At 62.4% G+C, this 57,671-nt stretch carries 36 protein-coding genes and 1 pseudogene (2 of these 37 cut by a window edge); 21 read left to right on the forward strand and 16 right to left on the reverse strand.

Annotated features, from left to right (window positions below; translation table 11 throughout):
* The 4 genes from AC1DB0_RS02200 to AC1DB0_RS02215 form a co-directional block, all read right to left on the reverse strand.
* On the reverse strand, positions 1–21,747 hold the 5' portion of the coding sequence (locus tag AC1DB0_RS02200) for a DUF4347 domain-containing protein (protein WP_476756687.1). It extends 10,644 nt beyond the left edge of the window; the window shows 21,747 of its 32,391 coding nt (coding positions 1–21,747); it begins with the start codon at positions 21,745–21,747; the stop codon falls past the left edge of the window.
* Positions 21,748–21,853: 106 nt separating this feature from the next.
* A complete protein-coding gene (locus tag AC1DB0_RS02205; RefSeq protein WP_441370885.1) occupies positions 21,854–23,560 on the reverse strand; it encodes a TolC family outer membrane protein in 1,707 nt (568 codons plus the stop codon).
* Positions 23,553–24,422: a hypothetical protein gene (locus AC1DB0_RS02210; RefSeq protein ID WP_391432291.1), complete on the reverse strand. Its 870-nt coding sequence runs from the start codon at positions 24,420–24,422 to the stop codon at positions 23,553–23,555. The genes AC1DB0_RS02205 and AC1DB0_RS02210 overlap by 8 nt, the downstream gene beginning before the upstream one ends.
* 16 nt (positions 24,423–24,438) lie before the next feature.
* A complete protein-coding gene (locus tag AC1DB0_RS02215) occupies positions 24,439–25,245 on the reverse strand; it encodes a SapC family protein (RefSeq protein ID WP_054425450.1) in 807 nt (268 codons plus the stop codon).
* 617 nt (positions 25,246–25,862) lie between these two features.
* On the opposite strand from AC1DB0_RS02215, the gene AC1DB0_RS02220 reads away from it, so the two are divergent.
* Positions 25,863–26,618 (forward strand): response regulator, encoded by a 756-nt coding sequence (locus tag AC1DB0_RS02220; protein ID WP_476756686.1) that lies wholly within the window; start codon positions 25,863–25,865, stop codon positions 26,616–26,618.
* Between the two features lie 42 nt (positions 26,619–26,660).
* On the forward strand, positions 26,661–27,197 hold the full coding sequence (locus AC1DB0_RS02225) for a hypothetical protein (protein ID WP_476756685.1): 537 nt from the start codon (positions 26,661–26,663) through the stop codon (positions 27,195–27,197).
* Positions 27,198–27,338: 141 nt separating this feature from the next.
* Here AC1DB0_RS02225 and AC1DB0_RS02230 read toward each other — a convergent pair whose 3' ends face one another.
* A complete protein-coding gene (locus AC1DB0_RS02230) occupies positions 27,339–27,566 on the reverse strand; it encodes a hypothetical protein (protein WP_346550294.1) in 228 nt (75 codons plus the stop codon).
* A 650-nt stretch (positions 27,567–28,216) separates the two neighbouring features.
* Positions 28,217–28,555, reverse strand: a complete 339-nt coding sequence (gene fdx / locus AC1DB0_RS02235) for an ISC system 2Fe-2S type ferredoxin (RefSeq protein ID WP_427949194.1) — start codon at positions 28,553–28,555, stop codon at positions 28,217–28,219.
* A gap of 198 nt (positions 28,556–28,753) precedes the next feature.
* Here fdx and AC1DB0_RS02240 point away from each other — a divergent pair, with 198 nt between their 5' ends.
* A complete protein-coding gene (locus AC1DB0_RS02240; RefSeq protein WP_476756684.1) occupies positions 28,754–29,482 on the forward strand; it encodes a carbonic anhydrase in 729 nt (242 codons plus the stop codon).
* A 30-nt stretch (positions 29,483–29,512) separates the two neighbouring features.
* Here AC1DB0_RS02240 and AC1DB0_RS02245 read toward each other — a convergent pair whose 3' ends face one another.
* Both AC1DB0_RS02245 and AC1DB0_RS02250 read right to left on the reverse strand, forming a co-directional pair.
* On the reverse strand, positions 29,513–30,721 hold the full coding sequence (locus AC1DB0_RS02245; protein WP_476758584.1) for an extracellular catalytic domain type 1 short-chain-length polyhydroxyalkanoate depolymerase: 1,209 nt from the start codon (positions 30,719–30,721) through the stop codon (positions 29,513–29,515).
* A 28-nt stretch (positions 30,722–30,749) separates the two neighbouring features.
* On the reverse strand, positions 30,750–31,184 hold the full coding sequence (locus tag AC1DB0_RS02250) for a CopG family transcriptional regulator (RefSeq protein WP_428980458.1): 435 nt from the start codon (positions 31,182–31,184) through the stop codon (positions 30,750–30,752).
* A 205-nt stretch (positions 31,185–31,389) separates the two neighbouring features.
* Between AC1DB0_RS02250 and AC1DB0_RS02255 the strand changes: the two genes are divergently transcribed.
* Positions 31,390–31,560: a hypothetical protein gene (locus tag AC1DB0_RS02255; protein WP_156336765.1), complete on the forward strand. Its 171-nt coding sequence runs from the start codon at positions 31,390–31,392 to the stop codon at positions 31,558–31,560.
* 440 nt (positions 31,561–32,000) lie between these two features.
* Here the strand turns inward: AC1DB0_RS02255 and AC1DB0_RS02260 are convergent, their stop codons facing one another.
* Positions 32,001–32,612 (reverse strand): ferritin-like domain-containing protein, encoded by a 612-nt coding sequence (locus tag AC1DB0_RS02260; RefSeq protein ID WP_054425438.1) that lies wholly within the window; start codon positions 32,610–32,612, stop codon positions 32,001–32,003.
* A gap of 527 nt (positions 32,613–33,139) precedes the next feature.
* Between AC1DB0_RS02260 and AC1DB0_RS02265 the strand changes: the two genes are divergently transcribed.
* The 13 genes from AC1DB0_RS02265 (at position 33,140) to AC1DB0_RS02325 (ending at position 47,491) form a co-directional block, all read left to right on the forward strand.
* A complete protein-coding gene (locus AC1DB0_RS02265; RefSeq protein WP_054425435.1) occupies positions 33,140–34,117 on the forward strand; it encodes a LysR family transcriptional regulator in 978 nt (325 codons plus the stop codon).
* Positions 34,114–35,601, forward strand: coding sequence for a SidA/IucD/PvdA family monooxygenase (locus AC1DB0_RS02270; protein WP_476756682.1), 1,488 nt, complete (start codon positions 34,114–34,116; stop codon positions 35,599–35,601). Before AC1DB0_RS02265 ends, AC1DB0_RS02270 begins: the two co-directional genes overlap by 4 nt.
* Positions 35,598–36,572 (forward strand): ABC transporter permease, encoded by a 975-nt coding sequence (locus AC1DB0_RS02275; RefSeq protein WP_476758585.1) that lies wholly within the window; start codon positions 35,598–35,600, stop codon positions 36,570–36,572. Before AC1DB0_RS02270 ends, AC1DB0_RS02275 begins: the two co-directional genes overlap by 4 nt.
* Positions 36,569–37,486 (forward strand): ABC transporter permease, encoded by a 918-nt coding sequence (locus AC1DB0_RS02280; RefSeq protein WP_054425430.1) that lies wholly within the window; start codon positions 36,569–36,571, stop codon positions 37,484–37,486. Before AC1DB0_RS02275 ends, AC1DB0_RS02280 begins: the two co-directional genes overlap by 4 nt.
* Positions 37,483–38,493, forward strand: a complete 1,011-nt coding sequence (locus AC1DB0_RS02285; RefSeq protein ID WP_183013570.1) for an ABC transporter ATP-binding protein — start codon at positions 37,483–37,485, stop codon at positions 38,491–38,493. The genes AC1DB0_RS02280 and AC1DB0_RS02285 overlap by 4 nt, the downstream gene beginning before the upstream one ends.
* Positions 38,490–39,506, forward strand: a complete 1,017-nt coding sequence (locus AC1DB0_RS02290; protein WP_476756681.1) for an ABC transporter ATP-binding protein — start codon at positions 38,490–38,492, stop codon at positions 39,504–39,506. The genes AC1DB0_RS02285 and AC1DB0_RS02290 overlap by 4 nt, the downstream gene beginning before the upstream one ends.
* Positions 39,507–39,606: 100 nt before the next feature.
* Positions 39,607–41,181 (forward strand): ABC transporter substrate-binding protein, encoded by a 1,575-nt coding sequence (locus tag AC1DB0_RS02295; RefSeq protein WP_175169193.1) that lies wholly within the window; start codon positions 39,607–39,609, stop codon positions 41,179–41,181.
* A gap of 3 nt (positions 41,182–41,184) precedes the next feature.
* Positions 41,185–42,579, forward strand: a complete 1,395-nt coding sequence (locus tag AC1DB0_RS02300; RefSeq protein WP_476756680.1) for an acyl-CoA thioester hydrolase/BAAT C-terminal domain-containing protein — start codon at positions 41,185–41,187, stop codon at positions 42,577–42,579.
* Positions 42,580–42,603: 24 nt separating this feature from the next.
* Complete coding sequence (locus tag AC1DB0_RS02305; protein WP_476756679.1) at positions 42,604–43,779, forward strand: CMD domain protein; 1,176 nt, start codon at positions 42,604–42,606, stop codon at positions 43,777–43,779.
* 105 nt (positions 43,780–43,884) lie between these two features.
* Positions 43,885–44,733 carry a class I SAM-dependent methyltransferase gene (locus AC1DB0_RS02310; protein WP_476758586.1) on the forward strand — a complete coding sequence of 283 codons (849 nt, stop codon included), beginning with the start codon at positions 43,885–43,887 and terminating at the stop codon, positions 44,731–44,733.
* A gap of 351 nt (positions 44,734–45,084) precedes the next feature.
* Positions 45,085–45,396, forward strand: a complete 312-nt coding sequence (locus AC1DB0_RS02315) for a hypothetical protein (RefSeq protein WP_476756677.1) — start codon at positions 45,085–45,087, stop codon at positions 45,394–45,396.
* A 183-nt stretch (positions 45,397–45,579) separates the two neighbouring features.
* Positions 45,580–46,143: a hypothetical protein gene (locus AC1DB0_RS02320; RefSeq protein ID WP_476756676.1), complete on the forward strand. Its 564-nt coding sequence runs from the start codon at positions 45,580–45,582 to the stop codon at positions 46,141–46,143.
* 892 nt (positions 46,144–47,035) lie between these two features.
* Complete coding sequence (locus tag AC1DB0_RS02325; RefSeq protein WP_476758608.1) at positions 47,036–47,491, forward strand: HNH endonuclease; 456 nt, start codon at positions 47,036–47,038, stop codon at positions 47,489–47,491.
* On the opposite strand, the pseudogene AC1DB0_RS02330 reads toward AC1DB0_RS02325, so the two are convergent.
* The 7 genes and pseudogenes from AC1DB0_RS02330 to AC1DB0_RS02360 all read right to left on the reverse strand — a co-directional run.
* A pseudogene (locus tag AC1DB0_RS02330) lies at positions 47,484–48,438 on the reverse strand (IS3 family transposase); the annotation flags it as partial. The gene AC1DB0_RS02325 and the pseudogene AC1DB0_RS02330 sit on opposite strands and share 8 nt — an antisense overlap.
* Before the next feature lie 251 nt (positions 48,439–48,689).
* Positions 48,690–49,268: a hypothetical protein gene (locus AC1DB0_RS02335; protein ID WP_476756674.1), complete on the reverse strand. Its 579-nt coding sequence runs from the start codon at positions 49,266–49,268 to the stop codon at positions 48,690–48,692.
* 448 nt (positions 49,269–49,716) lie between these two features.
* Positions 49,717–50,397, reverse strand: coding sequence for a hypothetical protein (locus tag AC1DB0_RS02340; RefSeq protein WP_476756673.1), 681 nt, complete (start codon positions 50,395–50,397; stop codon positions 49,717–49,719).
* Positions 50,394–51,482, reverse strand: coding sequence for a hypothetical protein (locus tag AC1DB0_RS02345; protein WP_476756672.1), 1,089 nt, complete (start codon positions 51,480–51,482; stop codon positions 50,394–50,396). Before AC1DB0_RS02345 ends, AC1DB0_RS02340 begins: the two co-directional genes overlap by 4 nt.
* Positions 51,479–52,480 (reverse strand): PD-(D/E)XK nuclease domain-containing protein, encoded by a 1,002-nt coding sequence (locus tag AC1DB0_RS02350; RefSeq protein WP_476756671.1) that lies wholly within the window; start codon positions 52,478–52,480, stop codon positions 51,479–51,481. Before AC1DB0_RS02350 ends, AC1DB0_RS02345 begins: the two co-directional genes overlap by 4 nt.
* 247 nt (positions 52,481–52,727) lie before the next feature.
* Positions 52,728–53,567, reverse strand: a complete 840-nt coding sequence (locus tag AC1DB0_RS02355; protein WP_476756670.1) for an IclR family transcriptional regulator — start codon at positions 53,565–53,567, stop codon at positions 52,728–52,730.
* Entirely contained in the window at positions 53,564–54,196 is a 633-nt protein-coding gene (locus AC1DB0_RS02360) for a flavin reductase family protein (RefSeq protein ID WP_046807937.1), read from the reverse strand. The genes AC1DB0_RS02355 and AC1DB0_RS02360 overlap by 4 nt, the downstream gene beginning before the upstream one ends.
* 248 nt (positions 54,197–54,444) lie before the next feature.
* Between AC1DB0_RS02360 and AC1DB0_RS02365 the strand changes: the two genes are divergently transcribed.
* From AC1DB0_RS02365 to AC1DB0_RS02380, 4 genes are all read left to right on the forward strand, one after another.
* Positions 54,445–55,413, forward strand: coding sequence for a Bug family tripartite tricarboxylate transporter substrate binding protein (locus AC1DB0_RS02365; RefSeq protein ID WP_476756669.1), 969 nt, complete (start codon positions 54,445–54,447; stop codon positions 55,411–55,413).
* A gap of 136 nt (positions 55,414–55,549) precedes the next feature.
* A complete protein-coding gene (locus tag AC1DB0_RS02370; RefSeq protein WP_310029272.1) occupies positions 55,550–55,930 on the forward strand; it encodes a RidA family protein in 381 nt (126 codons plus the stop codon).
* A gap of 12 nt (positions 55,931–55,942) precedes the next feature.
* The gene (locus tag AC1DB0_RS02375; RefSeq protein WP_476756668.1) at positions 55,943–56,905 is read left to right on the forward strand and encodes an amidohydrolase family protein; all 963 of its coding nucleotides are present in this window, start codon (positions 55,943–55,945) and stop codon (positions 56,903–56,905) included.
* Positions 56,902–57,671: the 5' portion of a fumarylacetoacetate hydrolase family protein gene (locus AC1DB0_RS02380; protein ID WP_476758587.1), read on the forward strand. The gene runs 112 nt beyond the window's last position; the window shows 770 of its 882 coding nt (coding positions 1–770); the start codon lies at positions 56,902–56,904; its stop codon lies beyond the right edge, outside the window. The genes AC1DB0_RS02375 and AC1DB0_RS02380 overlap by 4 nt, the downstream gene beginning before the upstream one ends.

Below are 57,671 nucleotides of genomic sequence, written 5' to 3' on the forward strand. Positions count from 1 at the left end.
GCCGGCCGTATTGCCGAACACGATGTTCAGGTTGTGATGACCGGTGCTGTCCAGGTTGGTCAGGTCGCCCACATACGGCGACTTCAGCGTGACCAGGATCGAGTCGAAACTGTTCGACCCCCACCACTGGCCGCCCGTCGGCACAATCTGGTCAATCGTCAGCTGTTGGCCGTCCACCAGGATGTAGGTGTAGGTGCGCAAGCCGGCAAGCGCGCGCTGATACAGGTCGCCCTGCGTCTGGCCCGACAGGCTGGCAAAGGTATTCAACTGGTCATTGCTCAGTTGCAGGCGCAAGGTGCTGGACCCCTGCTGCACCGTCAACGCGCCAGACGGCAAGGTGAACGAAATCGGCAGGTTGGCGTTGGACTGATCCGTGGCGCCAGCCAGCGCGTACGACGGGCCGTACAGCACGCCTTGGCTGCCCGCCGTGTAACCCAGTGACGCCAGCGACACCGGGCCCGGGTTCGACGTCGGGTTTAGCGGGTCGTACACCGTGAACGTGAACTGGTAGATGTTGTTCGCACCGCTGCCTGCCACCAGACCCAGATAGCCCAGGATTTCCTTGCGGACGTTCCCGTTCAGGCTGTCGTTGTAGGCCAGGCGCACCAGATGATGGCCATCCACCGCCGCCTTCAACGCGGCGTTGTACTGGTCCGCCGTCAGGTTCAGCGCCAGGTACTGGCCGCCTTCGGCCTGCGTGCTCAGGTACGTGCCGACACCGCCCAGCGTAATCGTGGCGGTCTGCAACGACCGCACGCCCGACCAGTAGCTGTCGTACTGCGCCAATTGCGCGTTCAGGTCGGCCAGAATCTTGGCCGTGACGGTCGGGTACGCCTTCTCGGTGGCGGTGCGGGTATCGGCAAGCTCGCCATCCAGCAGCGAACCGCCGTTCAGCGTGATGTTGACGCTGCCCAGCTCCGCGTAAACGGAAGCCTGCGGGTTCGTCCAGTTCACCGGCTTGACCAGCGTCAGGTCGGCATTCAGCACGTTCTGCGACAAGTAAATGCTCTTGTCGGCCCCGGCCGGGCCGCCCGCCAGGCCCGCCTGGGCGGCGAAGCCCTGGCGCGCATTGATCGTCAGCGCCTTGGACGCCGTGCCGATGGCGCCGTAGCCCGCGTTCAGTTCGATGCGGTTGCCCGACACGACGGTATCGGTGCTGCTCGTGGACGCATGGGCGAAGATGCCGTTACGCGCCTCGATATACACCGTGCCCGCCGACGAGTTCACATACTTCAGCGTCGCCCACGAGCTATTACCGCCATCCGAGAAGTAGTTCAGACGGATGTCGTTGCGTGCTTCCGCGCGGGTGTAGCCGTTGGACCCCATCACGTTGAGCGTGATCGCGCCGCCCAGCGCGATGGCGTCCACGTTGACCTGCGCGCTGGCGCCCGTGGGCATCTGCCCGTTCACATCGCGCGCCATGATGCCGACTTCGCCCTGCATCGTGATCGATGTCGGCTTCGAGGCCGACACCGCTTCGATATGCACCGTCTTGCCGTTGCCAACGATCAGGTTGCCCGCCAGCGTGATGTCGCCATTGCTGCGAATGTAGATGGCGTTGTCGGCGTTGCTGGAGCCCATGAAGCTCAGCGTGATTTCCTGGGAAGCCGGCATGTAGAAGGTGAACAGCTCTTGCTGCTTCTTCTCGACCACCTGCGTCAAGGTCGTCGTCTTGGTGCGCAGCCAGCCGCCGCCGCTGGTGTGCGGGCCGTCGTTGCGCACGATGACGCCGGTGTTGAACTTGCGGTAGGCCACGCTGAAGACAGAGGTATCCAGCGCCGTGCCACCCGAGGTTTCCAGACGGTAATGCTTGCCGTCCGGGCCTTCGATACTGCCAGCCGCGTCTTCCACCAGCGTTTGCGTGCCGCTGCCTTCGATGGTGGTGGGCAGCAGCGCGTCGTTCAGTTTGCCGCTGGCGATCAGTTGCTGTTTCAGCGCATCCGGCACGGAATTGACGCCGTCATAGGCGACGACGGTGGACACCAGCACGGGGCGCGGCGTCTCAAACACCGTGACCGGGCCGGACTTGCTGGTGTTCTTGTCCGTCAGCCAGCCCAAGGGGTCGAAGTCGCCGAACAGGTTGAATTGCTTGGTGGTGTAGATGGTGGTGGTGGTTTCGCCCGAGCTCCAGCCCATAACCCACACCATCATCTGGCCGGCCTGGGGCTTGTAGCTCAAGGTCAGCGTCTGGCCGTCCTGCAACGAGCCGGCGGTGTTGCTCAAGCCCGCCGAGCTTTGCTGGCCGTTGCCGTTGTCGTACACCCAGATCCAGGTCAAGGGGTTCACTTCACCCGGCGTCGGCTGCACCGACACAAACTTGTTCCACACCGTGTGCACGACGTTGTTCGTGCCTTGCAGCTCGTACAGGTCTTTCTGGCCGCGCGCGGTGTCGATGATTTCGATCCGGCCGCGGCGGTAGGTGCTGACGTCGATGTCGCCCGTCACCAAGGCGTAGGTCGTCTGGTTGTCGATATGCACCGACGCGTAGCCGTTGGCCACAACCAGGTTGCCATTGCCCACCGACACGATCTGGCCGGTCAGCGAAATGCTGCCGCCCGCCAGGCGGATCGGGTCCAGGATGATGGTCTGCGTGGCGTAGTCGAAACGGCCGGTGATGGCGCCGTAACGGTTCAACGACCCGTCGGCGCTGAACGACACGCCGCTGATGGCGTAGCCGTTGCCGTCTTGCAGCGCCTTGTCCTGGTCGCCGCGGAACGAGCTGTCGATCTTGATGTAGGCGTCGGTCAGGCCGCTCTGGATCTTGCCGTCGATGTTCAGCGTCAGCGCCGAAATGCTGACCGCGCCCAGCGCGAAGATACGCGAATCACGCGCCGCCGAGTTGTTGTTCATGTACTGGGCGAAAGTGTCCAGCTTCATGTAGCCCCATTTCAGCAACACGTTCTGCATCGTGTCGCTGATACCGGTGCTGGTGCTGCCGCTCTTCAAGGCGTTGACGACGCTGGCCCAGCTGTCGTTGAGCAGCGTGGGGTCAGCGCCGGTGTTGAACCACCCGTCGCTTTGCAGGCTGAAATTGCCCTTGGCCACAATATCCAGGCTCACCGCCTGGATCGTGCCCGACACATTGATGCTGCCCAGCGTGTTGATCACCGACACCTTGCCCAGCGGGTTGACCACCGCGCCCAGCAGGCCCAGGTCCACGGGCGCGTTCGCAATCATATTGGCCAGCGATTTGTCTCTGCTGCCATCGGGCCTGATCTCGTCCAGCATGCCGCCGAACGGGTCCGCGGCCCACGTGTTCTTGACCTGGCTGATGTTGACTTCGGCCGTGTCGGCCCCTGACGCGCCCTTGACGGACACGTCGTTGATGTACAGATGGCCGGTCTTGAAGACCTTCAGCTGGCCATCGGAACCCGGCCGGATGATGGTGCCGTCCAGCACAACCGCGTCATACACGTTCATCAGCATCGGCGAATCGTTGACGATGTTGATCTGCGTGTTGGCGCGCGCGTCGATGCCCGCCTGATTCACGCCGCTGGTGTCCGTGGCGCTGACATAGACCGAACCGCCCGACGCGTACATGTCGGGGACTTCGACATAGAACGTGGAGAACGAATCCAGGTAGCGAAGCTGCCCATCCACCACCGTCGCCATCTGGATGCTTTGCAGCTGGCGCTGCAAGGCGGCGATGTTGGCCTGGTAACGCGCCACCGCCTGCGGGTCGGACGCGTGCTCGGTCTGCATCTTCGTCAACGTGCGGATCTGCTCGCTGATGACGTTCTGCTGGCTGGCGTAGCGCAGCGTGGGCATGCCCACGTCCAGGGTCTTCAGCACGAAGTACAGGCTGCCCACCTGGGCGGCCGCCGTGCTGCCGAAGTCCGTGCGCAGCGCGTCGTCCTTCTGGGCTTGCGTCGGGTTATTCAGGCGCAGCCAGTAGCTGTTGTTGTAGTTCTCGGTGGCCAGATTCAGGTCACGGCTGTCCAGGCTGTTGTAACGGTAGTAGTTGTTATTGCCGTCCGTAATGATCATGCCGGTCGTGACGTTGACCTTGATGTCGGCGGCGGTGAACGCCGTCAGTTCATAGTTCACGTCGATATTGACCGTACCGGCCGCGCCATCGAGGCTGGTCTTGCCCGCACCCAGCAGCTTTTCCAGAATCGCCTTCACGACGGCCGAGTTCGAATCGAACTTCACCGCACCGCCGGCCGCCTGCACGCCCAGGCCGGACAGGCCCAGTTCCTTCAGCAGCTCGGCCGGAATCACAAACAGGTTGGCCGCGTTGTTCACGCCCGCGATGATCTGCGTAGCGGAGCCCGTTGCCACCTTGCTGGACGTCGTGTCCACCACGCCATCGGCCAGATTGGCCGTGGGGTTCAGGTTCAGGCCGATGACCTGCACCGTGCCATTCACCTTGGCCTGGTCCAGCGTGGACGGGTTGGTTTCCAGGCGCACATTGCGCTGCGCTTTCAGCAGCGAACCGTTGGACGACACGCCGTCGATCAGCACCGTGTTGATCTGGCGCGCCTTCGCGCCGCTGTCCACGTCCGGAATCTGGGCAATGCCCACCAGCGTGAACGACACGTTGTCGTTAGCCAGCAGATAGCCAGTGGACAAGGGGTCGGACGCCTTGCCGCTGCCCGCCAGCGCCAGGATGCTGTCGGCCTCGATCGACGAATTGTCGATCTCGATGGCGTTGCGCACCGTCAGGTTGTTATTGCTGTCGGACTTGCTGAAGCTGGATACCGCCACCACCAGCAGGTCGCTGATGGTGGTCGTGACGCCGCGCGTGTTGGCCGCCATGACCACGTCGCCAAAGGCGTTGCGCAGGAAGGCCCCGTCCACCTTGACCTTGGACAAGGCGCCGTCGGTGCTCAGGTGGTTGGTCGACAGCGTGACCGAGACCCCGGACACGCCGGTGATCTTGTTGCGCTGCGTGTAGATGATGTCGTTGGTGGTGACCAGGTCCAGCATGCCCGGCGTGCCGTAGTCGCCGCGCGCGCTCACCACCGTCATGCCTGCCGACGTGATGGTGTCGCCCGCCTGGCGCGAGCCGGTGATGGTGATGGTGGATTCCGGCTTGATCGTCACCGTGTGCTTGCTGACGTCGGCGCCCGCCACCTTGACGGAATAGCCGCTCAGCGTGGACGTGCCGCGCACGGTGTTGTTGCTGCGGATGTCCAGCTTGTTGCCCGTGACTTGCGCGCCGCCGCTGATGTCGATGGCCGACTTGCCGCCGACGTCCACGTCGATCTTGCCCTGGCGGCCCGCCACCAGCGCAATCGTGCCGGCGTCCATCTTCACGTCCACCGACTGCACCTGCCCCGCCGTGACGCTGAGCAAGGTGCCGTCCACGCGGGCGTTGTTGCCGATCGACACGCGCGCGTCCAGATTCGTTGTTAGCGATGCGGAGTCGATCGACACCGTTACCCCGCCCACTTCCAGCGAACGCGCTTCGGCCAGCAAGCCCGCTTCCCCGTTGCGCTCGGTGGTAGCGCCCACCGTGATGCCGACGATGTCGCCCTGCACCTTGGCGTTGTCCACCGAGGCTTTCAGCGATCCGCCCAGGCGCGTTTCAGCGCTCATCACGCCCACGCCGATCACGCCGCCGGTAATCGCCTTGGAATAGGCGCGGCCGTAGTAAGTGCCTTGCGCATTGATGTTGACCATGCCGGGCGCCGTGCCCAGGCCGGGCGACGTCACCGACACGCCGGTCAGCACCGCGCCGTTCTTGGCTTCGGCCAGCGTCGTCGTGGCGATGTCCACCAGCGCCTTGTTGACGTTGACGGCCAGCCCCGTGGTGGCGGCCACGCCGGCCGTCTGGGTCTGGCTGAAGTCCACGCTGACCAGCGCGTTCATGTCCACCACCGGGGCGGCCACGTTGGCGCCGTCCACCGACGCCGTGGTGGTGTCGCGTGCGATGTTCTCGGCAATGCCCACGCCGACCGCCACGCCCACCATGCCGACCGCCACGCTGACTTGCGTCAGGTCGATCTGCGCGCTGACCTGAGTGTCGGCCGTGATCTCGACTTTGCCCAATGCCCCGACGTTGCCGCCGCCCGTGATCTTGGCGCTGACGTTGTTGCGGGTGTTGTTCGTGACCCGAACGCCTGCGCCCGATGCCGCGATGCCGCCGCCCACCGCAACCGATGCGGTCACGGCGTCCAGGCCCTTGAAGTCGGTCTTTTCCAGCGCCAGCACGGACACGGCGTCGTATGCGCCCACGTTCTTGCCGCTGGCGGTATTGATATAGGCGCTGACCTGGTTTTCGGCCACGCTGTCCACCAGCGTCACGGCCAGGGCCAGATTTAGGCCGAAGCTGCCCGGCACCGGCAGCGAGGCCGCCACGGCCACGCCATACGCGCCAGACTTCAGGATGGTGCTGGTGTCTTGCGCCCGCACCGTCACGGAACCTGCGCCGCCTGTCAGGCCGGCCGTCACGTCAGACCCCTGAATATAGGCGGACGTCGTGGTGGCAAAGCGGTTCGTCACCTGCACGCCCGAGCCGGCCGCCGAGCCGCCAAAGCCCGCCACCGCGACGCTGCCGGCGAAGTTGACGCTGGTCAGCGTCTCGGTGGACGTCGCCAGCACATCCACATTGCCCTTGGTGACCGTGATGGTGCTGTTGTCGATATATGCCAGCGCGCGGTTGCCGCGGCTGACGCCATCACCCGAGTACGCGCCAAACGTATTGTTGGCGATCGACACGCCGATGCTGGCCGCCAGGCCCGCACCCGTTGCGCTGACCGACACCGCGCCCGTCACCGCCGAAATGGTGGACGTGTTGTCCGCCTTGACCGACACGCCCGTGCCTGCCGTGATGGTTGAACCGGTGATATAGCCGCCCACATCGTTGGCGATGATGTGCGTGCCTTCCGCGCCCGAACCGGACACGGACACGCCCGAGAACCCAGCCGCAACCGACGCCGCCACCGACACGCCATCCAGCTTGGCGGTCTCCTTGGCCGACACGGCCACTGCGTCCGACACGTTCAAGGTGGACGCCGACACGTACGACTGCACGCTCATGGCCGCCACGTTGCTGGCCACCGAGGCGCCCACGGCGAGCGACCCGCCCGTCATGGCAAACGCCAGCGATGCGCCGATGGCCTTGGCGTCCAGCGTTGTGGTGTCTTCGGCTGCGACGGACACGCGCGTCATCTGCGCGCCTGTGCCAACGCCCGAACCCACATTCAGCACCGAATTCGCCACCGACGCTTCCACCGCGCCCAGCGCCTTGTTGCTGGCCAGCGCCACGCCCACCGACAGGGCCAGGCCCTGCGACGTGCCAGAGAGGCTGGCGCCTGCGGCGGTGGCTTTCAGCGTGGACGTGTTCGTCGCCTTGACGGAAAGGCTCTCCGCCCCGCGCACGTTGGCGTCAATCTGCGTCAGGCCGTCCACCTGTGCGCGCGTCACCGCGCGCGTGGTGTTCGATGCATTGGAACCCGCCGCCGCCAGCGCGACGCCGTTGTACGCAATGCCCACCGCGCCCGCCACCACCACGGTTTCCAGCGTCTGGATCGTGTCGGCGGTGACGTTGATGGCGCCCAGGTTCGACACCTGCGTGTTAGACAGCGTGGCGCGTGCGCCTGCATCCTGCGTGATGGTGTTCTCGGCGACCGATGCGCCGATGGCAAGCGAGCCGCCCGCCGCCGTGAAGGCCACGCTGGCCACCACGACCGTGGCCTTGATCGTGCCGCTCATGTCGGCATCAATGGTCAGCGCGTTGGCGCCGTTGCCGTTGATGCGCGAGCCGTTCATTACCGCGGTTGCAGACGAACTGATCACGTTGCGCGCATCCGCGCCGCCGCCTGCCAGCGAAATGCCGCCCAGGCCCACGCCCACGGCAATCGATGCCGCGACCGACACGGTATGAATGCTGGCCTTGCTGTCCGCCTTCACGGTAATGGCCGGCGCGTTGACGAAGTTCACCCCGTCAACCTTGGCCAACGCTGCGTTGCCCACGTCGTTCTGCGCCAGCGATGCGGCCACCGACAAGGACGCCGTTGCGCCCAGCGACACCGCCACCGTAATCGCCACGGCAGCAATCGTGCTGTCGATGCGCGCCACGTCCATCGCCACGACCGACACGCTGGCCGCGTTCCAGGCATGCGCCTGGTTCTGGTCCGTGATGCGGGCAGTGATGCCCGTCTTGATCTTGTTGACGGCCCGCGCGCCTGCGCCTGCCCCCGACACCGCCAGGCTCGCGCCGTCCACGATGGGCGGCGCGTAGGCCACCGACACCGCCACCGCGCCCGCCACCACCACGGCGTAGATGCTTTGCTGCTGGTCGACGCTGCCGTCGGCCTTGAACGTGGCGTTGCTGGCGTTGACGCGCACCGCGCCCGCCGTCACCGTGCTGCCGTCGATGGACGCCACGATCTCATTGACCGGACGGCCCGCGCCCAGCGCCACCACCTGGCCCGCGCTGTTGACGTCGTAACCGATGACGTTTTCGGCCATGGCGACGCCGATGGATGCCGAGGCTGCCGCGTAATGGCTGACCGACACCGAGGCCGACATGCCCAGCACCACCGCATTGATCTGCGACAGACCCAGCGCCAGCACATCCAGCGCGCCCAGCGTGTTGCCCGCGCCAGACGTGTTGATGATGGCGTCCGCAATGCCCGCCTGCACGCTGGCCGAAATCACGTTGCGCGCCAGCGCGCCGCCGCCACCAATGGCGGCATTGGCGCTATCGCCCACCGACACCGCAACGGATGCGCCCAGCACCACCGACGTGATGTCGGCCTGTTGCGTGGCGCTGACGGTCAACGCCGCACCGCCTGTTTCCACCGTGCCGCCCTGAATGTGGGCATGCACCGTGTTGAAAACCTTGTTGACCGCCACGCTCGTGCCCACCGCAATGGCCACGCCCGCGCTGCCGGCCTGCACGCTGACCGCCCCGCCAATGGCGATGGCGGTGATGGCCGCGCTATCGCTGGCGGACACGGTCACGCCCTGGCTGCCGCCGCGCGTGCGAATGACGGAGTTGTCCACCAGCGCCTTGACGACCGTGCTGATGTCGCTGATAGCGACCGACACGCCCACGGACGCGCCCGCGCCCATGCCACCTGCCGACACCGCCACGGCCAACGCACCGGCCACGGTGACGATGCTGCCGGTATTCTCGGCGTTGACGCGCACGTCGCCGTCCATGACGCCGCCCGCCTTCGGGTCGACATTGCGCAGCGTCGCCTCGACCGAGCCGCCGATGGTGTTGCCGCTGCCCGCGCCCGCGCCGGCCCCGGCGAAGCCCTGGCCCACGGCCACCGCCGCCGCCACACCGATTGATGCCGACACGATGCGCGAGTCATTGATTGCGTCCACGGCGATGCCGTTGGCCGAGCCGATCTGCGTGCGCAGGCTCGCGTCGTTGGCCGACGTGCCATCAATATAGGCACGCGTGTTGTTGCGCACCGTGTTGTCGGTGGCCGATACACCGGCCGCAATGCCCGCGCCGCTGCCCGGCGACACCGCCACGCCCAAGCCGCCCGCTACCGCCAGCACATAGCCGTCGTCGCGCGCTTGCACGGCCACGCCCGGCGCGCCGCCCGAGGACAAGGCCTCGACCAGACGCGCGTTGCGGATGCCGGCTTCCGTTTTGCTGTTGACGCGGTTGATCGACACCGCGCCGCCCACCGACACCGCCGCTGTGCCGACGGCCACGCTGCCGGCCACCGTCACGTTGTGGATCTGGCCGGTAAACAACGACGCCACCTGCACGTGCGCGCCGCGCACGGCACCCTGCGTGTCGCGGATCAAGGCCGACACCGAATGCTCGCGGGCCGTGCCAGCGGGCGCGCCGCCCACGTAGTTGTAAGACAGGCTGGCGCCCACCGCCACGCCCGCGCCTTGCGAGCCCAGGCCCAGCGCCACCGCGCCCGCCAAGCTGTTGATGGTGGACGCATCATTGGCTTGCACCACGATGTCGCCATCCGCCACCACATCCTGGCCGCTGACGGTATCGCCAATTTCTGCCGTGATGGTGTTGGCGATCCAGTTCAACACCGCCGACCCGCCAAAGCCCACATTGGCGTCGGAGCTGCCCGCCGCCACCGCGCCGCTGACCGCCATCGCGGAAATCTGCGCGTTCAGGCCCGGCGACAAATCATCGGGCTTGGCGAAGGTGGCCTGCACCACGATGTCGCCCGCCGCCGACAGCGACGAGCGCACCGCGCCCGCATACACCGTGTCGAAAATCTGGTTCACGGCAAACGCCATGCCGGCCGCGACGCGGCCTCCCACCGACACCGACACATTGCCGGCCAGCGCCGAAATGCTGGCCATGTCGCGTGCGGCGATACGGATATCGCCCGTGGTCGCGGTGACCGCGGCGTCGCGAATCTGTGCGTGTACCGTGTTCTGGATCGTGTTGACGGCCACCGAGCCGCTGACCGCCACGCCCGCGCCACCCGCCAAGCCCACCGACACGTTGTAGATGCTGGCGCGTTCTTCGGCGCGTACCTGAACGGAATCCGCCGTGACCGTCGCCGAGGCAATGGCGGCGCGCACGTTGTTGCGCATGTCCGCCACCCCTACCGACGCGCCTATGGCCGCCGATGCGCCTTGCGTCAGCGAAATGCCCAACGCGCCCGTGGCGGTAACGATGCGGCTGGCATCCTGCGCCGATACCGACACCGCGCCGCTGTCCGCCAGCACCTTCGTGCCGGCCGCCGCACCCGTGTTGTCGATGATGGCGGTAACGTCCGCGCGCGACAGGTTCACGCCGATGGCGCCCGCGCCGCCCAGGGACTTGCCGCCCGCGCCGGCCACGGTAATGCTCAGCATGCTGTTGGTCAGGGCATGGCCCTGCGTCAGCGAACCGATGTCCAGCGAAATCAAGCCGCCGGAGGTGATGCGATCCACCGCTTTCTGCAAGCTGATGCCGCCCGCGCCAGTCGTGGCGCCCAGCTGCATGGCGATGCCGTCTTGGGCATTTTCCAGCGAGCTGGCCAGTTGGTAGCGGAACGTGCCGCCCTGCGAGGCGTTGATCACGTAATAGCGCTGGCCGTCGACCAGGCCAGCGATGTTCGTGCCTTGGCTGCGGTAGATCACGGTGTCGCCCGTGGCCAGGCCCGCGTCGGCGGCGAACGTGAAACTGTTTTCGCCCGCCACCTGCGTCTTGCCGCTGCTGGCGGACAGGGTCGCATCCGTCGGCGTGCCTTGCGTGATGCTGGTGTTCTCGGTGCCGTCGCTGCCCGTGCTGGTCGTCGTTTGCGAGGTCTGGCGCTGCAATTCCACTTGCGTGAATGCGATCATCGCGTCGGGGTTGACCGAGACCGGCTTGCTCTGCGCGTCCAGCACCTTGTTGCCGGCCGCATCCGTCAGGAAATACTCATAGCGCTTGGTGCCGGTGTTGAACTCGGCCACGTAGCCCAGCGCAGCCAGCGTCACGGCCGCGCCGTTCACGTCCTTGAAGCGCAGCGTGGTGCTGTCCACCACCTCAACCACGTACACGCCGTCATTCGCCAGGCCGGTCAGCACGCCATTGGCGCCCACGCTGACCACCACCTTGTCGCCCGTGGCCAAGCCGTGCGCCTTGGGCAAGGTCAGGCTGCCATCGGCATTCAGCACCGCGCCCGCGGGGTTGTTCACGCTGAAGCGCTGCAAGGCGCTGCCCACCGTGGCGCCGGACAAGTCGATCAGGTTGCCCTGGCCGTCGCGCAGCTGGAACGAGGTCTGATCGGCGCTCAGGTTGACCACGTAATAGGTCACGCCCACCTTCAGCACGTCCTTGCCTTGAGCCAGGATGCGGTTGGCCAGCACGTCGTCGATCTGGCCGTTGCTGCCCACCGACCCGCTATACACGATGGCCGAACCTTCCTGCACGCCCGCGAACGGCGCGTTCAGCGTCAGCGTGTTGGTGGCGGGGTTCAGCGTCACGCCCGCATCCACGCCGTGGAAGGGTTGCAGGTTGACGCTGGTGGAATTCTGCATGCGCACGTGGGCAAAGCCCACGGCGCCAAGATTGCTTACGCTGGAGAATTGCAGCGCCTTGCCGCGCAAGGCGTCTTCCTGCGTGTCCGCCAGCTGAATAACGGCTTCGCCATTGGCGGCCTCGCGGCGGATCACGTAGTACACGCGATCGTTGCGCAGGCTGGAGCCATCGGCCAGCTTGATGTTGGCCGCGCCCGCGCTCAGGTAAATGCCGTCGCCGGTTTGCCACCCTGAAAACTCGCCGCCCGTGCTGCCCGTCTGGCCGGGCATGCCCGCGTTGCCGCTTGTGTCTTGCGTGCCGTTGATGACAGCGGCGGCGTTGCCCGTAAAGGTCAGCGTGCTGCCGCCCTGGTCCACCTTGATGTCGTTGCCGCCCACCGACAGCTGGTCGCCGCCGTTGAGTTGCGCATTGCCGCCCGCCGCCATCGGGTCCACCAGGCCGGCGAACACGTTGACGTTGCCGGCCACCGCATGCACATCGCTGCGCAGGATGGCGGCCGAGACCTTCGGGTTGGGCGTTGCGCCCGCGTTGTCCGCCACGTCCACGGTCGTGACTGCCGCGCCGGAATCGGCCAGCGTGGTGTTGTTGAAGCCCAGCAGGTTGCGGTCAAAGGCGGTGTTGCCGCCCATGATGTTGACCGCCACGGCCAGGCCCACCGCCGCGCCTTGCGTAGCGATGGAACCCGCGACCGTGATGGCGTACAGCGCGGAGGCATCCGAGGCGTTGACGCGCACCGCGTCGCCCGTGAAGCCCGTCTGGCTGCCCGCCTTGATGGTGCTGCCGCTGATGCGCGCTTCGGTTGCGCCGCGCATCATGTTGACGTTGACCGCGCCGGCCAACGCCAGATTCTTGGACAAGGCGCCTGCCGCGCCCACCGACACCAGCAACGGCGACGAATGCGCCGACACATCCACCTTGCCGGCCACATCCACGTCCGCGTTTTCAATCAACGCGCTGGCGCGCGAGCTGACTTCGTTGACACTGACCGATGCGCCCGCCGCGACCGAACCGCCCGCCGCCACCGCCACGCCGCCCGTCACCGCAACCAGCGTGTTGTTCTCGGTGGCCGTCACCGTCAACGCCGTAGCGTTGATGCTGCTGCGCGCCACCACCGCGCCATTGGCGTCGTAGCGCGGCAGCACATAGGCCGCCACGGCAGAGCTCACGCGGTTCACTTGTATGGAGCCCGCGCCCGCGAACTTGGCCGTGCCCATGCCCACGCCGACGCCCACCGCGCCGCCGCCCAAAGACGACGTGTCTTCGGCGCTGATCTTCACTGCGCCGTGGCCCTGGGTATCCACGGTCGAGCCCTGGATGCCCGCCGTGACCGCGTTGCCGATCTCGTTGTAGCTGATGGCGATGCCCACGCCCGCCTTCTTGCCCACCCCCGCCGCGCCGGTAATGGCCACCAGCGTGGTCTTGTCCTGCGCCGTGACGTTGATGTCGTGGTTGCCGGTGGCCGCGCCGCTATGCGTGACCGTGCTGTTGATCAGATAGCTTTCAATGCGGTTGGACACCACGTTGACGGACACCGAGCCGCCCACGCCCGCGCCATCGCGCGCCATGCCCAATGCGCCGGCAAAGCCGACGACGACCTGGGTGGATTCCGCCGACACGTCGATGCGGCCCGTGTACAGCAGGTCCGTCACCTGGCGGATGCCCGCCTCGACATTGCTGGTGCTGACATTGACCGCAATGGCCGCGCCCACGCCCGCCTTGCCGTCCGTCGTCGCCACGGCGCCCGCCACGGTGGCCAGCACGCTCAGGTCGCGCGCTTGCACCGTGATGTCGCGCGCCGATACCTTGGCCGCGTTGCTCAGCACGGCGATGTTGGCGTAGTCCGCCACGCCCACGGCGGCCGAGCCGGCCACCGCCACGCCCTTCTGCCCCTTCGCCCCGGCCATGCCGGCCGCGATGGTGACCGCCACGCCCGTACGACGCGCGGCCAGAGCCAGATTGGCCGTCACCGCCAGTTCCCCCACCGCCATCACTTCGGCACGGGCTTCGCCGCCCAGCATGTTCATGCTGTAGGCGCCCGCGATGCCCACGTTCGACTTCGCGGTGTCCGACTGCGCCAACGCCGCCGAGCCCGACAGCGCCAGCGCGTGCGTGTTGTTCAATGCCGTGATCGACGCTTCGCCGCCGATCTTGATGACCATGCCGGCCGCGTTGACGTAGGCCTGGGCAAAGTCGCTGACCATGTTGACGGCCACCGCGCCCGAAATCGCCACGCCCGCCTTGGACGGCTGGCTGCTGGCCCCGCCGCCCGCACCGCCGCCCGTCGCCGCGCCCGCATCCTGGGTCAGTTCGCCGACCTTGCTGCTCAGTTCCTCCAGCTTGGTCGACACATCCGTTGACGACGACCCGTCGCCCTGGCTGCCGGGCAGCTTGATGGCCGACGTATCGGTGCCACTGCCGCCGCTGCTGCCGCCACTGCCACCGCTGCCGCCCGTGCCTGCGCCCGTGCCCGTTCCCGCACCCGCCACGGGGCTCGACACCCGCGAGCCGGCCACGGCGAAGTTGCCGACAAAGCCCTTGTTTTCTGCCCGCACCGACAGCGACGCGGCCGAGAACGAACCGGCCGGCAAGCCGGTGGGCGCGCCATCGGACACGCGCAGCGTGTCGCCGATCAGCGCCTGCGTCCAGCGGTTCACATCATTGATGGACACGCTCATGCCCACGCCCGCCGCCTGCGAACTGGCGGCGGCACCCGCAATGGTGCCAACCCACGTGGCGTCTGTCGCCTGGATGACGGCCGCGCCGCTGGCGTCCACCGTGGCGCCGCGCCCCACCTGCGCCAACGTTGTCGCGCTGGTCGAATTGACCAGCACCACGCCGTTGACAGCCAAGGTCTTCGCCTGGCCGCCCGAGGCGCCCAAGGTCACCGAGATCAATTCGTTGTCGGCGTTGACCGTCAGCTTGCCGGTGTTGATCACGGCCGTATCGCTGACGACCGCGCGCGTGTCGTGCTTTGCGGCGTTCACGTACACCGACACGCCAATCGCCGAGCCTTCCTTCGAGCTGCTGCCGTAGTCAAAGCCTTGGTACTTGGGCGTCAGGAAGCCCTTGGCCAGGTCCTTGCCGTAGCTCATGCGGCTTTGGCCGTCCGCCTTGGGATCGGCCTTTTGCAACGACTTCGCCCCGCCGATGGATATCGACGGCAGGATGATGTTGCCCACCAGATTCAAGCGTTGCGAGGAATTCTCGGCGTCAACCGTGACATCCCCGGCCGCGCCGCCCGCCAGGCGCGTGTCGATCTTGCCCGCCACGTTGGCGAGCGTCTTGGTGTCTTGCACCAGCACGGTGAAGGCGCCCGACAGGGCCAGCTTCTTGCTCTTGGCGGTGGCGCTGGCCCAGCTGCTGAAGCTGGACGAAATGCCGCCCGTACTGGTCAGCGTGGCTTGCAGATTGTTCAGGAAGCTGGTGGCGGCAGCGCTAGCCACCGACATTTTGGCCGTCGTGCCATCAGCCGCGTTCCACTTGGTGTCGATGCCGTCAAACGGCGCGTACAGGTTCACCAGCCACAGCTTGTTCGGGTCGATCTGATTCAGCGTGCTGGCCGTCGCGGCCACATCGCCACCATTCGTGGCGATGGTGGCCAGGTTGCTGATGCTGGATTGCGTCTTGACGTCGTCAATCCCGATGATCACCGCGGCCGCAGCGCCAAAGTCGGAGCCGTCCGGCCCCGCCGCGCGTTCCGGCTGATTGGTGGTCAGGTTGTTTTTCTTGTTCAGGAAGGCCTGCTTGTCGGCGATGGCCTGGTCATCCACCCCGCTCATGACCGTGAGCTTGGTGTTGTACTGCGTCACCGCATTGACGGTGACATCGCCGCCCGCCGTGGTGACCGTGGCGGCGTTGATGCCGTTACCGATGCGGGCGGTCGTCGTGATATTGCTCATCGACATGCCCAGCGCCGCGCCCACCTGGAACTCGGTGGACGGTTCGTCGATTTCCTTCTGGATGTCGGAGTCGTACTTGGCGCGGTCCTCGAAATCTTTTTCCTGCTTGATCTGCGTGATCTTGTCGCCGAACTTGCCGCCGCGGCTATCGGATACCAGCGCGCTGAAGAAGCTCTTCACGTACTGCGTGCCGGTGCCCAGGCCGCTTAGCGCACCGCCCACCACCGGGGTAACGGTCTTGGCGATGGCGGCGTTCTTGGCTTCAAGCTGCGCCGACGACAGGTAGTCGCTGCCCGTTGCGGCACGCCCGCCCAGAATGGTCTTGACCGCAATGGCGCTGCCCGTGTCCACGGCTTTGGCTTCAACGGTGACGTTGCCCGCGTTGCGCGTCACGATCGTGCCGTCCATGAAGGCTTCGGTGGTGAGCTGGTTGTAGGCAAAGCCCACGGCCACGCCCACCTTGGCCACGCTGGCCTTGTACTTGCCGGTTTCTTTCGACGGGTCGATCTTGCCGTCCGCGCCCTTCACCGGCTGGGTGTCGTCGCTTTCGGCCATCGCGCCATTGGCGGAAATCGAAATCGTGCTCTTGTGGTTCGTGATGGCCTGAATGGTGACGTCGCCGCCCACGCCGCTGACGGTGCTGGCCGTTGGGTTCGCGGTGTGCTGCAAGCCGGTTTCCAGGCGCGCGGACGCACCGATATGCACCGTGGATTCGCTCAGCACAACCGCCACGCCCACGCCGATCACGGCCGGCACGGCGCCCATATGCCCCGGCAACAGGGCAATGGACATCTCGTTGGTGACTTCAGACTTGATGGTGATGGCCTTGGAGGCAATCACCGTGCCTTGCACGTCGATGTTTGAATAGTTTTGCAGCACACCGACCGCAATGCCGGCGATCTTGGCCACCAGCGGGCTCAGCGTAACCGTGGCCGACGAGGTGGACGTGATCGTCACATCGCTGTTGGACACAAGCCGCGCCTGCGTGCCGACATTGATGGACGACTTATAAGTGATGCCCGCCCACGACGCCATGGCGCTGGCGCCGTCCAGGAACTTCATCAGCGCGTCGAACGCGGAGTTCACGCCACCGGCCAAGGTGCCCAGGATGCCGCTCTGGTTGGCGGCGTTCTTGATCAGCGGGTCCAGATCGTAGTCTTTGCTGTCGATCTTGGTCGTCAGGCTGACGCCCGACCCGCCCGCGTCCTTGGCCCACAACGTGGCGTTATTGATGGTGATGCGGGTTTCCAGCGTGTAGATCTGGGCGAAGCCACTGCGCCACGGGCGGTAGCGCTGCGCCGCCAATTCGACGGCGCCTGCCGCCAGCACGATGTTCGCGCCCGACGTCGCACCCACCGTAATCTTCTCGCCTTCCAGCCGCAGGGTATGGGCATTGTCCAGCGTGATGTCAGTGAGTACCGAGAACGATTGGCCACGGATGGTGACGTTGCGGCCCGTCACGGTGAGCGCCGTGTCGACCGTGCCGTTGCCGATGTCCAGCACATAGTCCAGCTTGTCGGTGTTGGCGCCCATCGTCACGCCGACAATGCCGCCGGTGTTCGAGATCAGGTTCGACAAGGCCGTGCCCGCGCCCAGCGCCATCACTTGCAGGCTGTTGCCCGACCCCGTGTTTGCCGCCAGCGACACCGTGACCGTGCCTGCCGTGGTGTCGGCAGGCTGCGTCACCACGAACGAGACGTTGCTGGTGTTGCCCATCAACGTGTCGTAACCGCCGCTGGTCGCCAGCGTGACGGGTTTGCTCCAGGTGGACGCATCCAGCGTGGTCGCGCCCGTGGTGTTGGTGGCGATGAGGGTGGCGTCAGAGAACGAATTTCCGCCAAAGTTCACAATCGACGTGCTGGCGCCGCCATTGTCGTAATGCACGTTCCCGTTGCTCAGCACCGCGCCCACGCTGGTGTTGACCACCAGGTGATTGCTTGCCGCGGTTTGCGTCTGGATGTTGTTGCCCGCGCCGGTGTTCAGCGCGGCTTGGCCATAGTTGACAACAAAGGTGTTGTCGCCGCCGCCCGAACGGATGGTGGAATTCGTGCCCGCCAGCACGAACTCCGTCTGATGGCCAATCGCCAGCGCCGCGCCGGTCAGAACACCGCCGCTGGTGGAGCTGCTTTGCAGCTGCCCCGCCGCAATCAGGCCCAGCTTGTAGGCCGCATCCGACAGGCTGACGGTGGAGTTCGACACCGTGCCGTCGGCGTTCAGCGCCGCCTGCATGCCCGGCGCCAGCGAGAACACGCCCGAGAAACCGGCCGCAATCGCGTCCTGGCTGTAAGCCACCTGCAAACGCCCTTGGGCATCCAGGCTGGCCGTCAGCGCGTACAAATAGTCCCAAGGCGTGGTCTTGTCGGTATCCGGAATCAGCTTGCCCGCGTTCGGGCCGCTGACGGCGATGCGCAAGGGTTCGCCCGCCGCGTTCACCATGACGCCCGCGCCGATGGCGTCCAGCAGGTCTTGAATGGTGCGCACGCCTTCCAGGCCGACATCGACCCGCGCATTGGCGTGGTTGGGGAACACGAACGCCAGCGCCGGGCCTTCAGCCGGCGTGTAGCCAGACGTCAAATCCGCCAGATAGGTCTGCGTGGTGACACCGGTGAAGGCGGTGGTGTCCACGGTGTTGGCCGTTGCCCCGCCCTGCACCACAAAGCGGAAGTCATTCACGTTGGTGAATGCGCTGTTGACGGTGACGCCGCCCGTGCTGATCGCGACCTGGCTATTGTTCAGCGTGACGTTCTTGCCGCCCGTGGACAGCTCGATGGTGTTCGAACCGGCCGAGCCGATCACTTGCGTGGCGTAAGCGTTGCTGATGACGAAATAGTTCGACAGGCCGGCCACGCCGTCCAGCACCGCCGTGCCGGCGAAGCGCGAGGTGTCGATCCAGTTGCCGTATTCGCCGCTGACGATGCGGGCGCTGGTGATGCCGGTGTAGGTGGAGGCGGTGGCCTGCGTTTCGCTGGCGGAACGCTTGATCCAGGTGGTGCCGCCCGTTTGCTCGAACGACACGTAGCCCACGCCGCCCGTCGCGGCCATCTGCGCAACATAGCCCGCGCCGTCAGTACCCGTCAGGCCATCGGCCGCCACAACCAGTTCGGTCGTAGCGTTGGCGCCCGTGCCGCCCGTGATCGCGTAGCGGCCGCCCAGCAGCATGATCTGATGCTTGGTATTCGCGCCGGAGCCGGACTTGATGACGCCACCGGCCATCAGGCCGCTGACCAGCACCGTGTTGCCGCTGAAGGCCGACGCGTCAATCAGCGTCGAACCCAGGCCGCCGTTCAGGCGCGCATCGCTAAAGATGCCGTGCAGCGTGTTCGTCAGCACCGGATTCGCCTGGCCCGCCGCCAGCGCCGTGCCGTCCGTTTGATACGTGGCCGACAAGCCCGTGTTCGTCAGCGTGAAATTCCACTCGCCGTTTTCGTCCAGCGTGTTGCTGAGCGAGCCCGCCTGCGCCCAGAGCTCGTTGGCGCCCTGGTAGCCAGTAAATGTGTTGTGGCCCAAGCCGCCCTTCAGGACGTTGGCGCCTGCGCTGCCGATCAGAGTGAGATCGCCGCGATAATTCGTGCCGTCCAGCGTGACGATGGTGCCCGCGTGCGCGGCCGTGCCGGCCGCTGCGGTGGGGTCAATGGTGCGATAGTCCTGCAAGGTCACGGCGTTCACGCCGCGCAGGGTCACCGTCGTGGCGGCTCCCGCGCCCACGGGCGTGTTCGTCAGCGTGGCCGAGGTCTTGTCGCCGCTGAGGGTGGCGTTGCTGTCCACGCCCGCGATGTATTCGGTGGCGCCGCCCGTGGCCAGATTGCCGATCACCAGATCGTTGCCGCCGCCCCCGCTGATGCGGTTCTGGCCGCGGCTGTTGGCCACGGTAATGATGTTGTCGCCCAGGCTGCCGACGATGTCGTTGCCGTAGGTGCCGCCCGCGCCAATGACGTTGCTGATGTTCAGCACGCCGGCCATGCCGCTGGCGTCGTACAGGCCGGTGTTGCCGTCCTGGAAGTTCAGGTTGACGGTGACGTTGTCTTCATAGGCCGAGTAGTCCAGCGTGGTCTTGCCCGCCACGCCGAAGAACATCTGCACATCAAGATTGCTGACCAGCGCAGTGGCGCCGTTCAGGTTGTTGATGGTGCCGTCGGCGGCCACGCCTGCGCCCAGGTAAACGGAAATGCCGCCACTCGTTTGCACGCGGGCAGTGACGTCAACGCCATATTGGGAGAGGTCCAGCGTGTTGCCGCTTTGGCCAGCCTGCTGGGTCAGGGTGAAACCGATGGCGCCGCCTGCAACGATGTAGGTGTTGCCGCCGCCGCTGCCGCTGATGATGTCTTGCGAATTGTTGATGGTGACGGTGGTGTCGCCCACCACCGTAATCTTGTTGCCGCCCTGCGTCGAACCTTTGACTCCGCTGATCGCGCGCACATAGCCGAATCCGGTCGGCGGCGGCGGCGGAACTTCTTCGCCATTGGCGTCCGCCGTGGGGCCGGACAGGTCCACCGTGATGCCGGTGGCGTACCCGCTGTAATCCAGCAAGGTCTTGCCGTCCAGCGCCGTGCCAATCAGGTTGAAGGTCTTGCCGCCGATCTTCAGGCTTTGTGTGCCGTCGGCCGACTTGAACACCACGTTCACGGTGTGCTGCGTCCAGACGTTGGCGGCATCCACCGTCGAATACTGAATCTGGTAGGCGTCGTCGTTGCTGATGATGGCGGTGACGTTGCCCTTGATGGCCGAGAAGTCCAGCGTGTTGTTGCTGTTCTCGTCGTCGTCGTTGCGCACCCAGACGCCGTTTTCCTGCTTCATGCCCTGACGCACTTCGATCGTCGTGACAGCAGCGGTGGAGCTGTTGTTGAAGACGAAGGTGTTGTTGCTGCCGTAGCCGATCAGGTGGTCGTTGGTGGCCACGCCCTGCAAGGTTGAGCCGCCCGATTGCAGGCCGGTGGCGCTGGCCATCACGCCGTTCCAGCTGGCGACCGTGACCGAGTTGGTGTCGATGACGCCGTTGCGGTAGTCCAGCACCCAGTCGCCGCCCAACGCGGCGCTGCCGACCGTGTGCGTCGCGGCGGCCACGTCTGCGCGCGTGATGGCGGACAGGCTGTCCACGAAGGCGATGCCGCCCTTGCCGGCGGCCACGTTGCAGCCGTACAGCAGCAGGTCGCCGTCGTCAGACAGCGCGTCGCCCCAGGCGCGCAGCTGTTCCTTGTAGGTGTCGAGCTGGCCTTCGCCCAGCGTGGCGGTGCCCAAGGTCAGCGACCCGGCGCTGCCGTGGCTCATGATCTGCACCGCAGCCAGATCCTTGTGCTGGCCCAGAATCTGCGTGATCTGGTCCACGCCGTCGTAACGGCCGTCCAGCACGATGATCTCGGTGTCGTGCGCGCGCAGCACCTGCACTTGCGGGCCTTCGCCCGTGGGCTTGATCAGGCCGTCCAGGCCTTCGGTCTTGCCGCTGATCAAGCCGTACAGGCCTTGCACGATCTGCTCGGCGTTATCAACGGCCGGGTCCACGAAGATGATCTGGCGCACCGGCGTCTGTTCAGACTGCGTGGTGTAGCCGGCAATGTTCGCCGCCAGCGCCGACGGCTTGGCCGCGTTCGCTTCCTGCCCGGGCAGCCACGCCTTGGCGTCGCCCTGGCGCGTGGCGTTGGCCTTGGCGTACTGGTCCAGCGTCAGCATCTCGCTGTGCTGCGCCACGGCCTTGAAGGCCGCGCGTTCCACCAGGTAAGGATGGGTGCCGGGCGCGGTGGGCTTTTTGCCCTGATGCGCGCCCGCTGCGGGATCGGCCGGCGCCACGACGGGCGCCTGGTCGCTGGTAGGAGGCGGCGGCGGCACGAGCAGGTCGGCCGACATGAGATAACGGCGCTCCAGCGCCTCGAAGAGTGGCCGCCTGCGGAACAAGGATTGCTGCACCTCGCGAGAGGAACGGCCGGTCCACAGTTTGCGCGCCAGTTTCTTCATGCTCATATCGTCGCTCGACATTTGTTATTGCAGGCGCCGGACGCGCCCAGGATTTTGAACTTCCCCACGTGCGCGGGTGGTGCCGCGCACGTCCTGCCTTTTCTGCTTTGCTTTACAGAATCTGCTGGCTGATCGCCGCGATATCCGCGGCGTTCAGCGTGCCTGCTGCTTGCTTGAGCTTCAGGCCGTCCAACACAAAGTTGTAGCCAGCCTCGGCCTGCTGGCGCTTGGCGTTGTACAGATTGCGCGAGGCGTCCAGCACGCTCACGATATCGTTCAAGCCCGCCGTAAAGCCCTCTTCCTTCAGCTTCAGCGCCAGCTCAAACGACTCCACCGAACTGTTCAGCGCCCGAATGCGGTCCACGCCGATGACGATGTTCTGGAATGACGAGAACACCTGGCGCTGCACCTTGCGGCGCGTCAGGCTCAGGTCGGACGACGCGGCGCTCAAGCGGCTGGCGGCCGCGTGGCTCATGCCGTACGTGTAGCCGCCCTGAAAAATCGGCACCGACAGGTTCACGGTGAAGCGGGTATCGGCCACGGTGCTGCCGCCGCCAAACAAGCTGCCGCCGGTTTCGTTGCGGCCGGTGGACGCGCGCAGGTTCACACTGGGGTAGTAGCCCGCCTTTTGCACCGCCACTTCTTTTTCGGCCACAGCCACGCCGGCGGACGCCGCGCGGATCGACCAGTTCTGGTCCAGCGCCGTGCGCAGCCAGGCTTGCGCGTCGTTGGGCGCAGGCAAGGTCATGGGCAGGTCTTTGCGCACCGGACGCAGCTTCAGGTTGCCGTAGCCGATGATTTCTTGAATGGCTTGCTGCTTGTCCAGGTAATCGTTGCGCGCCAGCAGCGTGTTGGCGTCCTGGATGTCCAGACGCGCCTGCACTTCGCTTAAGCCCACGCGCGTTTCCTGGCCGCTGTGATAGCGGGCCTGCACCAATTCCATCTGCTTTTGGGTGGTGCGGCGCTCGGCCTCGGTCAGTTCCACCTGATCTTGCGCGGCCAGCACGCTGAGATACGCGGTGGCCGTACGCAGCATCAAATCTTGCTGCGCGTAGGCGTAGCTGGCCACTTCCTTGCGTTCGGCGTCCTGCGCCTGGCGCCACTTGTGGTACGCGCCCAGTTCAAAGATGGGCTGGTTCAGGGTCAGCGCCCAGCCGTTCTCGGCCCAGTTGGCGCGGCCCGTCTGGTAGACGGCGTTTTCGCTATCGACCACGTTCTGCTTGACGCGGCTGCGGTTCACTTCGCCGGTGACGCTGGGCAACAGGCCCGCGCGCGCGGACGTCACGCCGTAACCCACTGCTTGCAACTCTTGATAGGCGCCCTGCAATTGCGGGTCGTTCTGTAGCGCCATCATGTAAACCTGGTCAAGCGTCATCGGATCGGTTTGATCCGGCAGCTGCGCACCGTTGTACGCCGGGTTGTCTTGCGGCAGGTACGACACAGGCGCGGGCAGCACGGTGGTTTCGTCAAAACGCGGCGCGGGCGACGGCGCAACGTCATCCATCTGCGCGCTGGGCGTCGTCTTGCCGAAGCCGGAATCCTGCTCCGGCGTGCGCTGCCCCATCTTCAACGTGCCGCTTTCGGTCTGCACGCCGCTTGCCGGCGCTGCGGTGGCGGTGACCGGCGTGGCGACGCCCGGCGTAGCGACGCCCGGCGTGGCGACGCCCGAGGCCGACATCGGCGCGGTGTCAGCCTTCGCGGCCGGTGCGCTTTTTTGCGCGGCGCAGCCCGCCATACCCATTGCCGTCAACACGGCCAGCGCGATCATGCCCGTGCGCGTGGGCGCGGGGCGGAAGAGAAGCTTGTCGTTGTCAGTCATAGTAGACAGTCAGAAACTCGTGTCCGTCCCGCGCGGCGCCGGCAGCCAGGCTGTACAGGCTGCGCGGTTCGTCGGGCAAAAGAAAACCCAGGACCTCGCTTTCGGCTAGCGCCAAGCTGGCGGCAACACGCAACAGGTCGGGGATGAAGGCTCGCAAAGGCAGATCTGCCCCGCGGAAGGTGACGGTGAACGAATCGCGACGGGTGTCGGCTTCGTCCACTTCCAGAAACATGAAGCCGCTGGGGTCGGCTTGCTCGCAAGCCTCTTGCGCGATGCGTTCGGCCACCTGACGCAACACGGGGTTGGCCAGCTTGGCCAAACGCGGCGCCAGATGCGCGTCAAACGCGGCGCGGTCAGCCAGATAGCGCATGCGGTAGGCGGTAATGGCCGCTTCCTGCTGCGTGGCCGGATGCCATTTGTAGCCGCAGCCCAAGGGCAACACGCCGTGCTGGCGCAGCGCTTCGGGCGTGGGCATGAATTCCAGGTAGATGCGGTAAGTGCCCGCCGCGCCGTCCGGCTCGTAAGCGAAGAACATGGCGCGTGCGTGCTCCATGTCTTGCTGCACGCGCATCCACAGGGATTGCGGAATGGCCAGCGCCTGCGACAGCGTGGCCATGTCCAGCTGATGCCAGTGTTCACGCTGGATGCCCAGCATGAACCGGTTGCCAACAAGACCCGCGGCCGAAAACTTCATCGACCACTCGACCCCGTCTATCTGCCTGCCCTTGAAGACAGACAGCAGGCGATCCGCCCAGATCCGCCGTTCCCCCCGCAGCGTGTGCAGGGGGATGTGGATCTCCGGCTCGGCGCCGGGTTGGCTTGCGGCCGGGCCGATCGCGGGAGTCAAGGTAGCGGTCAGCATGGCCCGGGTGGCGCTGTCAGGCCGCGGACTCGGCGGACGCCGTGTCAGCGGGCGCGGCGTCAGTGCTGGACGCCACGTCCTTTTGCTGCTGCGCCTTCAGGCGGCGCTGCTCGTCCAACTGCATGGCCAGGCGCTGGATGTTGCCCAGCGATGCGCGGTGCAGTTCGATCAAGCGCAGGATGCCCGAACGCTGAAGCTCGACCACGCGCGCGTCGTCGATGCCGGCAAACTTCTGCTCGTCCACCACCCAGAAGCCGCTCAGGTAGCGGTCGCCATCGGCTTGCGAAATCGTGATCGTCTTGGCCGACAACAAGCCCAGCTCGTTCAAGCGCTTGGCCATGTTCTTGGTCAGTTCCATTTCGCCCTGGAACACGCGCAGGAATTCCATCATCTGCGTCAGGTAGCCCGTTTCCTTGCCGTCTTCAAACAAGGCCACGCCGTCAGCGCTGTTGATGCCAGGGTAGGACTCATCAATGCAGACGGCCAGGCGGTCGGCTTCGGACGTCGTGCCCAACACGAAGGGGTAACGGCGGGCAAAGGCCGGCACGTAGGTGTCGGGCCTCCAGGTGCCCTGCTCGGTCACGAACAGGTTGGACTTGTCTTCCAGGCCCAGCAGCACGGCAACGTGGAAGTTACCGGCTTCGTCACCGACGAAAACGATGGGGTAATGACGGCCGGCATCGGCGAATTCGCTGGCCGCAATGGGCAGCGCATTCGTGTCGTGCGCAAACGCATAGTGGTCCGGCTGGATTTGGATTTTGGTGTTTTGGTGCGCCGCACGGTCCAGCGCAACAGCCCGCTCGTAAAACACAGTTGCTGACATTATTAAATTCTCCTTACCCGGTGTTTGTTACTTTGTCCACGTTTTCGGCAAGGATTATGCGCAACTTCAGCACGAAGTTTTTCCGAAAAATCCATACGTCATAAGGGTGAACAACCGCAAGAATTAGACGGGTTTTGTCAAATTTCGTCCATACCTGAAATTGGGCATTTTCCCTATGCAGAACACGAACCTGCCGGCTAATGCAGGCAAGTCCAGACATAAACCGATATATTTCATATCACGTCAAAAACGGCTCGGAGCTTTTCGGGATAAATGGACAGAAATTGAATAACCGGGCCGTCCTCACCCGACGCTATCCTCACCGCAAAAAATATTCAGTTACCACTTCCCTGGTAACTGAATCCTTGCGTTGACGCCGAAAATTAACCGGAATGAATAGGGGCCGCATTGGACCTTAGTCCTAGGACGCAACACAATCCGACGCCACGGCGGCTGGATATTTCGTTGACCGGCACGTCAGGCTTTGTTAAGTTATTTCCGACTGTGTCACGGCCGATCCGCGCTACGCGGGCTCTTGCATCGGTGCCGGATTCCCCTTMCATCCCTACTCCGACTCGGCCAATTGGCTGACGCGGCCCGCTTTCCGGAGACTTCCCGTGACCGCAGTGCTGATGATCGAAGATCACACCATGTTCCGTGAGGGACTCATGATGACGATCGGACACATGGCGCCTTCGCTGGATATCTGCCCCGCCGCAAGCGGCGCTGAAGCGCTGGCCGTTCTTGAATCGCGCGCTGATATCAGCCGCGTCATCATGGATTACTACCTGCCTGACATAGGCGGCACGGCCCTTTTGAAGCGGCTGCGGCAAGTGCGGCCAGGCGTGCGCATCCTGGTGTTGTCGGCCTCTGAAGATGCGCACGACCGACGCTGCGCGATGACCGCCGGCGCCCGCGCCTTCCTGCACAAATCGGCGAGCAGCCAGATGCTGCTCTCGGCCCTTGAACAAATCGACCTGCCCTACCTGCCTGACGGCCAGCCTGACGCGCAACGCGTGCTGGGGTCGCCCGGTGTGCTGCGCGGTGTGACGCCCGGTGTGTCGCCCGGCGTGCTGCCCGGAGTGACGCCCGGAGTGACGCCGGCTGTGCAGCCCGGTATGTCGCCTCCATCGCCCCCGGTTGAACGGCCCGATGAAGCCGCCCTGCTCAGCGAATTAACGCCGCGTCAGATTGAGGTGTTGCGCCTGATGTGCGACGGCATACGCAACCGCGACATCTCCGAGCAGCTGGGCGTGACGGAGAAGACCGTCAAGGCGCATATCTCCGTGATTCTGGCCACGCTTGGCGTGCCCAATCGAACGCAAGCGACGCTGGTGGCGCGGCGCGGCGGCCTGTTGGGCAAACCGATGTAGCGGCGGGTCTTGCGCGCCAGGGGTTTATGACAGAATGGCGCCATGCGTTTACTCATCACTGTTTGCATCCTGACTCTGGCCGCCCTGGCTTTCGTGGCTTACCGCTATGCCCAACGTGCGCCGGGCGATACGCCGCGCCGCATTGGCAGCGACGTCCTGGCCGGCGCCATCATGTTTGCCTTGTTCGCGCCAGCCATCGGCGGCGCCGCAGTCACCATCACCATCAGCGCCATCGCGATGGCGCCGAAAAATCTGATGATGCTGATCTTCGGCTTGCCCTGGTTTTATATGTTTGGCGCCGTGCCTGCATTGTTATGCGGCGTCGTGGCAGGCGCCTTGCGGCCCGCTCGAACCACGTGGTGGTCATACGCCAAGATTGCGCTCGTAGGCGGCGTTTTCGGCGTGGGCTTTGTGCAAGGGTTCACGAGCCGCGAGTTTTCATGGGAAGAGCTCAACGGCTCGTTGGCCATCGGCGGCCCGGCCGGCGTGTTCAGCGCCTTTCTCTGCTCGATCTGGTTCTACGGCAAGCCCGGCAATACGCGCCCGACCGATGGCGATGCGGCGCGGGCAACCGCGTAGCGGGCTGTCGTGTCGGGCAACGGTGTAGCGGGCTGCCGTGTCGGACTATCGGGCTGGGAGGCTATCGGGCTGAGGGGGCTACTGGGCTACGGCGCTCTATATATAGGGCGATCGGGACAGCGGATTATTGGTCAGAAGCCCTTATCCCCTAGACCTTTCCTCGGCCTTTTCCGCTTCCTCTTTCTCTTCCGCCTCGGTCTTCACCTCTTGCAGCTTGACCGTCTGCGTACAGCCGTTTGCCGCCGCACACTGGCCGGGTTGCTGCGAGCTTTTCACGCATTCCGCAAACGCCAGCGCGGCATCCACCGTCGCGAAGTGGTACGAATGCCCGTCCGCAAAAGCGACCTTTCCTTCCACTGAGCAATCCATGGCTGACTCCGTTAGCGTGACGATTCTTGGTCGCCGTAGCCGAAAGGCCAGCGGCGCTTGTTCGGTTCAGGGGTCGGCTTTTCGTTATTCATGATGGACTCCAATTTTCGAATATAGGAATCCTATCTGCGCAGTCGTAACAGCGATGTAAGGGTTCGAAAACAAGCCCTTCACCTGTTGCGGCGCGCACGTCTGTCATGAATCAGTGATAGCAGGCGGCATTCAACCACACGGGCGATATTCCCCTCCCCGCCTTCAGTGCTATCAATAAAAGCGCCAAGGGAGAAACCGCCATCCGCTGGCATAACAACATCCGGCCCGATGCGGAATGGCGATTTTAGGGAGGATATTGTCATGGCCTCAGGCTCACGACTGTCTGACGTAATTGTCAAACTGCCGGACCGATCGACCGTACGCGTTGAACGTCGCCTGGTCATTATTCGAAGCGCAGACGCGTCGCCAGAACATCGCTATGTCTGCACGTTGGAATCGGGTGAACAAGTGATTTGGCTGGGCGATGGAAAGTACCGGTTGCCAGATGGCGCCGTCGCCGTGGCGGTTGCACACAAACGTCCATAGTTTGCGAACTTCGGCCAGTACGCATCATGGGCGGTTTTGCCATTGCGCTGACCGCCATCGCCGCATTCGCGTCAGTGGTTTTCCTTTGCATGATTGACCGTGTACTTGGGGATGTCGACCGTCAGGTCTTGTTCGCCGACGATGGCCTGGCAACTTAGGCGCGACTGCGGTTCGACGCCCCAGGCACGGTCCAGCAGGTCTTCTTCGCCCTCTTCCACGTCATTGAGGGCATCGAAGCCGCTGCGCACAATGCAGTGGCACGTGGTGCAGGCGCGGCTTTTTTCGCACGCGTGTTCAATGTCGATGCCGTGATCCAGCAACGCATCGCAAAGGGACGTGCCTGCGGACACGTCGAGTACTGCGCCGGCGGGCGCAAGATCGGGATGAGGAAGAACGGTGATTTTTGGCATATCGGGCGGCCTTGTGTGTCTGTCTTGGAAGATCCAAACCAAGACCCCGAGCCTAAAGATGCCCACGTTGGCAAGGTCAAGCGGCCGCCGCGTAAAACAATTGTGAAGTCCACACGGGTTACTGCGCCGAAACACTGTTATCGCCGCACAATAATCGCGCACGAATTCTCTGGACATCTCGTCCTTTGGGAGAACCCTATGTGCGATTGCGCCAACTGTCTTTCCCTCTCCACCCCTGAAAATCCCCGCCGCCGCCTGCTACTGGGCGCTGCTGCTGGGATTGCCACCATCGGAGCCACGGGCTGGCTTGAAGCCGCCCACGCCGAAGTCCCGTCCAACGATATTGGCGGTGACGCCGCCTTGAAGCGCTTGATGGCCGGCAACGCGCGGTACGCCGCCAACAAGCCCAACGTTCGAGACTTTTCAGCGGGCCGTGCCGCTCGCGTCAAGACGCAAAAGCCGATTGCCGCAATTTTGAGCTGTTCCGATTCCCGGGTGGCGCCGGAGTTGGCGTTTGACCAGAATCCGGGCGACGTATTCATCGTTCGCGTGGCGGGCAACTTCGTCAATGACGACGGCCTGGCCAGTTTTGAATACGCCACCAAAGTTCTGAACGTGCCATTGATCCTGGTTCTGGGCCACAACAACTGTGGCGCGGTCGACGCCACGATAAAGGTGCTGAAAGAGAATGCCGAACTGCCTGGCCACCTGCCCGAACTGGTCAACGCCATCAAGCCCGCGGTGGAACGCGCCAGCAAGGGCGACCCCAAAAACCTGCTGACCGCCGCCATCGCTGAAAACGTCCGCCAGGCCGTCCAGCGATTGCAAACGGCGCAGCCGGTGCTGCAAGGCATGGTTCAGCAGAAAAAGCTGATGGTGGCGGGCGGCGTCTACGACCTGGCCACGGGTAAAGTCACGTTGGTCTGATCGCGCGGCGCGGGAAAGCCGCAACGCGCCTTAGTGCTTGGCGGCCAAGGGGTGTTCGAAGAAGAATCGCAGCATCTCTTGGGTCGCATTCGGGCCGCTGCCGTCTGTATAGGAACCGCGCGCGGAACCGCCGGCCCAGGCGTGGCCGGCTCCATGCACCACCCAATATTCCGCAACCACGTCGCCCGCCGCATTCCGGTACACGCGCTTGGTGCTGTCGCGCCCGTGGTTCGCGCTGGCGACGCGTTGGCTTTCGGCGCGGGCGCTGGCCCCTGCGCTTGCGGCGACAACCGCGTCCGCGTTGCTGGGGTGCACGGTGGTATCGCGATCGCCGTGAAAGACGATGGTCGGCACCGCATTAGGCGACGCCGCCGCCGGCCCGGCGCCCATTCCTTTCATGGCGGCCAATGCGCCCGGCAGATCCTTGGCGGCTCCCGCCGCCAGCCCGGAATGCACGCCCGCCGCCGCATACAGCTTCGGATAAGTGCTAGCCAGAATCGCGGCCATCRCCCCGCCCGCCGACAGGCCAGCCACGTAGACGCGGCGCGTATCGATGTTGTGTTCGGCAATGATGTGGCGCGTCATGTCCGCCAGAATCGACGGTTCGCCTTTGCCCGCCTGCTGGTGGTTGTGCTTGAACCAGTTCCAGCATTTCTGCGGATTCACCTCACGCGGCTGCACCGGATACAGCACATAGAAGCCCTGCGCTCGCGCGGCGTCGTTCATGGCGGTGCCGGCGGCGAAATCATCGGCGTCTTGAGTGCAGCCGTGCAGCATCACCACCAGCGGCCGGGGCTGATCGCCCGCGCCAGGCGGCACGTAGAGCTTGTAGCTGCGCTGGCCGGCGGCGTTGCGAAAGGCGAAGGAGAGGAAAACATCTGGTTGGGAAGCGGGCTGCGAGGGGGACTTGAACTTGGGCTCGGGGGTGGACGGCGAAGCGGGCTGTGAGGCTGGCTGCGAGGTGCGCGTCGAAGCGGGCTGTGGGGCCGGCTGCGAAGTGTGCTTTGAAGCGGGCTGCGAGGGCGCTTCAGAAACGGGTTCGACAACGGGCTTGGATTCCGGAACTTCCCAGGCTTCGACGTCGATGACGTCGGCATCATCGAATCGCGGCTGCGCGGCGGTGGCCGTTGGCTGCACGCCAAGCAACGCGGCTTGAATGGCGGCCGTTGCCGCAGCCAGATTGCCGGAACGGGTAAGCCGGGTGGCTTGGCTCATGAGCTGCTGAAATTCAGGGTGCATGGTGTGACCTTTAAAGCGGCTAGGACTGTCAGCGAATGCGCTGACGCAGGGCGGCCTTGACGGCGGCGCTTGCGTGCAGCGCCCCCAACACCGTCACGGATTCAATCGTGGCCAGCGCCAGCTCGGGCGTCACGTCCGGCGCAATGGTCGCCAGACCCAAAATCCGAATCTGAAGCATTTCACCGGCGGCCTGAACCGCCAGCAGATCCTGGGCGGTGTAGTGCTGAATACCCAGCACCAACGTTTTCCGGCTGACCGCCTGCCGCACCGCTTCACCATGGGTGGCAAGCTGGTTGCGGATCGCGGTGCGGATCAGATCGGTCCGATTGGCGTAGAAGCCTTCCTGAACCAGCAGATCAATTTGACCCAGGTCGACATAACCCAGGTTGATCGTGATCTTTTCGTCGGAAGGCTTGGGAGCGGAAGCGAGGCGGGGGGGACGTGGAGGCATGAAACGGATCATAAAACCATCCAAGTGGATGGCATATGGATGTTTCAACTTGATAGATCTATTCGGCCACTGCCCCGGGGACCCAGGGCCGAAATCAAGATTGCCTGTTTCAATTGATCCGTAGGGGATCAGATTTTTAAGACGTACTGTGGGTAGGTGGCAAACCGTCACCGCGACCTTAAAGGTCGACATCACCACAACATCAAAGGTGCGCACTATGACATTCCCAACACGCTTTGGGGCTAACGCTACGGGCGCTCATCCGGACAAAACCCAGCCTCCCGGCAAGCCACAGGAAGCGAAGGTCGCGACCAAGGATGATGCTGCACAAAAACAGGCTCAGGTCGACGCCAGCAAAGCAAGCGCCTTGCAAGGCGACAAGACCTAAGTCCGGCCCGTCGCCCGGGACGGGACTGAAGCTAGCCCTTGTTCCCCGTTACGGCACCCGCAGGTCAGATCACCCGCCTACTCGGCAGAGGAGATCATCATGAAGCACTCCAGCAATTCAGGGCCCCGGCATACGGTTCTTAAAGAGATGCATCGGCCTGAAGCCCATCGCGTTGAACCCGCGGCCACCCCAAAACCCACACCACCGCGCTGGAGCGAGTCGCCCACAGGCGCCGCCGCAACGCCGCGGTCGGCCGGGCGAGACGACGACCGAGATTCCGTCATCAACGGCCATGGCCATGGGCCGCGCCTGCACGCCGATTGGGACGAGCCGTAACCCATGCTTCAGGCGGGTTCGTGCCCTATCAGCCACCCGGCCAACAACGAAAAAATGGCCCCGCACCGGGGCCAGCCTGAACACATAACGCGTGCGCTAGCACGTCACAGCATCGTGTCCCGCGCCTGTTCGGCGCGTGCTGCGCCAATCGCCGTCTCGACTTTCTTCACTTCCTCTGGCGGCGGCAAAACGGCAGGAAAGCCCAGCGCTTCGATCCACAATTCCCGCGTCCAGCCCATCGTGTGATACAGGTGATGGTCCTCGTCTTGCTCGACCGCTTCGTGGGCCTTCTTCAAGACTTTGGCCTCTTTGCCCTTCAGCTTGTCAGCGACCAGGCCAATCAACTCCCAATTCTGATGGTCTTTCGTTTCGGCCAAGACGACGCATTCCGCAGCGGCCACCTGCGCCGCCACCGCGTCGCCCTTCGACTTCGCCAGCGCGATGGCCTTCACCAGTGAATCACCATGGTGCTTGACCACTTCGCGGCTGGGTACCCGCTTATCAGGGTCAAGGCCGAGTTCTTCAAACACGGTAAGGAGTACCTGCCGATGCGTCTTGGTTTCGTCGAGATAGCTCTGCCACTCTTTCGCCAAGTCTTCATTCGTGGCACAGGAAAGCGCTGCGGTATAGACGTTGATGCCGCCCAGCTCCGTTTCCAGCGCCTGATAAAGCAAATCATGGATGCGTGCCATGTCACCGCTTTTGTTGGTAGCCATAAGGTCCTCTTGAGATCGTGAAGTCATGCGGCCCCACAGCGGGGCCGCATTTGAAGGTCAATGTTGGGAAGGTCAACTGCGGGGGAGCAACTGCAGAAGGGTCAACTACGGCGCAGGCTGATTGGACGCGGGAGTGCCTACCGGCTCCTCCGGGTCCAACTCATCTGACTCGCCGGGCTCTTCGTCTCCGTCCGGGGGGAAGGGCTCTTCGTCTCCGTCCGGAGGAAAGGGTTCTTCAGCCGCGTCCTCGGGGATATCCAACTTCTTGGACTCCTCGGTGCTTGTCGGCTCGGTTGGCGCGTTGGGAAGGGGGGTATTCATGGGCTTCACCTTGTTCGGCCACATAGCCGCACAAGGGCATCGCAAGAAGCGCTCCCAAACGCCATCGCCCTAAGTCATTGAAATAACGCGCAGTTATGAAAAGGCATGAGGAAATCCCCAATTAGGGTATTTGCTTATGCCTTTTAACTATTTGCAGCGCGCATACTTGCTGGGCAAGAATTCGCTCTGAGCATAAAGCAAGACAGATGGAACTTCGCCAACTCGAGGCCTTCGCGGCCGTTATGTCCACCGGCAGCGTCACCGCTGCCGGGCGTGTGCTTGGCCGCTCGCAACCGGCCATCAGCCGCTTGCTTCAGGAACTGGAAGCCGAGATTGGCTACGCCTTGTTCGCGCGCAGTGGCCCGCGGGTCACGCCCACCGAACAGGGCTTCCTGCTGTATGACGACGTAGAACGCGCGTTGGCCAGCTTGCAGCAGATACGCGGGCGCGCCGAAGAGATTGCGCGCGGCCAGGCCAAGCCGCTGCTGCTGGCTGCAACGTCTGCTTTGGCGGCGGGCTTGCTGCCCGACGCATTGAAGCGCATCGAAACCCAAGCCGGCGCGGTCCGCATTCAAGTGCGCAGCGCGTCGCCTGAACGCGTGGTGCACGCGGTACTGACCGGCGCGGCGCAATTGGGCGCAACGAGCCTGCCGTTGGAACACCGTGGTTTGACCGTGCATTGGATCGGGCAGGCCGCCTGTGTAGCTGCATTGCCCGAAGACGATGCGCTGGCCGCCCTGGACGTGGTGCCGGTGTCGGCCCTGGCCGGGCGCCGTTTGATCACCATGGCCAACCCCTACCGCTTGCGCCGCCGCTTGGACGCAGCGCTCGCCCCCGACGGCAATGCGCCCGGCACCATCGAAACCAATTCGTCCGTCAACGCTCTGGCCGCCGTACGCGCTGGCCTGGGTGTGTCGGTGCTGGAACCGATCACCGCTTACGGCGTCCCGATGCCGGGCGTGGCGATCCGGCCCATCGACTTGGACATCCCTTTTTTCTTTGGGGTCATCACCCCGCAGTCGCAACCCCTGACGCCGGCCTGCCAGGCCATGGCCGACGCGCTGGCCGATGCCGCCGCCGCCCTGCTGCCCGGCTTTGTGCTGCACGACGCCTGCGAGCATTCGGCGCTGTTGCAGTCGATCTACGGTGATGACGCCCCTGTTTTGGAAACCCCCGCACTATGAATCAGCCCATCGCCACCCCGCCGCAAGGCTTAGCCGCGCTGGAAGCGCGCCTGCGGCAAGACTTGTCCTGGCTGGAAATTCCCGCCAAGAGCTGGGTCGCGCCCCGGCTCGTGGACGGCCAGCAAGTGCTGGACGTCGTCATCATTGGCGGCGGCATGGCCGGCTTGGCTGCGGCGGCGTCGTTGACGCATCTGGGCATTACCGCGCCGATCTTCGATCAAGCGCCCGAAGGCTATGAAGGCCCGTGGGCCACAACGGCCCGCATGGAAACGCTGCGTTCGCCTAAGCAATTGACCGGCCCTGCCCTGGGCTTGCCGGCGCTGACGTTCCGCGCCTGGTTCGAAGCGCAATTCGGCTCGGCGGAATGGGACGCGCTGGACAAGATTCCGCGCCTGCAATGGATGGACTACCTGCGCTGGTATCGCCGCGTGCTGAACCTGGACGTGCGCAATGAACACCGCGTGTTGTCGGTGCAGCCGCGTGCCGACCGTTTGGTGCAGCTAGACGTGGAATCGCCCGCTGGCCGCAACACCGTGCTGGCCCGCCGTGTTGTGCTGGCCACCGGCCGCGATGGCTTGGGCGGCGCGTATGTGCCTGACTTTGCAAAGCAATTGCCGCGTGACCGCTGGGCGCATTCGTCCGACGTGATGGACTACGCCACGCTGTCCGGCAAGCGCGTTGGCGTCGTGGGCGCGGGCGCGTCCGCCATGGACAGCGCAGGCACGGCACTGGAAGCCGACGCAGCCAGCGTCGACCTGCTGATCCGCCGTAACGACATCCCCCGCGTAAACAAAGGCAAAGGCGCGGGCAACCCCGGCCTGACCCACGGCCACCTGACGCTGCCCGACGAATGGAAGTGGAAGATCCGCCACTACATCAACGCCGCCCAAGTGCCGCCCCCGCGCGGCAGCACCTTGCGCGTGTCGCGCTTCCCGAACGCCCGCTTCAACCTGGGCTGTGGCGTGCAAGACCTGGCAATGGTGGGCGACGACATCCACGTCACCACGCCCAAAGGCGTGTTCGTCCTGGACTTCCTGATCTTCTCCACGGGCTTTCGTATCGACTGGACCGTGCGCCCGGAATTCGCGCCGCTGGCGCCTCACGTGCGCAACTGGGGCGATCGCTTCACCCCGCCCCCCGGCGAAGAAGACCAGGAACTGCATGACTCGCCCGACCTGGGCGCCGTCTTCGAGCTGCAAGAAAAAGTCCCCGGCGCCTGCCCGGGTCTGGACCGCGTGCACTGTTTTTCCTACCCCGCCGCGCTGACGCAAGGCACGATCTCGGGCGACATCCCCGCCATCAGCGACGGCGCCAAGCGCTTGGCGCAAGGCATCGCCGGCCTGTTCTACCGCGAAGACGTCGAAACGTACTACGCCAACATGGAAGCGTTTTCCGAACCGGAAGTGTTCGGCGATGAGTGGACGCCCGCCCCGCCGCCTGCGGCAGTCGCCACCCCGGCCTCGCAAGCGGAGACCGCGCAATGACCGGTTGGTTGATACGCCGTGTCGCGCAAGCGGCGGTGGTGGTGTTCCTGATGACGCTGATCGTCTTCGTGGGCCTGCACGCCATCGGCAACCCCGTTGACATCCYGATCGGCCAGGACGTAGACCAGGTCGACCGCGCCCGCATCATTGCGGAGCTTGGCCTGGACAAACCGCTGTGGCAGCAATACCTGGGCTTTCTAAACGGGGCGCTGCACGGCAACCTGGGCAACAGCTTCGTCTACAACATTCCCGCCATTGAACTCGTCATCCAGCGCCTGCCCGCCACGCTTGAACTGGCGATCAGCGCCCTGGGCCTGGCCGTCATCATCGGCCTGCCGCTGGGCTTGATTGCCGGCCTGTACCCCGACAGCCGCTTTTCCAAAATGATCATGGCCGGCAGCATCGTCGGCTTCTCGCTGCCCACGTTCTGGGTGGCGCTGATGCTGATCATGACGTTCAGCGTGTCACTCGGCTGGCTGCCCGCCAGCGGCCGGGGGCAAACGGTGGAATTCCTGGGCTTTCAGTGGTCGTGGTTGACTGCCGACGGCTGGCGCCATTTGATCTTGCCCGCGCTGAACCTGTCGCTGTTCAAAATTTCGCTCGTTATCCGCCTGACGCGCGCCGGCGTGCGCGACGTGATGCCGCTGGACTTCGTGAAGTTCGCCCGCGCCAAAGGCTTGTCGCCGTTTCGCGTGGTCTGTGTGCACGTGCTGCGCAACACGATGATCCCGCTGGTGACCGTGCTGGGCCTGGAACTGGGTTCGACCATTGCGTTCGCCGTCATCACGGAAAGCATTTTCTCGTGGCCCGGCGCCGGCAAGCTGATCCTGGATAGCCTGAACGCGCTGGACCGCCCCGTGATCGTGGCCTACCTGATTGTGGTCGTGTGCCTGTTCGTGACGCTGAACCTGATCGTCGACATTCTTTATAAAGTGCTGGACCCCCGGGTACGGCTGGAGGGCTCGGCATGAGCACCACTGCAACCCCTGAGAAGGTTCCCGCCCTGCGCCGCGAATCGCCCTGGCGCCGCAACCTGACCGAATTCATGTCGTCCAAGACGGCGGTGTTCGGCCTGGCCGTAGCCACCCTGCTGATCCTGGCCGCCATTTTCGCGCCGTGGATCTCGCCGCAGAACCCGTACGACCTGCTGCAAATCGACGTGCTGGACTCCCGCATGCCGCCGGGTTCCATGAATGGCCTGGACACCTTCCACTACTGGCTGGGCACCGACGGCCAAGGGCGCGATCTGCTGTCMGGCATTCTGTATGGCCTGCGCATCAGCTTGATGGTGGGCGTGGGCTCGGCTGTGATTGCCGGCATCGTTGGCACGCTGCTGGGCTTGCTTGCCGCCTACGCAGGCGGCAAGGTTGATGCGTTCATCATGCGCCTGGTCGACTTGATCCTGTCGTTCCCGTCGATCCTGGTTGCCATGATGATCCTGGCCTATCTGGGCAAAGGCGTGGGCAACGTGGTGCTGACGCTGGTGATTCTGGAATGGGCCTATTACGCCCGCACCGCACGCGGCCAAGCCCTGGTGGAACGCCGCCGTGAATACGTTGAAGCCGCCCGCTGCCTGGACATTCCCAACTGGCGGATCATGTTGAAGCACATCCTGCCCAACTGCCTGCCGCCGCTGATCGTCATTGGCACCTTGCAGATTGCGCGCGCCATCACGCTGGAGGCCACGTTGAGCTTTCTGGGCCTGGGCGTGCCCGTGACCGAACCGTCGCTGGGCCTGCTGATTTCCAACGGCTTTCAATACATGCTGTCCGGTGAATACTGGATCAGCTTCTACCCCGGCATCGCGCTGCTGATCACCATCGTCGCCATCAACTTGGTGGGCGACCGCCTGCGCGACGTGCTGAACCCAAGGACTCACAAATGACCGACCGCACCGCTACCGGCGCGCCGGCCACGCTTGAAGTGCGCAACCTGCGCACGCACTTCCATACCCGCGCGGGCGTGCTGCCCGCCGTCGACGACGTGTCGTTCACGCTGGAGCGCGGCAAGATCCTGGGCCTGGTCGGTGAATCCGGCTCGGGCAAATCCGTGACGGGCTTTTCCATCATGGGTCTGGTCGACGCGCCGGGCCGCATCGTGGGCGGCGAAGTGCTGTTTCAAGGCCGCGACCTGACCAAGCTGGCCCCGCGCGAACTGCGCCGCCTGCAAGGCAACCGCATCGCCATGATCTTTCAAGATCCGATGATGACGCTGAACCCCGTCTTGCGGGTGGATGTGCAGATGATCGAAACGGTGCGCGCGCATAACAAGATGAGCAAGCGCGAAGCCCGCACGCTGGCGCGCGACACGCTGGGCATGATGGGCATTCCCAGCCCCGAAGAACGTTTGCTGGCCTACCCGCATCAGTTGTCTGGCGGCATGCGCCAGCGCGTGGCCATTGCCATCGCCATGCTGCATCGCCCTGACCTGATCATTGCCGACGAACCCACCACCGCGCTGGACGTCACCATCCAGGCGCAGATTCTGTCTGAAGTGCAAAAGCTCGCGCAGCAGCACGGCACGAGCCTGATCTGGATTACGCATGATCTGTCCGTGGTGGCCGGCTTGGCCGATGACGTGGCCGTGATGTACGCCGGCCGCATCGTTGAACACGGCAAGGTCGACGACGTGCTTGACCGCCCGCAGCACCCCTACACAGTGGGCCTGATCGACAGCCTGCCCAGCAACAACCTGCGGGGCCAGCGCCTGCGCCAGATTCCCGGCATGACGCCCAACCTGCTGCACCTGCCCGCCGGCTGTGCGTTTTCCGCGCGCTGCTCGCGCGCCACCGCCGCCTGTGGCCAGCAACCCGGCATCACTCAAGCCCTGCCCGAACACGACGTGCGCTGCTTCCATCCGACTATCCAGATCCACAACGAGGTGACGGCATGACTGTATCCGCCGCCCCCACTCCGCTGATTGACCTTTCTCAAGTCAGCAAGCGCTTTGGCGAAAGAAAGGTCGGCGCAGCCGGCCGCGCCATGCAGCGCATGGGCTTGTCCAAGCCGCCCGCCATTACGCGCGCGGTCGACAACGTGGACCTGATCGTGAACCCCGGCGAAGTCGTCGGCCTGGTGGGCGAATCCGGCTGCGGCAAATCCACGCTGGGCCGCATCGCCGCGGGCTTGTTGACGCCATCGGGCGGTGAAGTGCGCATCAACGGCGTGCGCCCGTCGGACATGACGTCGGCCGAAGCCCACGCCGCGCGCCTGACCGTGCAAATGATTTTCCAGGACCCCTACGCCAGCCTTAACCCGCGCCTGCGCGTGGACGAGATCGTGGGCGAAGCGGCCCGCATCCATGGCCTGGTCGGCAATGGCGACTTTGACGACTACGTCAGCGCCCAGCTCGAACGCGCGGGGCTCGACCCTGCACTGCGCCAACGCTATCCGCACCAATTCAGCGGCGGCCAGCGCCAGCGCATCGGCATTGCCCGCGCGCTGGCCGTGCAGCCGTCCATGCTGGTGTGCGACGAAGCCGTGGCCGCGCTGGACGTATCCATTCAAGCGCAAATCCTGAACCTGTTCATGGACCTGCGCGAAGAACTGAACCTGACGTATCTGTTCATCAGCCATGACCTGGGCGTGGTGGAACACCTGTCTGACCGCGTCGTCATCATGTACCTGGGCCGCGTCGTGGAAACGGCCACCGTGGACGAAGTGTTCCAGCGCCCCAACCACCCGTACACGCAAGCGCTGCTGGCGGAAATTCCCAGCCTGAAGTCGCGCCACAAGGTCTTTACCGCGATCAAAGGCGAGATTCCCAGCCCGCTGAACCCGCCAGGCGGCTGCCATTTTCATCCGCGATGTCCGCATGCGATGCCGCGCTGCAAGACCGAAGTTCCCACGTTGAAGGGAATCGCCATCAACCATTTAAGCGCCTGTCATTTGAACGACATGGCCTGAACCTAATTGGCCGCGTTGTCCTGAATGCCTGTAGTGGCCTTAACGACAGCGCAGCCTTCGGAACACTTAACTCGTTCCCCCCCTACCAAGGACCCCGAACATGAAACGCCTGATTCTTTCGACCCTGACCGCCGCCATTCTCGGCGCCTCTGCCGCGGCCTCTGCCGACAACCTGTCGATCGGTTTTGCCGACCCGCTGTCGTCCCTGGACCCGCAGCTGAACAACCACGCCGGCGACCGCTCGGTGGCGCTGCACTTCTGGGACCTGCTGATCGAAAACAAGTGGAACAAGCTCCAGCCGGGCTTGGCCGTCAGCTGGAAGCCGCTGGACTCCACCACCTGGGAATTCAAGCTGCGTGAAGGCGTCAAGTGGCAAGACGGCACGCCGTTCACCGCCGACGACCTGATCTATTCCTACACCCGCGCGCGCGGCGTGCCGGGCAGCGTGGCAACGTACGCCGGCTACCTGCGCACCATCGACACGATGACCGCGAAGGACCCGCTGACCCTTATCGTCAAGACCAAGGCGCCCAACCCCGACCTGCCGCTGAACCTGGCATCTGTACACGTCGTCAGCAAGCACGTTGGTGAAAAGTCGACCACCGAAGACTACAACTCGGGCAAGGCCATGGTTGGCACCGGCCCGTACAAGTTCGTGTCCTACACGCCGGGCGACCGCGTCATCATGGAACGCAACGACGGCTACTGGGGCGACAAGGCCACCTGGGACAAGGTCAACTACCGCTACATCAACAACGCCGCCTCGCGCACCGCTGCGCTGTTGGCCGGCGACGTGGACGTGATCGACAAGGTCTCGGTGTCGGACCTGGCCAAGCTGCAAAAGGCCCCGAACATCGCGGTGTACCCGTACGACGGCCTGCGCGTCATGATCCTGCAACCCAGCTTCAACCCCGCGCCCAACCAGTACATCACCGACAACAACGGCAAGCCGCTGGACAAGAACCCGCTGCTGGACCTGCGCGTGCGTCAAGCGCTGAACCTGGCCATCAACCGCAAGGCCATTTCCGACCGCATCCTGCAAGGCGCGGCCACCGAAGCCAACCAGTGGATGCCCAAGGGCACATTCGGCTACAACCCCGACGTGAAAGACATCCCCAACGATGTCGCGCAAGCCAAGAAGCTGCTGGCCGAAGCGGGCTTTCCCGACGGCTTCAAGCTGACCATGCACGTGCCGAACGACCGCTACCCGCAAGGCCCGGAAACGGCCCAGGCCGTGGCGCAGTTCTGGACCCGCGTGGGCGTGAAGACCCAAGTGGAAGTGGTGCCATGGGCCGTGTACTCGGGCCGCGCCAACAAGAACGAATTCGCCGTCAGCATGCTGGCGTGGGGCAACGGCACGGGTGAAGCCAGCTACGCGCTGGTCAACATCCTGGCCACCGTCGACGCCAAGAAGGGCCTGGGCGCGTCCAACTGGGGCCACTACTCCAACCCCAAAGTGGATGCCGCGCTGGAACAGTCCACGTCGGAATTCGATGTGGCCAAGCGTGAAGCCATCTTGCGCGACTCGGTCAAGCTGGTGGCTGACGACGTCGCCATCTTCCCGCTGTTCCACTACAAGAACATCTGGGCCACCAAGAAGGGCCTGAAGGTCACCCCGATGACCAGCGACCGCACGGCCGCCATGATGGTCACCAAAGAGCCGGCCGGTAAATAAGCCATGGTGCCGACCCTAACCATCACCCCCGCGGACGCCCTGATCGACGTGCCGCGCCAGATCCGGGTCGAGCACGTCGAGCCGGGCCAGACGGTGGAAATCACCGCGCTGACCCGCCGCAACGGCGTGCTCTGGCAGGCGCAAGCTGCGTACACGGCTGGCGAGGACGGCGTGGTCGACCTGACCCGCGACGCGCCCCTCTCGGGCGACTACACCGGCGTGGCCCCGATGGGCCTCGTCTGGTCGCAAGCGCCCGTGGATTCCCCCAGCCGCGAACACTTCAACCACCCGGTCACCGAAGCCTTGGTCACCGACGTGGTCGCCCGCGTGGCCGGTGCGCAGGCGCAAGCCACGTTCACGCAACGCTTGGCGCTGGACGGCGTCACGCGCCACGAGGTCCGCGAAGAAGGTCTGGTCGGCACGCTGTACCTGCCGGCAGGCAGCAAGCCCGGTTCGCACCCCGCCGTCATGATCCTGAACGGCTCGGGCGGCGGCATCAACGAACCGCGCGCGGCGCTTTACGCATCGCGCGGCTACGCCGCCTTTGCGCTGGCGTACTTCAAAGCGCCGGGCCTGTCCGACTACATCTCGAACACCCCGCTGGAATACTTCCAGACCGGCCTGCGCTGGCTGCGCAAAAAGGTTCAGCCCAAGCACGACTTCGTCGCCATCAGCGGCCAGTCGCGCGGCGGTGAACTCGTGCTGCTGCTGGGCGCAACCTTCCCCAAGGAAGTGTCCGCCGTCGTCGCCTACGTACCCGGCGCCGTCGTGCACAGCGGCCAGAACGCCTGCGACCCCAAGATCGGCCGCGAAGGCCCCACGTGGTTGCTGGGCGGCAAGCCGATCCCCCACGTCTGGGAAAACAACCGCACGGCTACGTGGGCGCCGTTTGACGAAGGCCCATCCCCGCATCGTCACGAGAAAGCCATCCTGACCGCACTGCAAGACCCCGACGCCGTCGCCCGCGCCCGCATTCGCGTGGAAGACATCGAAGGCCCGGTCATGCTGCTGTCGGCCACCGACGATGGCTCGTGGCCGTCGAGCCTGTATTCGAAGATGGTGCAGGACAAGCTGGTCGACGTGAAACACCCCTACCCCGTCGAATGGCTCGACTACGAAAACGGCGGCCACTCGATCCTGTTCCCGTACGTGCCCACCACCCAGCTCGTCTACGCCCACCCCGTGTCCGGCAAGATCAGCACCAGCGGCGGGAATCCGAAAGACAACGCACGCGCCGACCAGGAATCGTGGGAAGGCGTGAAGAAGTTTTTGGACGCGGCGGTGAAGGCGCGGGCGGCTGCGGTTAATTCGGCTAGCGCGGATTCGACTCGTTCGGATTCCGCAAGCTCGCAGTCAGCTCCTGCACATTCGGCAAGCACTTCCGGCAACGCCGGCTGATCAGACACCAAGGAGAACATCCCCATGGCACAACAACCCATCGTCTATGACGCCGTCAATGATCTGGTCGACAAGCTCGTCGGCCTGACGCCCGGCAGCAAAACTTTTGAGGTTCGCCACCAACGCGAAAAAGTCGCCGCCGCCACGCAAGGCAGCTACGACGCCCTGTTCGACCCGGCACTGCCCGGCTTGTCGCTAGCCGAACGCCTGCTGGTCGCGCTGTACGCCACCCGCATCAGCCTGTCGCCGCTGCTGGCCTCGCACTACCGCGCCCGCTTGGCGGAAACGGATGCAGTCCCCGCCGACATCGCCGTTGCAGAATCCGGCAAACCGTCAGACGCCTCCACCCCGCGCCTGGCTGCCGTGCTGGAATTCACGCGCAAGCTGATCGAAAACCCCGTCGAAGGCGACGAAGCCGCACTGAAGACCCTGCCCGCAGCAGGCGTCTCCACGCCCGCGGTGGTCACCCTGTCGCAACTGATCGCCTTCCTGTCGTACCAGACCCGTCTGGTCGCAGGCTTGATCGCGATGAAAGACCTGGAAGGCCAAGCTCCCCGCGCCGCCGCCGTCCCGCCCGCGCCCTTCGAACCCAACACCGCCGCCACCGAACCCGGCGCCGTCATCAAGGCCCACGGCTTCACCAACGAAGTGCTGGAGTGGAAGGCATGGCTCGACGTCGTCAACGTCGACACCGCCACCCCGGAACAAGTCGCCGTCCTGGAAGAAAGCCACCCCAAGGCCAAGGTCTCGGACTACTACCTGTTCCTGGTCCACCAACCGGAAATCCTGCGCCAGCGCTCCACCGCCTTCAACGCCATCATGTACGCCCCAGGCGGCCTGTCGCGCGCCGAACGCGAGCTGGGCTCCACGGTCGTCTCGCGTGTGAACGGCTGCGTGTACTGCGCATCCGTCCACGCGCAGCGCTTCGAACAACTGGCCAAGCGTAATGAAGTGATCGCGCAAGTGTTCGAAGACCCCTACACCGCCGGCACCACGGCACGTGAACTGGCCATTGCCCAGTTCTCGATCCAGATCACCGAAGCCCAGGCCGACGTCAACGCCAACAGCATCCAGGCATTGAAGGATGCGGGCTTGAGCGAAGGCGAAGTGCTGGACCTGCTGCACTCGGACGCCATCTTCGCCTGGGCAAATCGTTTGATGCTGAACCTGGGCGAACCGGTTTTTGCCACCGTAGGCTAAGACCCGCTTTTCCGCCGCCCTGCGGCCACGTCAGCGTTTTCGTTAAACTGACGCTTTCCGCGCCACTACGCGCCCCGCCCCGTGCGGGGCGCTTTGCCTTCCCCCATGTCAGAAAAAACCCACGACATCCGCCCCGGCCAGTCGATCGAACTCCTAAAAGCCCTGCACATCCTGACSCGCGACGGCAAGATGAACCAGGACAGCCGCCGYAARYTSAAGCAGGTCTAYCACCTGTTTCAGTTCATCGAGCCGTTGCTGAAAGACGTCCAACAAGAACGCGGCGCGGTGACGCTCGCCGATCATGGGGCTGGGAAGTCGTATTTGGGGTTCATTCTGTATGACTTGTTCTTCAAGGAACAGAAAGACGCCGTCGGGAATGGGTCCCATATTTATGGGATCGAGACTCGCGAAGAACTGGTGAAGTCGTCAGAGGAACTGGCGAAGCGGCTGGGGTTTGGCGGGATGTCGTTCTTGAATCTCTCTGTGGCGGAGTCGATTACGTCGAGTCGGTTGCCGGCGACGATTGATGTGGTGACTGCGTTGCACGCTTGTAATACGGCAACGGATGACGCGATTCACTTTGCGTTGGAGAAGAAGGCGAAGTACATCGTGGTTGTGCCTTGCTGCCAGGCTGAGGTGGCTTCGGTGCTAAGGAAGAATAAGGGCAAGGCGCTGGCTGATCCGCTGGCGGAGATCTGGCGGCATCCGCTGCATACGCGGGAGTTTGGCAGCCAGATTACGAATGTGCTGCGGTGCTTGCAGCTGGAAGCGCATGGGTATCAGGTTAGCGTGACGGAGCTGGTGGGGTGGGAGCATTCTATGAAGAATGAGCTGATCGTGGCGCAGTATAAGGATTTGCCGACCCGGAAGCCTGCTGAGAGGTTGACGGAGATGTTGGAGAGGATTGGATTGCAGGAGTTGAAGGATCGGTTTTTTGTGCCGGTGGCTGCATGAATATGACGAAGGGCTCTGCGGAGCCCTTTGTGCTTTTTGACTGTCGTTTGGGGCGAGACAAAAAGGTCACGCGCATCGTTGCGGCTTCCATAGCGTTCCGCCGTATACTCGCCCTGCGGTCACACCAATGACCGTCCGGTTTGACAGCTGGAAATGACAAAAGGCGGACTGCCGCTGCAATAGCGGCATTTTTACGTCCGTAGGCCGACGCACGTCCCTGCTATGGGCGGGCCTTGGCTGGGGCACGCTCGCGTGCGCCGGTTTCTTTTGTCACCGGTCTGTCAACCCGGCCTTGCGCCCGCCCACCCCGATTGACAGCGGGGCGCGGGTCTAACGACAAAAGAGGCTGCTATGAATGATCACCCCTATACCTATGACCGCTGGGCCACGCCGGATGATCCGGAGTTTGCGCTTGTGCGGGTGGATGATTTGAGGAAGATGGAGCGGGCTTGCCAGGGGATTTGGGCGATTGCTCGGATTGTGGGAAATAGTGTGAATGAGGCCGACTCTTCGGACGCACAGCCGTTGGACGATTGGATTGCGTCGAATTTGGTAGGCGGGGTCGAGGCTCTTTGTGACCATCTCTCCGAACTCTTAGGAGTGGCAATTGATAATCCACGATCAATGTGCGAGCTATCCTCGGCGGCTCTCCGTACCAATTAAGAAAATAGTCGGATGGAGCCGGTCTTCAGGTAATGTCGGCCAGCTCCGTCAATCCGAAATCGATGTCCTCACATTCGGATCATGAAGTTGTAGCGCTGCACTTTTCTTGTTAGCGGGATCCGGCCCTCAACTTAGAATGGGCCTCCAACAAGAGGTTTTCCAAAAATCACCAGGGAATTACTTATGCCAATTCTCGCAGAAATGAAAATTGACTGGACCGCTTTTGCCGCATTGACGGCTTTGGCCATTTGGCTGGTCGACGGATATCGAAGACGCCGGGAACGACGAGCATCTAGACGGCTTCTAGCGCAGATCATGACCGCTCCAGTAGCTGTCGCACAGTTAGAAATCGCCAAACTTAGAAGTCTAATTGTTCCACCCGGCGGTGGAGATACCACCTACTTATTGAGAGTGCTGAACTATCAAAGCGAACGCCAGAATTTTGCATCCAAGGCCTCACTTATCACCTTGGAATTGCCATCGCAGTTTCTGGACAAGGCGGACATTTTTAGTGAGGTCGTTAGCAATCGACTCGCTTTGGCTTTCGCCCAAGTCAACCGCTTAAGAAGCGTATGCCAATATTTCGGAGAGGTTTCCGATGAAGCCGACGAGGAGGAAATAACACAGAGTCTGAAGCTAGTCCTCACTCAAATTCAAGATGCCGAACAGAGCATTGGTGAGGCCTTTCAAGCGCTACTAAGCGAAGGTCGGGCCTCTGCCAAGTTCCAACGACCTAACTCAAAATAGCATTCCCATTTTTATATTCTTAGGTCGGAACCCTAAAAGCAGCCCTCCCCCTTTGTTCAGCCATCCGTCTCTCGCTCTCCACCCGCCCACAAACGTTTCATACTACAATTTCACGCCCGTACAACACTCTCGATCACGACAATTAACACGAGACACAGCCATGGAATACCATCGATTTAATATTGGCAAGGCGAACTTCCCCCATGATACGAACGCTTGGTGGGCTGAGAATCTTGCCCGAGGCGTGATCACTGCGGGATTCGACGGAAGGGCTGGCGACGAAGGTGAGCAGCATCTACTCGCAATGAACGAGGGAGACTGGATCCTCGCTTATGTAAGCAAGAAGGGATTTGTTGGTGCCGGGCGTGTATTGCGAGCCGACAGTTATCGTTTACATCAAAGACTCGTCAAAGGGACGCTATCCGATCACTTGCATGAGCGCGCCGTGAAATGGGAGTTTGTTATTCGCGACGTAGATCAGGCAATTTCCGAGCGGGACGCGGAGTTGCATCACCCAATTTCGACGCGTCAACGGGTGATTGACGTAAAGTCAGCAAAACGTCTGATCAATATGTTGYGCGAGCGCGGCACGCATATGGAAGACCTTACTGCATCCATGCAGCCAGTCACTTCAGCTGAGCTAATGGAAATAATAGACTCACTAGATGCGCCCCTCGTCATTACCAAAAACAAAAATCGTGAAGATTTCTTGAACTTTCGTCCAGATCCGGATGTTGAAGGTCGGTATCTAGATGGTTTTTGGATTGGGCGCCCCTCATTCGTTGAGGACGGGCGGGGATACGTTCTCCATCACATCGTGCATCAGTCAGTTGTTTGGATAGGCACGTACGGTGGGCTCGTGGAGGACGGAAACGGCAAGTATTCCTACTGCATGGATCTTGCCACCCCATTTCTGCTCTCCGATTTTGGTCAGGCTACGACCGATCAGCGCGCACTTTGGGCGATCCTAAAACAGCAGGGACCAGTTGTGACATTCTATGAACCGAAGGGGGCCGATTCCCCAGAACCAACTGTCGCATTTGCTCTGGCAAAACGAAGATTGCAGCAGGGACGCTTTAGGCTGTCCGTGTTCAACCATCACGGGGTACGGTGCAAGGTGACGGGTTGCTCAGTGCCCCAACTACTGGAAGCTGCTCATCTTCGTGGCCGCGATTGGCAAGCAGGCCACAACAAAGCAACCGATGGAATCCCCCTCCGGGTTGACGTGCATAGGGCATATGACCAAAGCCTTATTGAGCTTGATGCTCAACATCGGCTTGTTTCCGTTGCTGACGTACTACGCGAACAGTATTCGGAATATCTACTAACCCCTCCAATGAGCCATTGAAGGATTCGCACTGCGCATTGTCCGTCGGCTTGCCGGGCCGGCTGAAGTCGATTTCCACCCCATTTTCGTATGCCCATTTGTCCATGGCTTTGGAGATGAACTCGCTGCCGTTATAGGTTTTGATGACGCGCGGCAAGCCGCGCAGTGCGCATACGCGACCGAGCGTCGCCACCACATCGCCACCCCGCAGGTTTTGCCCAATGTCGATGGCCAGACACTCTCTGGTGTAATTGTCGACCAGAGTCAACGCACGCAGGCGGCGACCATCGAACAATTGGTCCATGGCGAAGTCCATGCTCCAGATGTCATTGATGGCTTGCGCGACCGCTTTACGTTGGCGACGTTGCGCCGACTTATTGCGCTTGGGGCGCTTGTGCCGCAACGACAAGCCTTGTTCTCGATACAAACGGTAGACCCGTTTGTGATTGTCTCGATAGCCTTCGCGGCGCAGCATCACGCGTACACGCCGGTATCCGTAGTGAACGCACGTATGCGCTATCTCGTGGATTCGCATGACCAGCGCGCCACTGTCGCGTCGACACGATTCGTAGCGATACAACGACCGGGAAATCATGACTGCGGCGCATGCCTTGGTCACGCCGACGCCGTAGCGCTTCATCAGATCATCCACGAGTACGCGGCGCCGCGAAGGCTTCAGAGTTTTTCGCCAGAACGTCCTGCAACATAGCCTCGTCCAGCGACAGGTCCGCGACCAGGCGCTTGAGCCGATTGCATTCCTGTTCAAGCTGGCGAAGTCGTCGAAGCTCCGAGGAACCAAGCTCGCCGGATTTCTTCTACCAGTTGTAGATGTAGAAGGTGGCTTCGCTCACGCCCATCTTGCGGCAGACCTCGGGTACGGCCGTTCCCAGTTCGGCCTGCTTCAGCGCAAAGGCGATTTGCCCTTCGGTGTATTTCGATCTCTTTACGGCATGGCTCCTATTCCATATGGTGAAATCATGCCGGATTTCTTTAATTTAGATCAGGACTAAAAACTGGGTTAGGGTCAACCCTATTTCCGAAGTTGCCGCCAAGGTAAACGCCCTTCCCAGGAAGACGATGGGGTTTAAGCCTCCGACTAGAGTGTAGGACGACATGCTGTACTTCGAGCCGTTCAGACGTGAGGAATTCAACGCACAGGAAATGAGATATCAGCCCGCATTATTATCTTTTAGCTTCAGTCTACCGCCCTCTGCGGCGACTACTTTTCCCTATACCAGCGCTCGAAGGAATGACTAAATTGATGAGTCCCCTTGACTCCATCAAGACGTGCCTTGTGAATTACGTCATCGATGTTGGTACGGATCTCAAACTCGTACCAATCCCTATTAATCCAACCCGGGATGGACACCAGAATAACTCGATAGTCTTCGACGTAAATATTTTTATACTCTTCATCAAAGTATTTTGGTTCTGTCTGGGTTTCGTCCCTAGTCGGCCACCACCGGACGCCTTCAACAAACTCCAAAACAGTGGGCTTAAAAAGCCTAAAGAGAAAGTTGGGATTTCTGACCGACTTGGATACTGCAAAGCTGTGAATAACACAGGCAATAGCACCTGGATTAAAAAGCACCATCTTGACCAAAAAACGTCCATCCAGTTGCTCAGAATTTATATACTGAAGTACGATCTGGCTGCTTCGGTGAAGAGAGCGGGTTATGCGATACGCTGATATTTGTGTCCCCCTGTTCTTGATGTTGATATAGAGCAGATACAGGGAGATGAGTAAACCGATGCTGGCAATCGCGAGCGTGATGAATTGTTGTGTTTCTTGATTCACAATGCACAGAAAGGGTGGTGAACACGGGTTGAAATATAGGTGAAAGGACGCAATTTCACAAGTCAATTACTGCAGTATCGCAATATGAGTTCTAATATTTCGATAACGTTTCTAGAATATTTTTTTTTAGGATTTTTAGTGCGATTAAGTCCTTCGCCCTCATCAATCTTCTCAATGCGGGAAACTGCCGCGCCCAACTCCTCCATATGCGCAATAACGTACCCATCCGTCTTACCATATTTGTACGCAACTTGCGGACGAATAAATAACTGACGCCGTTTTATTGGAAACACTCTCGCACTAGCTTGCCATTTTTTAGTCTATTTCAGGATCACCATGATTTTACCGTTTTGCGAATCATGTAGCTTTCACCCGAAATTTCTCTAGAACCTCCTATTAGAATTTCTATATTTGACTGGGCTCATTTTCCAACCACGGCAGATAGCCATTAATGATCTGTGCCCAACTGATTTTCCAGCTGCGAGACTACGAAAGGAAGTACTCCGCCGGTTATACGTACCGCACCACTTACGGTAAAGGTCACCTGGCCTTTTATTCCTTCCTGCATAACCTCATAAGACGACTGATCTGGATTGAACTTCAGCTCATCCAAAAACGGCAACAGCTTAATATTAATCCCGTCTTTCGAGGCTAATTCAATCCTCGCCACTACATGATGCCGAGATGAAATACCCACTCCTCGAAGACCTATGAGACTGAAATCGTCACAATGATTCAGCATCCTCGCCTGCTGACGTGGGGAAAAAATGTATGGTTGAATCGACATCCCAATGCCCCCAGCCAATTCAAGCGCGTTGAATAATTCCCGTGTGGCTCGCGGGGGATCCGTAAGCCGCAGAAACAACACGTCGCCCACTTGTAAAAAAGATATGCTGAGTTGCTCGACGCTATTAAAAGTCTGAGTAGTCCGAATTCCATTATCGTCAAATCCTACAGCCACGATGGCTGAGCGCCAAAGAAAGCGGAAATCCATAGGATTGATTTGCCCCTCTAGCATGGGCAGAAATCCTGAATTTGATTCACTCGCAAACTTTGCGTTAGCGACTTGACGCACCAGCGCCGATGCGCCTTCAGGTGCGAAAATCTTATACCACTTAAAACGCGTCATATCAGCGCCCTTTGTGAAGGCATGCTAAGCGAACGCACCAGCTCGCGCGCACGAGTTTCGATTGCACGTGCGACAGAATCCATTTCTGAAGTTGTGGCACCGCGTCGCGCCTTTAGTAATCTGCCACTATCATCCAATTCGTGGACACCGTGAAGAATGTATGAAAATCCCGTACAACCCACGGGATCGGCAAACATCGCTTCAATATCATAGCCAAAGCCACTTCCGAAAATCTCTGTCGCCAACCAACCGACTTTTACAATGTAGTAAGCCTTCTCCTGCGTGAGGTCTCGCAATAATTCCGACCGCGAAATTCCGCTACCACGAAGAAGCACCCTTTCCACATAGGTTTCTCCATCATCATCGATCAACGTGCCCCCGCCGCCTCCAGCCCCATCAGGTCTAGCCTTATATACAAAAACGTCGGTGACATCCTTGTGCGAATACCCCGGCAACCCCATCATGAGGTCGTAGAAGAATTTGCTTCTAACCCCGTGGTTACCTTGATAAAAAAGGGACACCTCTGATCGTTCAAATTTGATCCCAGCGTCTCTTTCCATAGCCAGAACCAATTTACTTCTAACGACTTCCACATAGCCAGACTGGGTACTTCTAATAACTAGTTCATCTGCATTTCGGATTATCTCTATATAACCCTCTCTATGTTGCACCTGACCAAATTCAGACTTTCTATAATCGATTTCCGTATACCGAAGATTCAATACCAGCGAGCCATCGGCTCTTACCGGCTGAAGGATGTCACCTTCGCTTAGTACGCTTTGGCGCACGAAATCTACGGCACGAATAATCCCTTCATCAGAAATGGAACCCTTTAGATCCAGCGCGGTTATTCGCTCTTGTCGTCTATTGACGCCCAATCGTCTTGAGAGGTCTTGGTGATCCACAGAATCGTGCGTTAGCCTGCTGAAAAACATCGCTAAGTCGTGCCGCGTCGTCTGCTTTGAACAAACGATATTTCTCCGACGAAACATACCCTGGAGGGTATCTTGGTCTATCTTGGACTGATTTAAAGCGTCAAAGATGTTCTTGTCAGATGCGTAGTAGAGCGAAGGACCGCTTTTCAAGACTGTCTCCATCCAATCGAGGGCGCGTTATATGAGGTAGCCACCGATGTCACCCGTTCCAGGCTTATATTATCCAGTATCGCCTTTCTCGCGGGATCGAGGCCCCATGCTTTCACATATCGTTGCTTGGCCGACTCAAAATTGCTTAGGAAATTCTCGTCTGGGTCCGTAGCAACCATCCTAATACGGATCTCTTTATCTTCCTCTAAAAGTTGATACCTGGACAAGCTGTCCAGAAAATACTCGAATTCTTCAGCTGACTTGCCCGGCCTATTGTAATAAATGACGAAGCCCTGAGGCTTTCCAGCTTTTGCTTCAAATGTCAAAATAAAATAGGGTGAAGTCAACGCCTCAATTGTCGCCGCCTGCCCCGAAACTTCTCCACGACGCCGCCACATGACTAGATCTGGGTAATAGAATGAATAGTGATCTGGCATCAATTTCTGATGCTGCAGCCTGACAATATCGTTAGCGATTGTATAAAGCCTGCCGATATCGGTCGGACCCAAAAAATGCACGTATACATTCGGCGCCACCGGGATCGTCGACAAGTCGGTTTTCGAAATCGAGTTTTCGAACTCGTCATTGAATTTGCCGTCGTGATTGTGGACGAAAAGTAAACCACGGATGTCGAACTGTTCGTCGTCGGGTGCAGAATACGCGCGACGCCACTCGTCCGAAGCCTGCGCACACTCGACGGCCATTGCCAATGATTCTATGGCCGCTCGAATTTTCACCGGACCTATAGTGTTTTTTGCGTAGCTTTTTAGATCTGTATGCAGATATACCCGCCGCCCCAAATAGGGATCTTCATAATAGAAAATTACGTCGCCAGGATGACTCTTCTTTGGCTTTGGGTTCTTCCCTTTCGAGGTGTGCCGGCTACTGCCACATGCAAAATCTTGGTCACGTCGCGGATGCGCTTGCCAATGAAAGAACGAAAAGATGTCGCGCGACAATAAGTTCGCAATTTCACCAATATTGACAGTCTCGGTCATTTCGCCCTCAAGCTATTCTTAGTTGCTACTAAATTTATCACAGCTTTACGAGACTAGGCGGAGATGAGGTAGCTGATATACCGACGCATCCTCGCTCATTACACTTTGCATTTCTTGCTCGCATAAATTTGACATGTCGCAAGGCGCATGTAGCCAGAACTCTTGGGAACGCGAACTCCGAGACCCAAAATGCCCTTTTAGGTCGAACGTTGTCCGTCGCGTGCTACTTGATTCCGCATCCGGGCGTCTAAGCAACGGCGACCACGTTTTCGCTATTCTCCTCGTTGCGCGCTCCACAGAAGCCTCGCTCCACCCGCCCCCACCTCCCCGCAATCCCCCCCGCCGCCGCCTTCATCCTCTCCACCACCATCCCAAATCTCTCCACCCCCAACCTCTCCGCCATCGCCGTCACCGTAATCGCCCCCAGCGCCACCCCTCCCTCCGTCAACACCGGCACAGCCACCGCACTAGTCCCCGGCATCAACCCCATTGCCGCATGCGCAATCCCCTCCCTCCTAGCCACCTCCACCCGCCCAATCACATCCTCCACCCGCTCCCCCATCACCTCCAGCCTGGCTGCATTCCCCCGCACTAACTCCACACTTTCCTCCCTTCCCAAACTCGCCAGCAACGCCACCCCCGACACCCCCACTCCCAACGGCCGTCTAACCCCCACCTCAATCGACAGCACCTGTATTGGATGCCTGCCCGTCCGCCGCCCAATACATATCGAATCGTGCCCGTGTCGAATACTCAAAAACACCGTATCCCCCACTTGATCGGCCAGCTCGCTCATATACGGGTCCGCCAGCGTCAGCAGCGGAAAGCGCCGCGTCCTTGCAAGCCCCAGCAAACTAATCTCCTGCCCGATCAAATACCGTCGCGTTTCTGAATCCTGTTCAGCCGCGCCCTCTTGCACCAGCGTCTTCAGCAAACGATGCACGGTGGGCCGATTCAAGCCGGACATGCGTTCCAGATCCACCAGCCGCACGCCGCGCTCTTGTCCGCAGGCAATCAGGCGCAGCAGCGCCAAGGCCCTGCGTACGGTCTGCGCGCCGGATGCGCTTTTGTCTTCTGCTTCGCTCACGTGGCCTCCGGTTTGATAATGGATTTTGGCGTCTGCTGAATACCGCGCTTGGTGACGATGGGGCCTAGCGATGCGTAGTTGGGGCCACCGATGCGGCAGATGGGGCGTAGTAATGCCGTATCGATCTTGCCGTCTTGCAGCAGGCCATCGCGTATATGGAACATCACGACTTCGCCCACGAAAAACTCCGCGCCGGTGTCGCCAAACGGGGTGACGCTATGAAAGCGGCATTCCAGGCTGATGGGCGCGGCGGCAAGTCGGGGGGTGTCGATAACGGCGCCGGGAAGCACGCTTAAACCCAGCACGTCGACTTCGCTGATTTCGGGCGGGTGTTCTTGGGCGCTGTCGTGCAGGGGATCAAGCAGGGTTTCGTCGCCGACGTTGACGACGAAGTGGCGGTTGGCCAGGATGTTTTCGGCGGTGTCTTTGCGCTTGCCGGCTTTGCGGCCGATGTTGACGCCGATCATGGGGGGTTTGTTTGAGACGAAGGTGTAGCAGCTGAACGGCGCCAGGTTGACGCCGCCGTGGGCGTTGACGCTGCTGATCCAGGCGATGGGCCGGGGCACGACGATGCCGCTCATCAGGCGGTAGGTTTGTTCGGGGTTCAGGTCGCTGGCGGGAAAGTGCATGGTGGGTCTGGCTCCGTAGTCCGGATATTGAACATTCAACAATGAATAAAACCGCGTGCGCAATGGGCGCCCAGGGTAATTCTGCGGCGAAATGCGGTCATGCCAAAAGCCGCCCGCAAAGCAACCTGCCAAAAGAGTCCAACATCCGGAACTTTTCTTGAAATTCGGATTGTTCAGCGGCGCGGGAATTTCTAGAGTGTCGTCAAACACAACAAACAAAACGTGATGACACGACCAGGAGACAAACCATGCATCGCAATGCGCTTCGCGCCTGCGCCACGGTGGCGCTGACCGTTCTGACTTCCATGGCGCACGCCGCGTGGCCCGAGAAACCCGTGAAGATCGTGGTGCCCTATCCGCCGGGCGGCAATGTGGATGTGGCGGCGCGGCTGATTGCGCCGGGCTTGCAGGCGGCGTTTGGGCAGCCGTTTATTGTCGAGAACAAGCCGGGTGCGGGCGGCATGATTGCCGGTGAGCAGGTGGCGCGGTCCGAGCCCGATGGCTACACCTTGTTCATGGCGGCGAACGGGCCGCTGCTGTTCTCGCCGCTGATTTTCAAGCGGGATGCGTACAAGTGGGATCGGGACTTTGCGCCGATCAGTTCGGTGTCGTACACGCCGCTGGTGTTGCAGGTGAAGCCGGGCTTGCCGGCGCAGACGCTGGCGGAATTGCTGGCGCTGGCGAAGAAGGAGCCGGGCAAGCTGAACATGGCGTCTCCGGGTGCGGGGACCACGAATCATCTGGTCAGCGAGCTGTTGCAGTCGTTGACGGGCGCGCGTTGGACGACGGCGCAATACAAGGGCAACGCGCCGGCCACAACCGATCTGTTGGGCGGCCAGGTGGATTTCAACTTTGATCAGATTTCAGTGGCGCTGCCGTATGTGAAGGATGGCCGCTTGCGCGCGTTGGCGGTGACAACGGCCAAGCGCGTGCCGTCGATGCCAGACGTGCCGACGTTCGCGGAAGCGGGTGTGCAGGGCATGGAGGCGGCCACGTTTACGGGCCTGCTTGCGCCCAAAGGCACGCCGCCGGATGTGCAGAAGCGCTTGAGCGAGGCGCTGACCAAGATTCTGGCGCAGCCGACGATCATTCAGCGTTTTGATGAGCTGGGCGCCGAGGCGCGCGGCAGCTCGCCCGAGGAATTCACGCGCTATCTGGCTGCGGAAGACGCGCGCTGGACGCCGATCATCAAGCGTGCGGGCATCACGGCGAACTAAGGCCAGACCACAGCCGCCGGACCACAGCCTGGTCTGACCCGCCAGCAGCCACGCTCTGAATACCTAACGCATCGCGGCCTTGCCTGGTGATGGCCGCGATGCCGCCCCACCCTCTTCTTTCCACACGGAACCCGCCATGAGCAGACGCAGCATTTACGCCGAAGGCTTCAGCCACAAGAATCCCATTCCGGCCGCGTGCCGGATTGGGCCCATGCTGTATTCGGGCAGCATCCAAGGCACTGACCCCGCCACGGGCGCTTACGGCGCGTCGCTGGAACGCCAGTGCGAACTGATGTTCGACCACGTGCGGCGCATTGTGGAAGCGGGTGGCGGCTCGCTGGAGCACATCGCCAAGATGACGGTGTGGATGCGCGACCGCAGCCAGCGCGCGGCGCTGAATGCGGTGTGGCTGCAAGCGTTTCCGGATGCGGATAACCGCCCGGCGCGGCACACGATGCAGGCCGATCTGGATGGCGACAAGCTGATCGAATGCGATTTTGTGGCCGTGATCGGGTAAGGGAGACAGACGATGACTCAAAGCCAAATGACTCAGAGCCAAAGCTCGCAGAATCAACCCGCGCAGAATCCAGCGTCGCAGAACCAAGCGCCGCAATACCCACCCTCGCAGTACCAACCCTTCAATCCCCGCCCCACTGCGCCCACCACCCGGCTGCCGCCTAACGCCTGCGATAGCCAGTTTCACGTATTCGGCTCCGCAGATCGTTACCCCGTGCGCCCCGGCGCGGCGTACGAGATGCCCAGCGCCACCATCGAGACCGCGCTGGGCCTGCATCGCCTGCTGGGCATCGAACGCGGCGTGATCGTGCAGGCCACCACCTACGGGGCGGATCATCAGGTGGTGTTGGACGGCCTGGCCGCCGCCGGCCCGTCGTATCGCGGTTGCGCGAACGCGGTGGTGCTGGCCGAGCGTGACGACGCCTACATTCAGAAGCTGCACGATGCGGGCGTGCGCGGGGCGCGGTTCACGCGGCAGGGCTTGGGCATCAGCATGGCGCCCGCCGTGTTTGACCGCGCCATTGCGCGCATTCGTGAACTGGGTTGGTACGCCAAGTTTCAGCCAGAGCCCGACGGCATGATGGCGCAGGCGGCGCAGTTTGAACGGCTGGATATTCCGGTGCTGCTGGATCACATGGGGCGTGCCGATCCCACTGCAGGCGCGGCAGATCCGACTCGCCAACTGGTGGAGTCGTTGCTAAGTCGCGGCAACTTCTGGGTGATGTTGTCGCTGACGGAGAAGATCTCTCGCACCGGTCCACCTTGGGACGACGTGACGCCGCTTGCGCAAGCGCTGATCGCCGCCAACCCCGACCGCGTGGTGTGGGGCAGCGACTGGCCGCATCCCGTCTCCACCAAACCCACGCCCGACGAGGGCCAGTTGGTGGACCAGTTGGCGCGCTATGCGGGCGACGCCGCGACGCTTAAGAAAATCCTGGTGGACAACCCCGCTCGCTTGTTTGGATTCGACGAATGAAACTCCTTAGCTATACGCATCAAGGCCGAACGCACTTTGGCGCACTGCGCGGCCAGGACCAAATCGTTGCGCTGGACGGTCAGCGCCTTGGCCACGGCCAGGGCTTCGCCAGCCTGCGCGACGCGCTGGACGCCGACGCCTTGCCCGCGCTGGCCAATTTGGCCGACACGCTTACCCCCACGCACAAGCTGAACGAGGTGCGGCTGTTGCCGCCCATACCCTCGCCAGAAAAAATCATCTGCGTCGGCGTGAACTACGGCAAGCGCAACGAGGAATRCCAGGACGGCAGCGCGCCGCCCGCCTACCCCAGCGTGTTTCCGCGCTTTCCGGGTTCGTTCGTGGGACATGGCGAACCCTTGCTGCGCCCCCCGGAATCCGAGCAGCTGGACTACGAAGGCGAGATCGCCATCATCATCGGCAAGGCCGGCCGCCGCATTGCGGCTGAGGACGCCTGGAGCCACATCGCGGGCCTGACCTGCCTGAACGAAGGCACGGTGCGCGACTGGATCAAGCACGGCAAGTTCAACGTGACACAGGGCAAGAACTTTGACGCCAGCGGGTCCATGGGGCCGTGGATGGTAACGGCGGACGAATTCGACCCTGCTGCACCGTTGACGGTGACGACGCGCGTGAACGGCGAGCTGCGCCAGCAAGACGCCACCGACAACCTGATGTTTCCGTTCGCGGAACTGATCCGCTACATCTCCATCTGGACCACGCTGCAACCCGGCGACGTCATCTCCACCGGCACCCCCATCGGCGCGGG

Source organism: Achromobacter sp. 10T422 (assembly GCF_056394065.1).

What these genes read in the sequence shown, in the direction of transcription:
- AC1DB0_RS02205 (WP_441370885.1), bottom strand. Translation starts at nt 23,560, where the DNA reads ATGACTGACAACGACAAGCTTCTCTTCCGCCCCGCGCCCACGCGCACG.
- AC1DB0_RS02210 (WP_391432291.1), bottom strand. Translation starts at nt 24,422, where the DNA reads ATGCTGACCGCTACCTTGACTCCCGCGATCGGCCCGGCCGCAAGCCAA.
- AC1DB0_RS02215 (WP_054425450.1), bottom strand. Translation starts at nt 25,245, where the DNA reads ATGTCAGCAACTGTGTTTTACGAGCGGGCTGTTGCGCTGGACCGTGCG.
- AC1DB0_RS02225 (WP_476756685.1), top strand. Translation starts at nt 26,661, where the DNA reads ATGCGTTTACTCATCACTGTTTGCATCCTGACTCTGGCCGCCCTGGCT.
- AC1DB0_RS02230 (WP_346550294.1), bottom strand. Translation starts at nt 27,566, where the DNA reads ATGGATTGCTCAGTGGAAGGAAAGGTCGCTTTTGCGGACGGGCATTCG.
- fdx (WP_427949194.1), bottom strand. Translation starts at nt 28,555, where the DNA reads ATGCCAAAAATCACCGTTCTTCCTCATCCCGATCTTGCGCCCGCCGGC.
- AC1DB0_RS02240 (WP_476756684.1), top strand. Translation starts at nt 28,754, where the DNA reads ATGTGCGATTGCGCCAACTGTCTTTCCCTCTCCACCCCTGAAAATCCC.
- AC1DB0_RS02250 (WP_428980458.1), bottom strand. Translation starts at nt 31,184, where the DNA reads ATGATCCGTTTCATGCCTCCACGTCCCCCCCGCCTCGCTTCCGCTCCC.
- AC1DB0_RS02255 (WP_156336765.1), top strand. Translation starts at nt 31,390, where the DNA reads ATGACATTCCCAACACGCTTTGGGGCTAACGCTACGGGCGCTCATCCG.
- AC1DB0_RS02260 (WP_054425438.1), bottom strand. Translation starts at nt 32,612, where the DNA reads ATGGCTACCAACAAAAGCGGTGACATGGCACGCATCCATGATTTGCTT.
- AC1DB0_RS02265 (WP_054425435.1), top strand. Translation starts at nt 33,140, where the DNA reads ATGGAACTTCGCCAACTCGAGGCCTTCGCGGCCGTTATGTCCACCGGC.
- AC1DB0_RS02270 (WP_476756682.1), top strand. Translation starts at nt 34,114, where the DNA reads ATGAATCAGCCCATCGCCACCCCGCCGCAAGGCTTAGCCGCGCTGGAA.
- AC1DB0_RS02285 (WP_183013570.1), top strand. Translation starts at nt 37,483, where the DNA reads ATGACCGACCGCACCGCTACCGGCGCGCCGGCCACGCTTGAAGTGCGC.
- AC1DB0_RS02290 (WP_476756681.1), top strand. Translation starts at nt 38,490, where the DNA reads ATGACTGTATCCGCCGCCCCCACTCCGCTGATTGACCTTTCTCAAGTC.
- AC1DB0_RS02295 (WP_175169193.1), top strand. Translation starts at nt 39,607, where the DNA reads ATGAAACGCCTGATTCTTTCGACCCTGACCGCCGCCATTCTCGGCGCC.
- AC1DB0_RS02300 (WP_476756680.1), top strand. Translation starts at nt 41,185, where the DNA reads ATGGTGCCGACCCTAACCATCACCCCCGCGGACGCCCTGATCGACGTG.
- AC1DB0_RS02305 (WP_476756679.1), top strand. Translation starts at nt 42,604, where the DNA reads ATGGCACAACAACCCATCGTCTATGACGCCGTCAATGATCTGGTCGAC.
- AC1DB0_RS02315 (WP_476756677.1), top strand. Translation starts at nt 45,085, where the DNA reads ATGAATGATCACCCCTATACCTATGACCGCTGGGCCACGCCGGATGAT.
- AC1DB0_RS02320 (WP_476756676.1), top strand. Translation starts at nt 45,580, where the DNA reads ATGCCAATTCTCGCAGAAATGAAAATTGACTGGACCGCTTTTGCCGCA.
- AC1DB0_RS02325 (WP_476758608.1), top strand. Translation starts at nt 47,036, where the DNA reads ATGGATCTTGCCACCCCATTTCTGCTCTCCGATTTTGGTCAGGCTACG.
- AC1DB0_RS02340 (WP_476756673.1), bottom strand. Translation starts at nt 50,397, where the DNA reads ATGACGCGTTTTAAGTGGTATAAGATTTTCGCACCTGAAGGCGCATCG.
- AC1DB0_RS02350 (WP_476756671.1), bottom strand. Translation starts at nt 52,480, where the DNA reads ATGACCGAGACTGTCAATATTGGTGAAATTGCGAACTTATTGTCGCGC.
- AC1DB0_RS02360 (WP_046807937.1), bottom strand. Translation starts at nt 54,196, where the DNA reads ATGCACTTTCCCGCCAGCGACCTGAACCCCGAACAAACCTACCGCCTG.
- AC1DB0_RS02365 (WP_476756669.1), top strand. Translation starts at nt 54,445, where the DNA reads ATGCATCGCAATGCGCTTCGCGCCTGCGCCACGGTGGCGCTGACCGTT.
- AC1DB0_RS02370 (WP_310029272.1), top strand. Translation starts at nt 55,550, where the DNA reads ATGAGCAGACGCAGCATTTACGCCGAAGGCTTCAGCCACAAGAATCCC.
- AC1DB0_RS02375 (WP_476756668.1), top strand. Translation starts at nt 55,943, where the DNA reads ATGACTCAAAGCCAAATGACTCAGAGCCAAAGCTCGCAGAATCAACCC.